This window comes from Bradyrhizobium oropedii, assembly GCF_020889685.1.
Classification (GTDB): domain Bacteria; phylum Pseudomonadota; class Alphaproteobacteria; order Rhizobiales; family Xanthobacteraceae; genus Bradyrhizobium; species Bradyrhizobium oropedii.
The window spans coordinates 1-44,572 of sequence record NZ_JACMYO010000059.1 but is presented as its reverse complement, the minus strand read 5'-3'; the positions used below and the strand labels follow the sequence as shown (position 1 = coordinate 44,572).

General features: G+C 63.7%; 39 protein-coding genes, 2 tRNA genes and 3 pseudogenes. 15 read left to right on the top strand and 29 right to left on the bottom strand.

The window, feature by feature from the left end:
• From H8A95_RS18490 to H8A95_RS18480, 3 genes and pseudogenes are all read right to left on the bottom strand, one after another.
• Positions 1-262: pseudogene (locus H8A95_RS18490) on the bottom strand (TonB-dependent siderophore receptor); the annotation flags it as partial.
• 244 nt (positions 263-506) lie between these two features.
• A complete protein-coding gene (locus H8A95_RS18485) occupies positions 507-746 on the bottom strand; it encodes a hypothetical protein (protein WP_163152689.1) in 240 nt (79 codons plus the stop codon).
• Between the two features lie 114 nt (positions 747-860).
• A complete protein-coding gene (locus H8A95_RS18480; RefSeq protein WP_229184408.1) occupies positions 861-1,322 on the bottom strand; it encodes a MarR family winged helix-turn-helix transcriptional regulator in 462 nt (153 codons plus the stop codon).
• A gap of 182 nt (positions 1,323-1,504) precedes the next feature.
• On the opposite strand from H8A95_RS18480, the gene H8A95_RS18475 reads away from it, so the two are divergent.
• The 3 genes from H8A95_RS18475 to H8A95_RS18465 are packed head-to-tail and all read left to right on the top strand — an operon-like array spanning position 1,505 to position 6,435.
• Entirely contained in the window at positions 1,505-2,674 is a 1,170-nt protein-coding gene (locus H8A95_RS18475) for an efflux RND transporter periplasmic adaptor subunit (protein WP_229184407.1), read from the top strand.
• Complete coding sequence (locus H8A95_RS18470) at positions 2,671-5,817, top strand: efflux RND transporter permease subunit (RefSeq protein ID WP_229184406.1); 3,147 nt, start codon at positions 2,671-2,673, stop codon at positions 5,815-5,817. Before H8A95_RS18475 ends, H8A95_RS18470 begins: the two co-directional genes overlap by 4 nt.
• 57 nt (positions 5,818-5,874) lie before the next feature.
• A complete protein-coding gene (locus H8A95_RS18465) occupies positions 5,875-6,435 on the top strand; it encodes an invasion associated locus B family protein (RefSeq protein WP_420839422.1) in 561 nt (186 codons plus the stop codon).
• Positions 6,436-6,440: 5 nt separating this feature from the next.
• Here the strand turns inward: H8A95_RS18465 and H8A95_RS18460 are convergent, their stop codons facing one another.
• The 7 genes from H8A95_RS18460 to H8A95_RS18430 all read right to left on the bottom strand — a co-directional run bounded on the left by H8A95_RS18460 (position 6,441) and on the right by H8A95_RS18430 (position 12,355).
• A complete protein-coding gene (locus H8A95_RS18460) occupies positions 6,441-6,896 on the bottom strand; it encodes a GNAT family N-acetyltransferase (protein ID WP_420839421.1) in 456 nt (151 codons plus the stop codon).
• 309 nt (positions 6,897-7,205) lie between these two features.
• Positions 7,206-7,291: transfer RNA gene (locus tag H8A95_RS18455), tRNA-OTHER, on the bottom strand.
• A 71-nt stretch (positions 7,292-7,362) separates the two neighbouring features.
• Positions 7,363-8,595, bottom strand: coding sequence for a hypothetical protein (locus tag H8A95_RS18450; RefSeq protein ID WP_229184405.1), 1,233 nt, complete (start codon positions 8,593-8,595; stop codon positions 7,363-7,365).
• A gap of 163 nt (positions 8,596-8,758) precedes the next feature.
• Complete coding sequence (locus H8A95_RS18445; protein ID WP_229184404.1) at positions 8,759-9,073, bottom strand: hypothetical protein; 315 nt, start codon at positions 9,071-9,073, stop codon at positions 8,759-8,761.
• Positions 9,074-9,207: 134 nt separating this feature from the next.
• Positions 9,208-9,281 (bottom strand) — tRNA-Gln (locus H8A95_RS18440).
• A gap of 187 nt (positions 9,282-9,468) precedes the next feature.
• Positions 9,469-9,669, bottom strand: a complete 201-nt coding sequence (locus tag H8A95_RS18435) for a hypothetical protein (protein WP_229184403.1) — start codon at positions 9,667-9,669, stop codon at positions 9,469-9,471.
• Positions 9,670-9,880: 211 nt separating this feature from the next.
• Positions 9,881-12,355: a penicillin-binding protein 1A gene (locus H8A95_RS18430; protein WP_229184402.1), complete on the bottom strand. Its 2,475-nt coding sequence runs from the start codon at positions 12,353-12,355 to the stop codon at positions 9,881-9,883.
• Positions 12,356-12,932: 577 nt separating this feature from the next.
• Between H8A95_RS18430 and H8A95_RS18425 the strand changes: the two genes are divergently transcribed.
• On the top strand, positions 12,933-13,268 hold the full coding sequence (locus tag H8A95_RS18425; protein ID WP_229184401.1) for a hypothetical protein: 336 nt from the start codon (positions 12,933-12,935) through the stop codon (positions 13,266-13,268).
• Between the two features lie 65 nt (positions 13,269-13,333).
• On the opposite strand, the gene ggt is transcribed toward H8A95_RS18425, so the two are convergent.
• From ggt to H8A95_RS18370, 11 genes and pseudogenes are all read right to left on the bottom strand, one after another.
• Complete coding sequence (ggt, locus tag H8A95_RS18420) at positions 13,334-15,070, bottom strand: gamma-glutamyltransferase (protein WP_229184400.1); 1,737 nt, start codon at positions 15,068-15,070, stop codon at positions 13,334-13,336.
• Between the two features lie 61 nt (positions 15,071-15,131).
• A pseudogene (locus tag H8A95_RS18415) lies at positions 15,132-15,419 on the bottom strand (amino acid permease C-terminal domain-containing protein); the annotation flags it as partial.
• A 297-nt stretch (positions 15,420-15,716) separates the two neighbouring features.
• Entirely contained in the window at positions 15,717-17,291 is a 1,575-nt protein-coding gene (locus tag H8A95_RS18410; protein WP_229184399.1) for a porin, read from the bottom strand.
• Positions 17,292-17,538: 247 nt separating this feature from the next.
• Complete coding sequence (locus tag H8A95_RS18405; protein WP_233287100.1) at positions 17,539-19,023, bottom strand: amino acid permease; 1,485 nt, start codon at positions 19,021-19,023, stop codon at positions 17,539-17,541.
• A gap of 147 nt (positions 19,024-19,170) precedes the next feature.
• On the bottom strand, positions 19,171-19,470 hold the full coding sequence (locus tag H8A95_RS18400; protein WP_229184397.1) for a BA14K family protein: 300 nt from the start codon (positions 19,468-19,470) through the stop codon (positions 19,171-19,173).
• 176 nt (positions 19,471-19,646) lie between these two features.
• Positions 19,647-20,144 carry a c-type cytochrome gene (locus tag H8A95_RS18395; protein ID WP_420839423.1) on the bottom strand — a complete coding sequence of 166 codons (498 nt, stop codon included), beginning with the start codon at positions 20,142-20,144 and terminating at the stop codon, positions 19,647-19,649.
• Between the two features lie 34 nt (positions 20,145-20,178).
• Entirely contained in the window at positions 20,179-21,456 is a 1,278-nt protein-coding gene (soxC, locus tag H8A95_RS18390; RefSeq protein ID WP_229184395.1) for a sulfite dehydrogenase, read from the bottom strand.
• Positions 21,457-21,558: 102 nt separating this feature from the next.
• Positions 21,559-22,050, bottom strand: a complete 492-nt coding sequence (locus H8A95_RS18385; RefSeq protein WP_229184410.1) for a DUF1801 domain-containing protein — start codon at positions 22,048-22,050, stop codon at positions 21,559-21,561.
• 149 nt (positions 22,051-22,199) lie between these two features.
• A pseudogene (locus tag H8A95_RS18380) lies at positions 22,200-23,155 on the bottom strand (catechol 2,3-dioxygenase).
• Positions 23,156-23,299: 144 nt separating this feature from the next.
• A complete protein-coding gene (locus H8A95_RS18375) occupies positions 23,300-23,485 on the bottom strand; it encodes a hypothetical protein (protein WP_229184394.1) in 186 nt (61 codons plus the stop codon).
• 95 nt (positions 23,486-23,580) lie between these two features.
• The gene (locus tag H8A95_RS18370; RefSeq protein WP_420839420.1) at positions 23,581-25,473 is read right to left on the bottom strand and encodes a putative bifunctional diguanylate cyclase/phosphodiesterase; all 1,893 of its coding nucleotides are present in this window, start codon (positions 25,471-25,473) and stop codon (positions 23,581-23,583) included.
• A 397-nt stretch (positions 25,474-25,870) separates the two neighbouring features.
• On the opposite strand from H8A95_RS18370, the gene H8A95_RS18365 reads away from it, so the two are divergent.
• The 3 genes from H8A95_RS18365 (at position 25,871) to H8A95_RS18355 (ending at position 28,831) form a co-directional block, all read left to right on the top strand.
• Positions 25,871-27,619 (top strand): ATP-binding protein, encoded by a 1,749-nt coding sequence (locus H8A95_RS18365; RefSeq protein ID WP_229184393.1) that lies wholly within the window; start codon positions 25,871-25,873, stop codon positions 27,617-27,619.
• Positions 27,620-27,717: 98 nt separating this feature from the next.
• Complete coding sequence (locus H8A95_RS18360) at positions 27,718-28,296, top strand: peroxidase-related enzyme (protein WP_229184392.1); 579 nt, start codon at positions 27,718-27,720, stop codon at positions 28,294-28,296.
• 22 nt (positions 28,297-28,318) lie between these two features.
• A complete protein-coding gene (locus tag H8A95_RS18355; protein ID WP_229184391.1) occupies positions 28,319-28,831 on the top strand; it encodes an MgtC/SapB family protein in 513 nt (170 codons plus the stop codon).
• Here H8A95_RS18355 and H8A95_RS18350 read toward each other — a convergent pair.
• Entirely contained in the window at positions 28,792-29,418 is a 627-nt protein-coding gene (locus H8A95_RS18350; protein WP_229184390.1) for a ParB-like protein, read from the bottom strand. The two genes, H8A95_RS18355 and H8A95_RS18350, sit on opposite strands and share 40 nt — an antisense overlap.
• Positions 29,419-29,505: 87 nt before the next feature.
• Here H8A95_RS18350 and H8A95_RS18345 point away from each other — a divergent pair, with 87 nt between their 5' ends.
• From H8A95_RS18345 to H8A95_RS18315, 7 genes are all read left to right on the top strand, one after another.
• On the top strand, positions 29,506-30,387 hold the full coding sequence (locus H8A95_RS18345; RefSeq protein ID WP_229184389.1) for an ion channel: 882 nt from the start codon (positions 29,506-29,508) through the stop codon (positions 30,385-30,387).
• 87 nt (positions 30,388-30,474) lie between these two features.
• Positions 30,475-30,831 carry a hypothetical protein gene (locus tag H8A95_RS18340; RefSeq protein WP_097672665.1) on the top strand — a complete coding sequence of 119 codons (357 nt, stop codon included), beginning with the start codon at positions 30,475-30,477 and terminating at the stop codon, positions 30,829-30,831.
• Between the two features lie 181 nt (positions 30,832-31,012).
• Complete coding sequence (locus H8A95_RS18335; RefSeq protein ID WP_163152729.1) at positions 31,013-31,312, top strand: acyl carrier protein; 300 nt, start codon at positions 31,013-31,015, stop codon at positions 31,310-31,312.
• Between the two features lie 9 nt (positions 31,313-31,321).
• Entirely contained in the window at positions 31,322-31,798 is a 477-nt protein-coding gene (locus H8A95_RS18330) for a 3-hydroxyacyl-ACP dehydratase FabZ family protein (RefSeq protein ID WP_229184388.1), read from the top strand.
• A complete protein-coding gene (locus H8A95_RS18325) occupies positions 31,791-32,975 on the top strand; it encodes a beta-ketoacyl-ACP synthase (protein ID WP_229184387.1) in 1,185 nt (394 codons plus the stop codon). The genes H8A95_RS18330 and H8A95_RS18325 overlap by 8 nt, the downstream gene beginning before the upstream one ends.
• A 27-nt stretch (positions 32,976-33,002) precedes the next feature.
• Positions 33,003-34,280, top strand: a complete 1,278-nt coding sequence (locus tag H8A95_RS18320) for a beta-ketoacyl-ACP synthase (RefSeq protein WP_229184386.1) — start codon at positions 33,003-33,005, stop codon at positions 34,278-34,280.
• Positions 34,281-34,300: 20 nt separating this feature from the next.
• A complete protein-coding gene (locus H8A95_RS18315; RefSeq protein ID WP_229184385.1) occupies positions 34,301-35,236 on the top strand; it encodes a lipid A biosynthesis lauroyl acyltransferase in 936 nt (311 codons plus the stop codon).
• Between the two features lie 122 nt (positions 35,237-35,358).
• Here H8A95_RS18315 and H8A95_RS18310 read toward each other — a convergent pair whose 3' ends face one another.
• The 7 genes from H8A95_RS18310 to H8A95_RS18280 form a co-directional block, all read right to left on the bottom strand.
• Positions 35,359-36,468 carry a polyamine ABC transporter substrate-binding protein gene (locus tag H8A95_RS18310; protein WP_229184384.1) on the bottom strand — a complete coding sequence of 370 codons (1,110 nt, stop codon included), beginning with the start codon at positions 36,466-36,468 and terminating at the stop codon, positions 35,359-35,361.
• Positions 36,469-36,475: 7 nt separating this feature from the next.
• The gene (locus H8A95_RS18305; RefSeq protein ID WP_229184383.1) at positions 36,476-37,645 is read right to left on the bottom strand and encodes an aminotransferase; all 1,170 of its coding nucleotides are present in this window, start codon (positions 37,643-37,645) and stop codon (positions 36,476-36,478) included.
• Positions 37,646-37,653: 8 nt separating this feature from the next.
• Entirely contained in the window at positions 37,654-37,983 is a 330-nt protein-coding gene (locus H8A95_RS18300; protein WP_420839419.1) for a rhodanese-like domain-containing protein, read from the bottom strand.
• A 135-nt stretch (positions 37,984-38,118) separates the two neighbouring features.
• On the bottom strand, positions 38,119-40,044 hold the full coding sequence (locus H8A95_RS18295; protein ID WP_229184382.1) for a potassium transporter Kup: 1,926 nt from the start codon (positions 40,042-40,044) through the stop codon (positions 38,119-38,121).
• 155 nt (positions 40,045-40,199) lie between these two features.
• On the bottom strand, positions 40,200-42,110 hold the full coding sequence (locus tag H8A95_RS18290; RefSeq protein WP_229184381.1) for a potassium transporter Kup: 1,911 nt from the start codon (positions 42,108-42,110) through the stop codon (positions 40,200-40,202).
• 113 nt (positions 42,111-42,223) lie between these two features.
• On the bottom strand, positions 42,224-43,054 hold the full coding sequence (locus H8A95_RS18285; protein WP_163161094.1) for an OmpA/MotB family protein: 831 nt from the start codon (positions 43,052-43,054) through the stop codon (positions 42,224-42,226).
• A 42-nt stretch (positions 43,055-43,096) separates the two neighbouring features.
• Positions 43,097-43,870, bottom strand: coding sequence for a motility protein A (locus tag H8A95_RS18280; RefSeq protein WP_163161095.1), 774 nt, complete (start codon positions 43,868-43,870; stop codon positions 43,097-43,099).
• A 273-nt stretch (positions 43,871-44,143) separates the two neighbouring features.
• Between H8A95_RS18280 and H8A95_RS18275 the strand changes: the two genes are divergently transcribed.
• A partial coding sequence (locus H8A95_RS18275) for an alcohol dehydrogenase catalytic domain-containing protein (protein WP_229184380.1) occupies positions 44,144-44,572 on the top strand: 429 nt, incomplete at its 3' end.

Below are 44,572 nucleotides of genomic sequence, written 5' to 3'. Positions count from 1 at the left end.
CGGCGCGGCGCAGTGCGTTGCGGGCGCGGACCTGGTCCGACGTGGGCTTTGACGTGACGGGCCGCGGGCGAGCGACCGGGGCATCGACATTGACCGGCGGCAGATTCGATTGCTGCGCTTCGGCTCCCGAAAACGACGCCACCGCGATCAGGCTCGCGACCGCGGAGACCTTCGTCGCGGAATAACCGGTATCATTGGCCGAACCGACCACTGCATCGAAGCGCAGCGATCGCGGCGCCTTCACATTGCTCATTTCTTGCACGCCCCCAGAAAACCAAGTTCGTTCGCGAGATCGCGGTGCGACGAACTGTCTCTTTCGGTTATCGAGCGTGAGTTTTTTTATCAATGCGACGAGCGCCGCACTTCGCTTGAATCGCCCCAATTCAAAGCGATTCTAATCTGTGGTTTGAAATCGTTCTAAACTTGAGTTTTTAAGCGTTCTAATTACCGTTCTAAACCGGTGTCATTGGCCGCGCCGTGCAGGGTCCGTCAATGCGCCTCCCCGATCACTCGGCGCTTGGTGGCTTCATCAGCGAAAACAGTTCGTCGATGGTCCGCTGTGCGACCTGGCGCACGCGGTCGCTGTTGTCGAGACCGGCGATATTGACGCCGTTGACGACAGCTTTGATCTCGTCGCGGAAGTCGGTGAGAAACCGCAGCGGATCACGCTGCTCGCTGGCGACGCGCGCGATCAATCCGGTGACCATGATCTGGCATGCCATCATGCGCCCGTTCAATTCGTCCATCGCAGCCCTCATCCTCTCGCATCGTCGCTGCGCGATATGGACGACATCCCGGCGTGTTTCAACCGGGTCGCACAAGCCGCAGATGGAGAGCAAGTCTGCGCGACGAGGCGCGCGCTATTTCGCGGCGATGTGCTCGGCGTCCTCACCGAGCGACTTGATGCGATCCTTGACCTCGCGAAGCGTCGCAAGGCCGCTTTCGACATGCTTGTCCGACACGTCGCGCAACACGTCGCCGGCGATCGCATCGCGCAAGCTGTCGAGATCGTCGACCAGGCGACGCCCGGTCCTGGTCAGGAACAGCCGATTGGCACGGCGATCCCTGGGATCGGGACGGCGTTCGAGCAGGCCATGCTCGACCAGGCGATCAAGCAGCCGCACCAGCGAGATCGGCTGCAATTCGAGGACGTCGGCGAGATCGACCTGGGACAGCCCCTCCTGCTCACGCAAACGGAAGAGCACGATCCACTGGGCGCGCGTGGTCCCTCGCGCCTTGGCGCGATGATCGATATAGTTGCGCAGCAGCCTCGAGCTCTCGACGAGTTGCGCAATGAACTGGCGTTTGAGATCGAGCGACATAGGGGTCCTCGGTGCGTTTCCGAGACGGAATGTTTCCGCTCGTTTCTGGCCTAAACCTTTCCAAATGTTTAGGATTCTCAAGCCTTGGTGTGTTTACACATTAAGTGCACGCATATTATATCCGCAAGCTCTGTGAACCGTTTCGATCACCCTTTATTGTTACGTCGAACCCAAGAGTCCGCATGTCAAAGTCACGCACCATCGGTTGGGTTTTAGTGATCGCTGCGGTCGGTGCCGCCGGTTATTACGGCTGGCAGAAACACACGAGCGACCAGCAGGCGGCCGAAGCCGCACAGAAGCGTTCCGCTCAGCGCCCGGCCGTTCCGGTCAAGATTTCGCCGGTCGAGAAGGCGGACTTCCCGGTCTACCTCACCGGTCTCGGCACGGTGCAGGCGTTCAACACCGTCCAGGTCCGCACCCGGGTCGACGGCCAGATCACCAGGATCGCCTTCAAGGAAGGCCAGTTCGTCAAGGCAGGCGATACGCTGGTCGAGATCGATCCGCGGCCCTATCAGGCGACGCTCGACCAGGCCAAGGCCAAGAAGGCCCAGGACGAGGCCAACATCGCCAACGCCAATCTCGACCTGCAGCGCTACACCAAGCTCGGCGAGTTCGCGACGCGCCAGCAACTCGACACCCAGCGCTCCACCGTGGCACAGCTTACGGCCCAGATCGCGGCCGACGACGCCGCCATCTTCAACGCGCAGACCCAGGTCGACTACGCCACCGTGAAGTCCCCGATCGACGGGATCGTCGGCCTGCGACTGGTCGACATCGGCAACATCGTCAACGCCTCGGCGCAGACCGGCATCGTGACGATTACCCAGATCGAGCCGATCACGGTGATTTTCACCGCACCGGAAGATCAGCTCCCCGATATCAAGGCGGCGCTGGCCACGGCGCCGCCCAAGACCATTGCGCTGACCACCGACGGCAAGCGGGTGCTGTCCACCGGAACCCTGGCGCTGATCAACAATCAGGTCGACACGACAAGCGGGACTGTTCGGCTGAAGGCGGTGTTTGACAACAAGGACCATGCGCTGTGGCCGGGCCAGTCGGTCTCGACCCGGCTCCTGGTCCGAACCTTGAAGGACGCCACCGTCGTCCCGGATGACGCGGTGCAGCATGGCACCGAAGGCCTTTACGCGTATTCTATCAATCAGGAGAACAAGGCCGAGCTTCGCAAGCTCAAGGTCAGCCAGTCGATCGACGGCAAGTCGGTGATCGAGGAGGGCCTGTCGCCGGGACAGCAGGTGATCACCGCGGGGCAGTACAAGGTCTCGCCGGGAACCCTGGTGACGACGGCGGTGGCGAGCTCGGATCCGTCCCAGTCGAAGGTTACGCAGGAATGAGCGACGGAATTTCCGCACCATTCATTCGCTTCCCCATCGGCACCTCGCTGCTGATGGCGGGCATCCTGTTCGTCGGCCTCGTCGCCTATCCGCTGCTACCGGTCGCGCCGCTGCCGCAGGTCGACTTCCCCACCATCCAGATCACCGCGACGCTGCCGGGCGGCAGCCCGGAGACCATGGCGAGTTCGGTCGCCCAGCCGCTGGAGCGCCAGTTCGCGCAGATCCCCGGCATCGCCCAGATGACCTCGACGAGTTATCTCGGCACCGCCTCGGTCACGATCCAGTTTGACCTCAACCGCTCAATCGACGGCGCCGCCAATGACGTGCAGGCCGCCATCAACGCCGCCAGCGGTCAATTGCCCAAGAACCTTCCCTCGCCGCCGACTTATCGCAAGGTCAATCCGGCGGACGCGCCGATCATGCTGCTGTCGGCGACGTCAGACACGCTGCCTCTGACGACGGTCAGCGACTCCGTCGACGCTCAGCTTGCCCAGCAGATCAGCCAGATTTCCGGCGTCGCGCAGGTCATCATCGGCGGCCAGCAGAAGCCGTCGGTCCGCGTTCAGATCGACCCAGCCAAGCTCGTCGCAAAGGGTCTGTCGCTGGAAGACGTCCGCGCCGCGATCAACATCGCAACCGTCGATAGCCCGAAGGGCAATATCGACGGCGCCACCCGCGCCTACACCATCTATGCCAACGACCAGCTGCTCACCGCGGAGCCCTGGAACGACGTGATCATTGCCTACCGCAATGGCGGGCCGCTGCGGATCCGCGACATCGGCCAAGCCGTTACCGGGCCCGAGGACGCCAAGCAGGCCGCCTGGGCCAACGGCAAGCGCGGCGTGTTCCTGGTCGTGTTCAAGCAGCCGGGCGCCAACGTCATCGACACCGTCGACAAGATCAAGGCGGCGCTGCCCCGGCTGGTCGCGGCTATCCCGCCGGCGGTCAAGATCGAGATCATCAGCGACCGCACGACCACGATCCGCGCCGCGGTGGAGGACGTCCAGTTCACCCTGCTCCTGACCATCTTCCTGGTCGTGATGGTGATCTTTGCCTTCCTGCGCAGCTTCTGGGCCACCGTCATCCCTGCCGTGACGGTGCCGCTGGCACTGCTCGGCGCCTGTGCGCTGATGTGGATATTCGGCTACACGCTGGACAATCTGTCGCTGATGGCGCTGACGATTGCGGTCGGCTTCGTGGTCGACGACGCCATCGTGATGCTGGAGAACATCAGCCGCTATATCGAAGAGGGCGAGCGGCCGATGGCCGCCGCCTTCAAGGGCTCCAAGGAAATCGGCTTCACCATCGTCTCGATCAGCATCTCGCTGGTCGCGGTGCTGATCCCGCTGCTGCTGATGGGCGGCATCATCGGCCGCCTGTTCCGCGAATTCGCGGTCGTGCTGGCCATGACGATCTTCGTCTCGATGTTCGTGTCGCTGACGCTGACCCCGATGATGGCCTCGCGCTTCCTGCGCGCCCACAATGAGGAACGGCACGGCCGTCTCTACAAGCTCAGCGAGCGCGGCTTCGACGCGATGCTGCGCGGCTATCAGAGCGCGCTCGACGTCGCGCTGCGCTGGAAGTTCACGACCCTGATGATCTTCTTCGCGACGCTGGCGCTCTCGATCTACATGTTCGTCATCATCCCGAAGGGCTTCTTCCCGCAACAGGACGTCGGCCTGATCACCGCGACCTCGGAAGCCAATCAGGACATTTCGTTTGCCGAAATGAAGGGGAAGCAGGAGGAGCTCAGCAAGATCGTCATGCAGGATCCCGGCGTGGCGACGGTGGCGATGGCGATCGGCGGCAGCGGCCGGGCCGGCAACAACGGCAACATGTTCATCACGCTGAAGCCGCTGAACGAGCGTGATGCCAACGCGCAGCAGATCATCGCCCGCCTGCGGCCCAAGCTGGAGAAGGTGCTCGGTGCCCGGCTGTTCATGCAGGCCGCCCAGGACGTTCGCCTCGGCGGTCGCCCGACCCGCACCCAGTTCGAGTTCACGCTGCAGGACGCCAACCTTGCCGAACTGAACGAATGGGCGCCGAAGATCCTCAGCAAGATGCAGACGCTGCCGCAGCTGCGCGACGTCGCCACCGACCAACAGACCAACGGCACCACCGTCGAGCTGAAGATCAACCGCGACGCCGCGTCACGCTATGGCATCCAGCCGCAGCTGATCGACGACACGCTCTATGACGCGTTCGGCCAGCGCCAGGTGACGCAGTATTTCACCCAGCTCAACAGCTACCACGTCATCCTCGAGGTGCTGCCGGAGCTGCAGGGCTCGATCGACACGCTGAACAACATCTACCTCAAGTCGCCGCTGACCGGCGAACAGGTGCCGCTGTCGACCTTTGCGAAGTGGACCACCGTGCCGGTGCGGCCGCTGTCGATCAGCCATCAGGGCCAGTTCCCGGCGATCACGATCTCCTTCAACCTGGCGCAGGGCGTAGCGCTCGGCCAGGCGACGGAAGCGGTGCAGAAGGCAATGGTGGACCTCGGCGCGCCGCCGACCCTGAGCTCGAGCTTCCAGGGCACGGCGCAGGCGTTCCAGCAATCGTTGTCGACCGTACCGCTGTTGATTCTGGCTGCGCTCGTGGTCGTCTACCTGATCCTCGGCATCCTCTACGAGAGCTACATCCACCCGATCACCATTCTGTCGACGCTGCCGTCGGCCGGCGTCGGCGCGCTGGCGATCCTGATGGCCGCCGGCTTCGACTTCTCGCTGATCGCGCTGATCGGCATCATCCTCTTGATCGGCATCGTGAAGAAGAACGGCATCATGATGGTCGACTTCGCGATCGCCGCCGAGCGCGACCAGCACATGGAGCCGGTGGCGGCGATCCGGCAGGCCGCCCTGCTCCGCTTCCGTCCGATCATGATGACGACGATGGCGGCAATGCTCGGCGGCGTGCCGCTGATGCTCGGCACCGGCACCGGCTCGGAAATCCGCCAGCCGCTCGGCTACGCCATGGTCGGCGGTCTGATCGTCAGCCAGGCGCTGACGCTGTTCACGACGCCTGTCGTCTATCTCTATCTCGACCGGCTCTCCAACGCGTTTGCGAATTGGGGCCGCTCGCCGCGCGCCGACCACGACGCTGACGACGGCGAAGACGGTTCGGTCAAGCAGGCCGCCGAGTGACTTGACTTTGCCCACATACCGGCACATCCGAAAGATGTTCATTTCGGAGCCGGTACCGTGAAGATTGTCGCAAAGTCGTTTGTCGTCCTGTTCACCGCGTTCGGCTTGGCCGGCCTTGGCCACGCCCAGGCGCCCAAGGGCAAGACTACGCCCGCGCCGGCTCCGGCAGCTGCTCCCGCCGCTCCCCAAGGTGACGCCGCATCGCCCAACAACACCGGTTGGATCGCGCGCTGCACCAGCGCGAGCCGCGAGGCGCCGCTCGAATGCGCGATGGAGCAGACCGCGGTGCTCACCAAGACCGGACAGCTGATCGTGCTGGTCAATATCCGCGTCCCCGGCGACACCCGCACGCCGGTTGCGCTGATCCAGCTTCCGCTCGGGCTGAACCTGCCGGTCGGCGCCAAGCTGCAGGTCGACGACGGCAAGGCCGTCGATGTGCCGATCCAGACCTGCGAGGCGCGCGGCTGCTACATCAATGCGCCGATCGCCGCCGACGTCCTGAGCCAGCTCAAATCAGGCAAGCAGCTCAAGGTCTCGTTCCAGAATCTCGGCAAGGAAACCATCAGCATCCCGATGCCGCTCGCAGACTTCGCGACGGTCTACGACAAGATCAAGTAGCGCTGCTATCGCTCCCGCTTGTGAAGGAACGCGTTGTCCGGCTGCGGCATGCCGATCGTCTTGTAGAACCCGATCGAGTCGGGCGCCGACAGCAACAGGCACATCGACTCGGGTCCGGCGAGGCGCCGCGTTTCCGCGATCAGGCGCTTGCCGATGCCGTGCCCCTGGTACTCCCGATCGACCGCGAGATCGGACAAATAGCAGCAATAGGCGAAATCGGTCAGCGCGCGCGAAACGCCGACCAGCTTGGCCGCCTTCCGCGCCGTCACGATCAAATTCGCATGGGCGATCATGCGCGCCATCCGGTCGGTATCCGCGAGCGGACGCCGCTCGCCGAGGCCCGACTGGCGCAGCACATCGATGAACTCGTCGACGCCGATCGACGACTCGCGGGCATAGAGAATTTCGTCCATCACCTTGAACCTCTGTCGCAACACGCCGCACCACACGCGCGTGACCATGGTGGATTACGCCGGGCTAATCCAGCCTTGATGCCGCTGCGGGCAGTCTCGGGACGATTTCAGAGGTTGGTCGTGCCACTGAGGCAAGATTGGCTGGGGAACCTGGATCGAGCCAAGACAAACAGAGTCAGAGTCTGTTGCACTCGATTGAGAAAACGCATGCCGCGCAAGGGGTTATCACGAGGCGCGCGTTTTTGCCGTAACTTTTGCCGTAAATTTAGCTTGTCTGTTTATCGTGTCGTGGTTCCTGTCGGTTGTTCCGATGCACGACCAACCAGTTTCATACTGTTGCAGTAAGGGTGCGTGTACGCGCAACGGCGGGAGTCGAACCTGCATCGCCTCGGCCACATACAGTGACGAAAACCGAGGGCTTTATCCAGTTAAGCTACGCTGCGGTGAGGCAACCCAATAGCCCAATGGCTGACCGCTCTGTTGACGCCAACTAGCAAGAAGGTCGTACTAGCCGTCAATTTCCTGACTTGCGAGCCGCGCGCCTTGTCTTGCCTACCTTGACATCCAAGGCAGCCATATTCGGAAATCCACTTTCAAGAAACTCAAAAAGCTCATCGCGTTTGTCTGGGCGCCAGCTTTGAATTGCTTTTGTGAACATCGCTTCAACTTGATCAGAATTCAATTGCTCTAGGTACACTTGGTTAGGACCATAGGCACTCTGGGTCGCTTGGTAGCGATCCGCCTCACCGTTGAGCCGCAGTATCAACAGTGTCTTGGCCATCTGCGAAAGTCCAGGATATCGCGCGACCGCCTTGTAAAGTTGCAGTTCGCGTTGACTCGCTCTCATTTTTCGCTTCTGGCTGACGAAATTGTCATGCTCGTCGTCTTCTTCCTCTCCTTCCCGATCCCAATGTTTACGTTCATCGCTGCGGGCGTAACGATTGATCGCGCCAGATAGGCTTTCTTCAGCGTGACCGCTCACCGCTTCAAAGAGGAAGCTGCACAGGTCGGCAAATTGCGAACCGGGCGTAGTCAGCAATTTCGGTCCGTCCCACATCGTACACATGTGATAAGCATATTCGACAACAGTGGTCCGCGCATCGTTGCCAGATAGGAACAACGACTTGAACGGTCCTTGGGGAGCGACATCAACAATCGCGTTTACAATTTCTCCAACGCCGGAGCACATTCTCAATTCGTCAATTAGTTCTTCGAGGCGGCGCGGCCTGTCCTCAGGGTGACGGTAGGCCTCTCCAAATCGATCAAACTCGATATCCAGAAATCGTTTGGCCTCTTCAAGCGCCTTAGCGGCACTGAGACTGGCCTTTACCGCGCGTGCCAAACGCTCCCTAGTCTCTCTTGTTTGCCGGTCTTTTCGAGGAGATATCGTAGTCACCTGATAATCATGGTGGCAGTCGTCGATCATGCTGCAAATTCCCGTCAGATTATCTCGGCTACCAAAGAGCCGAAGGATTGACGGAAGAAGGCCAGCCAGTCGATTACAGAACGCCTTGTTCTTTTTTATTTCCCGCGCAGCTTCCGCCTCAGTAATGTCTGCTCGAACCAGCGCGCGGAGTGAATACGGCGATAGGAAGTCGGCCTCGACTACCAAAGTCTCCGCGTAGGCCAGCACTTCATCCTTTTGCTCGCCGTGTCTGATGGTCCGCAGGAGAACCCTCGCTTCCTTTGGCGAGAGCCTGTCCCGAATACGGATTTTTTGCAGTTCGTCTTCAAAGACGTGGTGCATTCGTGCCCTCGTAGAAGGCTCAACCCACGAACGGGGGCGGTCCATCTAGCGTATCCGAGGTTGCGAGCGGCGCTACCAACTTACCGGGCATGCCCACAGGTTTCCGCGCGAACCTATCCGCGCCAATACAACATGATGTGGTTGCCGATACGATGCTGAAACATTACGGCGGGTCGAGGCGTGCGATCTGTTCTTCCAGCATCCTACGAATATCGCGGCGGTCGATGTTGGATATGTAGTGCTCCTTGAATGGAAGCCGAAGCACGAAGGGCTCGCCCGCTGTGATGGCGAGCACCGCAGCTCGCGAAGCCTGCCGGGTCCCCTGCTTGAGCTTGGCCGCCATGTCTTCCGCTTCGGATTTGTCGCTAGTGCCGCAGTCGCCTCGAACCGTCTTCTTGTTGATCCCGAAACGATAATGCCAGTTGTCGCCGACGCGGCGGCGCTGAACGTTCTTCCCGGTGAGATCGTGGGCGCTCACATTAGCGATCCTTGCTGATGAGGTGCGACTTTTGCCGGAACTTTTCTCCGGCGATAGACCGGTTTTGTTCGGGTTTTGCGCCCGTTTGGTGGACTGAGCTAAATTAAGGAAGAGAGTTTTTTCAAGGACTTACGTGGCTGGGGAACCTGGATTCGAACCAAGACAAACAGAGTCAGAGTCTGTTGTGCTACCGTTACACCATTCCCCAAGAATTATCCGTGATATCAACAGCTTAGCTGAATGACTGGACATCTCGGTACAGCGGGTTCGCCTGCCAAATCAGCGCCCGCGCGCGAGCGACCTTCTACCCGCTTGGTCCCACGCTTGGCAAGCATTGTTGGCGGCGAATCGGCGTGAAAATCACGACCGGCCAATCAGCCGTCGGTCTGAGGTGATCACATCGCGACGAGCAGTTCGATGAGCACGTCAGGGTTGGCCGCAAGCAGGGCTCCAATGCCAAACCCTACCGTGCCGAGCGCGACCGCACCGATCCAGCCATAGCCCCCAAATCCGAGGGCCGCGCCCATCAGGGTCGCCGTCCCAACCACGAAAACGGTCCAGATGACCCGGACGACGAAGAACAGCGCCTTGACCACGGATGAGCCATGCCTGAACGCGCGCCTGACGCGCCGTCGAAACGAAAAGCATGCCGCGTTCGACGGCTTGTCTGATCGGAGCACTCAATTTGGTCGGCCGCGCAGGCGGCGTGTTCAACCGTGGCCGCGTCAGGCGTTCTGACAAAGCGTCGCACCGCCGCGGGCTCAGGCGGCGGCAGTCAGCTCCCGGACGCAGTACCGGCCCCCAGCCTCAGTACAGCCCGCCCGTCCCTGATCGCATCACGGCCCGATCCGCATCCGGCGAAATCGGCTGCTGGGTGCCGTCGATCACGTCGGTGCCGGCGACCAACGAGGAATCATAGGCCGGCGGCGCCTGGCCCGGCTTGAAGGCTTCGAGCACCACGCCCTTCTGACCGGACGAGGCGCGCAGGCCCGTCTTGGCGTCGACAAGCACCAGCCGGATGCCGACCGGCTGCTTGAACGGGGTGGCCGGCTTGTCGGCGAGCGCGAGCTTCAGGAAGTCGCGCGCGATCGGCGCCGCGGTGTGACCGGCCTGCGCGTTGCGGCCGAGCGAGCGCGGCTTGTCGTAGCCAACATAGAGGCCGACCACGAGGTCCGGCGAGAAGCCGACGAACCAGAGATCCTTGGCCTCGTTCGAGGTGCCGGTCTTGCCGGCGAGCGGCTTGCCGACGTCCTTCAGCGCCGTGCCGGTACCGGCCTGAATCACGCCCTCCATCAACGAGGTGATCTGGTAGGCGGACATCGCGTCGAGCACCCGCTCGCGACGGTCGACGAGCTGCGGCTCGGGCTGGTTCTTCCAGCCCTCCGGCGCGTCGCAGCCGCGGCATTCGCGCTGGTCGTGTTTGAAGATGGTGTGGCCGTAGCGGTCCTGGATGCGGTCGATCAGGGTCGGCTTCACGCGGACGCCGCCATTGGCGATCATCGAATAGGCCGTGGCCATCCGCATCACCGTGGTCTCGCCGGCGCCGAGCGCATAGGCGAGATAGTTCGGCAGCTCGTCATAGACGCCGAAGCGTTTTGCATACTCGCCGATCAGCGGCATGCCGATCTCCTGCGCGAGCCGCACCGTCACGGTGTTGAGCGACAGGCGCAGCGCGTTGCGCAGCGTCACCTGGCCCTGATATTTGCCGGTCGAGAAGTTCTCCGGGCGCCAGACATTGCCCTGCCCCTGGTCGATCTCGATCGGCGCGTCGATCATGACGGTCGATCCGGTATAGCCGTTGTCGAGCGCCGACGAATAGACGATCGGCTTGAACGTCGAGCCGGGCTGCCGGTAGGCCTGCGTGGCGCGATTGAACTGGCTCTGGTCGAACGAGAAGCCGCCGACCATCGCGAGCACGCGGCCGGTATGCGGATCCATCGCCACCATCGCCCCCGACAGTTCGGGGATCTGGCGCAGCCGGTACTGGCCTTCGATGGCGCGGCCGTCCTTGAAGAGCGGGTCGGCATAGATCACGTCGCCGGGCTGCAGCACCTGCGAGACCGCCGTAGGCGTCTTGCCCTTGCTCCTGGCCCAGCGCACGCCGTCCATCGTGATGATGCCGGTCTCGCGCTGCTTGCTGATGGCGCCGCCGAGCTCGCGGCCGGGCTGGAAGCCGATCCGCGCCGACTGGTCGTTGCTCTCGAGCACAACAGCCATTCGCCACGGCGAGATGTCGGAGAGCGACTTGATTTCGGCGAGCGGCACGCCCCAGTCGGCGGAAAGATCGATCTTCTGGATCGCGCCGCGATAACCCTGCTGCTCGTCATAGTTCACGAGCCCCGCCACCATCGCCTTGCGCGCCATCACCTGGACCTTGGGGTCGAGGGTGGTGCGCACCGACAGGCCGCCTTCATAAAGCTTCTTCTCGCCATAGCGCTCGAAGATGTCGCGGCGGACCTCTTCCGAGAAATATTCGCCGGCGAAGGTGTGCGCGCCGTTGCTGCGGTTGGTGACGGTCAGCGGGTCCTTGCGCGCCTTGTCGGCGTCGGCCACGCTGATCCAGCCGTTCTCCTGCAGGCGGTCGATCACGTAGTTGCGGCGCTCGATGGCGCGCGCATGGTTGCGTACCGGATGCAGGCTGGCCGGCATTTTCGGCAGCGCCGCCAGATAGGCCGCTTCGGCGACCGTCAGTTCATTGACGGACTTGTCGAAGTAGACCAGCGAGGCCGCCGCGATGCCGTAGGCGCCGAGGCCGAGATAGATTTCGTTGAGATAGAGCTCGAGGATCTTGTCCTTGGAATAGGCCCGCTCGATTCGCATCGCCAGCAGGGCTTCCTTGATCTTGCGGCTGAACGACACCTCGTTGGTCAAAAGGAAGTTCTTGGCGACCTGCTGGGTGATCGTGGAGGCGCCCTGCGGACGACGATTGGAACCGAAGTTCTGGACGTAGGAGACGCCGGCGCGCGCCATGCCGGTATAATCGATGCCGCCATGCTCGTAGAAATTCTTGTCCTCGGCGGCGAGGAAGGCGTTGATCACGAGCTTCGGCACTGCCTGGATCGGCAGGTACAGCCGGCGCTCCTTGGCGAATTCACCGAGCAGCGAACCGTCGGCCGCGTGGACGCGGGTCATCACCGGCGGCTCGTAGTTCTGGAGCTGCGAATAGTCGGGCAGATCCTTGGAAAAATGCCAGAACAGTCCTGCGACGGCGGCCAGACCAGCCAGGAACAGGATGGTTCCTGCGGTGAACAGGAACCCGAAGAACCGCAACAGAAATTTCATCGACCAGATTTCCGTGGCGAATACGTCGCTCGTTCTGAGCGCGCTGCGTGCCACTTAGGCCGCCCGGTATATCGGTCGCTCCCGTGACCTGCAATTCAGCACCGGATAATTAAAGCGCGCCAGGCGTCAAACTTATGCCATAGAGCCCGGCTCGCGCGCGCAGCCAAATCAGCAGACCTTCCCGGCCTGGCCCGGCCTGGCGAGCCCCCGGGCGCGGCTGCGTCCACCATGCGCTATAGCGCCGCTCGATTCGCGCACGCCTCGCCGAATCCTGCTCCCCTTGATCGCCGTGCTTGCGCCGAGGGCGCGCTGCGAAAGGAAAGTGCTGGACGGACCGACGCTTTCCCTACCCGGCTGCCGTTGCGGGCAATCATCCACCAGAAAACCGGTGGACAGTGCCGCGGCGCCCACCGGATCAATGATTTGTTAACTATAACTACCGCAAGTTGTTGGCATACACGCAACTCGCGACGGGCTGATTTCCATGGCACTGCGCGGATTTAAACGGCCTTTTGCGGTCGACCAGACCGTACTCGGATTTCCAAGACCGCCCACGTCGGCCATGGGCACGGAAGCCTTGGACCTCGTCTATCAGGCGGCGGACCTGTTCCGCAGTATCGAGGACAGGGCCCGCGCCGGGGAAGCCCGCGCCGAGGCTGCCGAACAGGCGCAGCTCGAAATCATCGCTGCCACCGAGCGCAAGCTGAGGGATGCGTCGCGGGCGCTCGAAGAAGCCCGGCGGCGCATCGAGTCCCAGCAGGAGCAGCTCGATGCGGCTGAATTCCGGGCCCAGGCCGCCGAAGCCGAGGCGCGTGAAGCCAAGCAGTCGTTGGCCCTGGTCGAGGACGCGATCCGCCGGCGCCTGCTGCTGACGAGCGGGCACGACGACGGCAGGTCGAGCGCCGTCGCCTGAGGCACCACCGATTTTCGCCCGCTGCGGCCCTGCCCGGCCGCCACCACGCGATCATGCAACGACAATCAGTAGCCGCTAGCGAGCCCCGAGTTACGGCGCGGATCGTTCGCGCCATAGAAGCGGTTGTTGCCGACCGGCTCACCACCGAGCGCCGGCGCGCCGATGACGATGACCGCGAGGTGATTGGCCGGCTGCGGCGGAGCGAACTTGTGGCCCATCCCTTCCAGGATCTTCCGCGTGTCCGGCGACAGCGTGTAGTCCTCGAGGTTGGTCAGCTCCGGAAGCCACTGCTGATGAAAGCGCGGCATGTCGACGGCTTCCTGCGCGTTCATGCCGTAGTCGACGGCGTTGATCATTGTCAGCAGCACGGCCGTGATAATGCGGCTACCGCCCGGAGTGCCCAACACCATCACCGGCTTGCCGTCCCTGGTCACGATGGTCGGGCTCATCGAGGACAGCGGGCGCTTGCCCGGGACGATGGAATTGGCCTCCCCCTGCACCAGGCCATAGAGGTTCGGCACGCCGACCTTGGCGGTGAAGTCGTCCATCTCGTCATTGAGCAGCACACCGGTCTTGGCCGCGGTCACCTTGGCGCCGAACCAGTCGTTCAGCGTGTAGGTGACCGACACCGCGTTGCCGTCCTTGTCGGCGATCGAATAATGCGTGGTGTTGCTGCCCTCGTGCGGCGGAACGCCGGGCTTGATGTCTTTGGACACCCCGGCCTTGGCCGGATCGATCGCAGCGCGGATCTTCGCCGCATAGTCCTTGTCGAGCAGGCGGTCGAGCGGATTCTTCACGAAGTCGGGATCACCGAGATAGCTGTTGCGGTCGACATAAGCGTGGCGCATCGCCTCGATCTGGTAATGCACCGCCTGCGCGGAGTGGTAGCCGAGCTCCTTCAGCGGATAGCCCTCGAGGATATTCAGCATCTCACAAATGACAACGCCCCCCGAGCTCGGCGGCGGCGCCGAGACCACGTGGTAGCCGCGATAATCGCATTCGACCGGCGCGAGCTCGCGCACCTTGTAATTATCGAGATCCTCCTGCGTCAGCAGTCCCTTGCCGGCCTGGCTCGAAGCGACGATGGCCGCGCCCACCCAGCCTTTGTAGAAACCGTCAGTGCCGCGCTTGCTGATCTCGCGCAGCGTCTCGGCAAGCTCGTGCTGCGTCAGCCGCTCGCCGACCTGGAACGGCTTGCCGTTGTTCAGGAAGATCGCCGCCGAGGCCGGATCGTCCTGAAAATCCTTGGTCGAGGTCTGCAGCATGCTGACGTCGCCCTGGTCGAGCACGAAGCCGTCCTCGGCGAGCTGCAGCGCCGGTGCGATCACGTCCGCACGCTTCATCGTGCCGTATTTCTCGCGCGCATATTCCATCCCGGCCACCGAGCCCGGCACGCCGACGGCGAGATGTCCCTTGGTCGACAGGCCGGGGACGACGTTGCCGTCCTTGTCGAGATACATGTTGGCGGTGGCGCCCTTCGGCGCGGTCTCGCGGAAATCCAGGAAGGTCTTGCGGCCGTCGGCAAGCTGGATGGTCATGAACCCGCCGCCACCAAGATTGCCGGCGGCGGGATAGGCCACCGCAAGCGCGTAGCCGACCGCAACCGCCGCATCGACGGCGTTGCCGCCCCGCTTCAACACCTCGACGCCGACTTGCGTTGCGAGATGCTGCGCCGAGACCACCATGCCGTTCTCGGCAGCGACCGGCGCGACCGATGCCGCGCGACCTGGCACCGCCGACATGAGGCCGACCGAAACAATCGCGGCGACCATCCACCGCGCGTGCGCTGTTGAGTTTTGCATGGGAGCCTCCCCGGGGAATGCCGACTTGTCGCGGCTTGCGGTGCTATCTCAACGCGTACATCTAGCAGGCCGCTCGCTTGCGCACTATAGGCGCAGCGCCCCGCTCAGCGCTTGCCCGCAACCGACTGTGGCGTCTGCCATAGGCCGCGTAGATCACGAGCCACACCGCGAGCCTGATCCAGGTGTCGAGCGGCAGGCCGAACATCAGGAACAGCGAGGTTCCAGCGGCTGCCGGGGCCACCAGCCAGATTGCGGGCGCTTTGAACGGCCGCGGCAGTTCCGGATCGCGCACACGCAGCACCAGCGTGCCGATCGAGACGAGTTCGCCGACCAGTCCGATCGGCAGCAGCAGTCTTCGTAGCCCGGATGAGCGAAGCGACATCCGGGATTCGCTCCGAATCTGGGCCCAGATCCGCGCATATCACTTCGCTCATGCGGGCTACGCTGGATCATCAAATCACGCCGCCGCCCGCTGAATCATCAATCGCGTCGCGATGGGCGCACACGGCGGAGAAAAGCCCCTGGCGGGCATGCCGGAGGCTTCGGAGGTCGTACTGAAGATGGAAGGAACACCTCTTTTGGTTGTGGTCAATGAGACGTTTGAAAACTCAACTTTCCGAAGCGATCTCTCGCGAACCGCGATAGTTCACCAGTTGCGCTGAGCGCGGAGGAGCAGGAGGACCGTATTCTGGTCCTTCAGCTCGTACAAAGCTGCGGGCTTGCCGATAGGAGTGCTGGGCGCCACGACTGTACCTGCGCTCTTCTGATCCAGATGGGTGTAGGTCAAGTCCGCCGAGAAGGTCAGGTTCTTGACGGGGGTCCACTGGGTCTGCGTACCGATCTGCGCGATGTTGTAGTCGGGGTTGCAGGTAGTCATAGCAGCTCCGCCGCCCGCGGGATTAAGTGCGCTCCGGAGCGAACCACCGACGCCGCCAACACCACAGATGAGCGTCTTGGCCGTGTCGTTGTACATAACAGCCGCATAAGCACCGTAGATCGACGTGTTCCAGTACGGGTTCCAGTTGTGCACGTATGCACCGCGGAAGCCCCAGGTCTTAACCAGCTGCTGCTGTGTTCCGGTCGCGAACACCGAGTCGGGCGCAACGCCGAACCCTACGCTCTGATAGGCGCCAGCCAGATTGGTGCCGCCAAAAATGGTATTCTGGCCTGCCGAACCGGCGAGGTCCTGGATGTTGTAGCGGGTCGCACCGTCCGTATACACACCCTGCATGTTGATGGTGTCGCCCGGTCCGGTCGGGATGTTCTTGATCGACAAGGCCAATTGACCAGCCCAGCCCCACCTGTCGTCCGGATGACCGGTCAACTCAGTGCCGCCGTAGTAAGCCGCATGGTTATCATGCGCCGCGAACGAAGCCTGGAACAGTCCCCAAGCCTGGTCGACACGCAGCATCGCGACGAAGTCCGGAGCAATCGTGCCGGCATAGTCGCTCGCGCCGAAAGGACCGGTGGCACCGATAGCGGCGCCGATCGGACTGAGGGCGCCAAGATTGGCCACACCAGCCTGATAGTAGGCCGTCTGATCCTGAGCCGACAGAGACAGCGACACGCCGTTGCCGAACTCAGCGGTGTAGGTGAACTGGTTCACACCCGTGACCGTGCCGCCGCCGCCGACGAGACCGTCGAAGTTGTTGCCCGGATAGTTGGCCCACGGAGCCGAGAACTGCGAGACCGCCTTACCGATGGTGAAGCCGGCGAACTGGATGAAGGCGTAGTAGACGCCGACCGTACCAGCCGCAACCGCACCCGTATTGGCGTTGTTCGGCGCCTGAACGCCGGCGATCGGCGAATAGACGGTGCCGCCAACGCCGTTGCCGGCGTAGGTGTCCGAGGTCCAGTTGAACGTCGCATCGAAGAAGGTGCGCACCACGCCGTACTCGGTCGCAGTGCGCGTATCGATGTTCAGGTCTTCACGCGAACGCCAGGTGTAGCCGTTGGTGAAGCGGTTCCGCGCGCCAGCGGCGCCCGAAGTGTTGCCGGTGTTGTCAATGTTCGAGTTCGCCAGGACGTCGACGCGCAGGTAGCCGCCCAGCTTGATGCAAGTGTCGGTGCCCGGGATGTAGTAGAACCCTGGACCATAGAGCGAGCAAACCTTCACATACTCGATCGCCTTGGCCTTGACCGGAAGGTCGGCCGCCTTGGCTCCCCCGGCTGCGACGAGAACCGCCACCGAGCCGAGGATAAAGCTGTTCGAAATTTTCATGTTAACCCCCAAGTTCACGTATGTCAGGAAAGGCCACGGATCGCTCGGTCGCTCAGCGCCTTCGACACACCCTCCAATGCCCCGAGGGTCCGCCCATTCCTCACCGATTCTGAAAGCGCGAAAACAGCCTAGCGGATGGATGTACCGGGGCCTTACGAATTGTTCTGATAGGCCTCATCAGCTCTGCTAATGAGCTAATGAGGCAGCCGGGTCGACCGCTGCGATGGACGGGCTTGGGAACGCGGCCTTATGCGCCGCTCGCTCGCAGCCGGCTGTGACGTCGACCATAGGCCGCATAGATCACAAGCCCGATCACCAGCCACACCGCGAGCCTGATCCAGGTGTCGAGCGGCAGGCCGAACATCAGGAACAGCGAGGTTCCAGCGGCCGCCGGGGCCACCAGCCAAATTGCGGGCGCCTTGAACGGCCGCGGCAGTTCCGGATCGCGCACGCGCAGCACCAGCGTGCCGATCGAGACCACCGTGAACGCGAACAGCGTCCCGATCGAGACCAGTTCGCCGACCAGCCCGATCGGCAGCAGGCCCGCGAGGACCGCGGCAATGGTGCCGGAGAAGACGGTCGAGACGTAGGGAGTCCGGAAGCGCGGATGGATCTTTGCGGCAAAGCCCGGCAGCAACCCGTCATGCGCCATGGCGCGAAAGATCCGCGGCTGCGCCAGCAGCATGATGAGGATCACGGATGTCAGTCCGAACAGGATGCCGAGCTTGATGAACGGACCGAGCCAACCGATGCCAACGGCATCGATACCGACCGCGATCGGATCGGGCACGCTGAGCCGATCATACGGCACGATACCGGTCAGCACGAAGCCGACCGCGACATAGAGCGCGGCGCAGACGACCAGCGAGCCGAGAATGCCGATCGGCATGTCGCGCTCCGGCACCTTCGCTTCCTGTGCGGCAGTCGAGACTGCGTCGAAGCCGATATAGGCGAAGAACACCACCGCTGCACCACGGATCACGCCGGACCAGCCGAACACGCCCGGACCGGCATTCGGCGGAATCAGCAAGCCCTCCGGATTGCTCGACGTCACCCAGTTCGCGAGCGTCACCGAGGAGGCCGCGGTGGCGAGAAACAGCGCGATGACGACGAGCTTGACCACGACGACGAAGCTGGTGAAGCGCGCGGACTCGCGAATGCCGACCACGAGCAGCGCGGTGACGAAGGCGATGATCGCCATCGCCGGGATGTTGACCACCGCACCGGTCGACGACCACGCACCGCTGTTGGCGTCGTAGGCGAGCGGCGCCGAGGTGAATTGCTGCGGCAGATTGATGCCGAAATCGCGCATGAAGCTGACGAAATAGCCGGACCATCCGACCGAGACCGCGATCGCGCCGACCGCGTATTCGAGGATCAGGTCCCAGCCGATGATCCATGCGATCAGTTCGCCGAGCGTGGCATAGGCATACGTGTAGGCGCTGCCGCAGATCGGCACGGTCGACGCCATCTCGGCGTAGCACAGGCCGGCGAAGGCGCAGGCGACGGCACCAAGCATGAAGGAGAGCGTGACGGCGGGACCGGCATTGGCGGCCGCCGCGTGCCCGGTCAGCACGAAGATGCCGGCGCCGATGATGCCGCCGATGCCGAGCGTGACCAGCTGCAACGCCGACAGCGAGCGCTTGAAGACCGGCGTCTCCGCGTCGCCGTCGGCCCGTGCCGCCTCCCGCAACAGCTCGGAGGTCGACTTTCGATCCCAGAAGCCAGCCAGGGTGTCCGTCACGCCAGATGCCCTCCGCCGCTCGGGCCCGGCGGGACCCGACGCGATCAGTGGACTATAACGCGCCCAACGTCAGGTCGTTCGCGCGGATGGCGACGGCCGGAGCCCTTATCCACCACCAACCGGGGTACCGCGCCCCTATTGGCAGGGATGACGGCGACCGTCGCGGCCAAGGAAGGTGCCGGACGCCGGGTCGAACGAACGATAACGGGCGCAAGAGGACGGTGCCGGCGGGATGGCGCCGTAGGCGTTCTCCGGGTTGCCGCTGCGCTGCGCCGCCTGCGCCTCGCCCCATGGCGTGAGAGCACCGCCGTTGATCGCACTCCGCCCCGGATTCTGGGCGTCAAAAAGTGCCGGCTCCGATATCTGGGCCGCCACCGGCGTGAACGTCATTCCCACCAGCAGCACGGCGGCTGCAACGGCCTTGAGCCCGGCCATATGACCTCTCCGATGCATCAATTGAAAATTGCCCTGGGTAGCAGGAACGCCCTCGTGCCCGGGCTTGATGTGGTGACGATCAAATTCCGGGCACAGGGGCAGCATGTCACAATGCTGCGAGGCTGCCCCAGTGGGGCACGACGACTGCGGTTCGCGACAGACGTCCGGCCCGCCGCTCAGCGGTTATGCACGTCAGGCCGCGGGTCGGAGACGAACCCGTCGCGGTTCGGCATCTTGACCGCCGCAAGCGACTTGGCGTCGAGCACGGCATTGGCGGGCACGATGCCGTTGAGGCTGAGGATGTAGGCGGACACCGCGTAGACGTCCTCATTGCTCAGCGACTGCGGCGCATTCTGCGGCATTGCGCGGCGGATGTAGTCGAACAACGTCGGGGCATACGGCCAATAGCTGCCGACGGTGCGGATCGGTTTGGGGCTCGCCAGCGTACCCTGTCCGCCGACCAGGCGATCGCCGACGCCACCCTGCCCGCTGTCGCCATGGCACGCCGTGCACTGCTCGGCGAACACGGCGCGGCCGCGTTCGACACTGCCGCTGCCCGGCGGAAGGTTGGAGCCGTCGCGACCGATATCGATGTTCCAGCCCGCGATCTCCGCAGGCGTTGCCGGACGCCCGATGCCGAAGCGATCCTCGGCCTGCGCAGCAGCGGCAAGCATCGCGATCGCCCCCACGAGAAACGCCGCCTTGAGCTTACGCCTGGCCATTGGTCACCTCGCCATTCGCATCAATGCGCCAGGGCCAGATTGCGTTGTTGTGGTAGAATGAGTTGAGGCCACGCACCGCCACCAGTTCTGCCAGCGTCGGCTGGATGTAGCCGGTCTCGTCGATGGCGCGGCTCTGGATCACTGCGGGGGTGCCGTCCCAGTGCCAGGGCAGTCGGAAGCGCGTGAGCGCGCGCGTCAGCACCGGCTCCTGCAGCTCGGCCTGTTGCCAGCTCTTGCCTTCGTCGAGCGAGACCTCGACGCTCTTGATCTTGCCGTGGCCACTCCAGGCGATCCCCGTGATCTCGTGAAAGCCATGTGTGGTCAGCTTCTGGCCGCCGGACGGCCGCGTGATGATCGACTTGGCTTCCATGTAGAAGGTGAATTCGCGCGACGTGCCGTCGGGCATCGGGTCGGTGTATTTCGAGGTCTCCTCGCGCGAATAGGCCGGCTCGGCGACGACCTTGAGCCGGCGCAGCCATTTCACGTTCATGTTGCCCTCGAAGCCCGGCAACAACAGGCGCAGCGGATAGCCTTGTTGCGGACGCAGCCGCTCGCCGTTCTGGCTGTAGACCAGCATGGCGTCGTCGAGGCATTTCTCGATCGGGATCGAGCGCGTCAGCGCGGCCGCATCGGCGCCCTCGGCAACGATCCATTTGGCGCCGGCCTGCAGGCCGGCTTCGTCCAGCACCGTCTTGAGCGGCACGCCGGTCCACTCCGCGCAGCTCAGGAGGCCGACGAGGTCGGAGGCCGTCTTGCCGTAGGGCTTGGTGTAGACCGGATTGCCGGAGCACTCGAGGAAGTGAATCCGCGACTGCGACGGAAAGCGGCGGATGTCCTCCATCGTGAACACGAGCGGGCGATCGACCATGCCATGCAACATCAGCCGGTGCTCGGCCGGATCGATGGTCGGCACGCCGCCATGGTGGCGTTCGTAGAACAGGCCGTTCGGCGTGATGATGCCGTCGAGCTCCTGCAACGGCGTACGGCCCGAAGCGGAGATATATTGCGGCAGCGTCTTCGAGATGTTCTTGATGACGCCTTTCTCGTGGACCGAGGGCGCGCCGTAGGGCTGGCTTCCCATTGGGTCGCCCGGCGTTTTCATCCATTCCGGTACGCTGGGCGGAAGATTATTCCCTTGTTCGGCAAGCGCGGTAGAACCGGAAACTCCCGCGATCGCGGAGCCACCGGCCAGTGCTGCACCCGCCTGAAGGAAACGCCTGCGAGACGCCTCTCGCACGCGCTTGTCCGTCGTGTGTTCGCTCATCGACGTTTTCCTCTGACGTTAGGCGATGCAGCCTAACACCAAACGCCCGAGGCGAGGCAATGGTCCCGCGCGCAGAGCTGCATCGACGACGCCTCGTGGCGGTCACATCTGTTCGCCGGGCATTTGGCTGGCCTGCTTCACCCAGGCGGCGAACTGGGCTTCATCGAGCTCGTCGTTCTCGTGAATGTCGAGATAACGCGTATGCTGCTGCTTGGACTCGCCCGGCGGCACCGGATGCAGCGACGCGCCGCGAAAGAACGCTACTTTGACGTAGCGCGCGAAGACATGGATACCGAGGAACCAGCCTTGCCCTTCCATGCCGTAGAGTGGCGAATTCCACTTCACCGCCTTGTGCACGCCGGGGATGGTGCGCACGATGAGGGCGTCCAGCTTGCGTCCGATATCGCGCTTCCACCCCGGCATCGCCGCGATATAGGCTTGCACGGGTGCGTCACCATACCCCTTCGCGATCTGCGGATTGCCGCCCGAGAGCAGGCGCGGCTTTGCAGTATCGCGCTTCGCGGCGCTCTTCACGCTCTTTTTGGCACCCTTCTTCGCGCTTTTCGCCGACGTCTTGGGCGTCTTGCCAGCCATTGTGCTTGTTTCCATCGGTTCGTGTATCGCGCACGGCGTCGGCCGCTCGAACCGGATCATATCGACCGTGCACCCATGTTGTCGTCATCGACCGCGGGTGTTCGCGGCGGCGTATCGACGCGCGCGACCTTGCGCGCTGCGGCCGAAGCCTAACCGGTCACTGGCGGCGTGCCGTGGGTGTGGAACGACTCGATCGTCTTCAATCCCCAGGCCTGTCCCTTCTTGCGCTCCTCCTCGGTCCACACGATCGGCTTCCAGTCCGGCGCGAGGATCAGGCGGGCGCCTGCATTGGCGACCTCGACGCGGTTGCCGCCGGGTTCATAGACGTAGAGGAAGAAGGTCTGCTGGATCGCGTGCTTGTGCGGCCCGGTCTCGATATGGACGCCGTGCTCGAGGAAAATATCCGCGGCCCGCAAGATCTCCTCGCGGCTGTCGAGCGCGTAGGTCACATGATGAAATCGGCCACGCTTGCCGTAGTAGTCGCGCGTGTAGGCGAAGTCGTAGCTCTTGTTCGACATCGTCATCCACATCGCCGCTTCAGTGCCGTCGTTGAGCACGATCTGCTCGGTGGTGCGGCATCCCAGGTAGTTTCGAAAAACAGGCGGTTGGCCCTGATATCGACCGCGAGGCAGTTGAGATGATCGAGCCTGCGGACGTTGACGCCGCGCGCCGGAAAGCGCTGCGCCTGGTTCTTCAACGCGGGCTTCAGTTCGGCCGGCGCCTCGTACCATTCGGTCTCGTAATAGAGTTCGATGACGTGGCCGTCGGGATCGCGGCAGCGGAATGCCGGTCCCTGCCCCATGTCATCATCGACCCAGCCGATGTCGAAGCCCGAGCCCTTCAGCGCGGCGACGCGGCGTTCGAGCGCCTGCGGGCTGCGCGCCCGCAGCGCCATGTGCTCCATCCCTGAGGTGTTCGATGCGGTCAGCTTCAGCGAATAGCGTTCGTAGTCGTCCCAGCCGCGCAGATAGACCGAGCCGCCCTTTCGGCCGCTGACGGTCATTCCCATGACGTCGACGAAGAATTTCAGACTCTCGTCCGGCTTCGGCGTCAGCAGCTCCATGTGCCCGAGATGAGCGAGATCGAAGATCGGTTCCGGCTGCATGGGGCGGTCTCCTTCGGCGACGGCGCCGGATCGACGTCGTTCCAATCGGGCGGCGAGCGGCGGCGCGTCGATTTGTACCAGTGTACAAAGGATTAGGTCCAGTCAACAAATTAGTGGCGCCGGCGACCGCGGCAGCATCGGCAGTCAGCCCTTCGACGCCATCACCGGCGCCGATCGGTGCGGCCGGGACGCGGTCGCCGACACCGTCAGCGCGACGGCGAGCGCACACACCATGCACAGCTTCATCCGCGCGGTGCGGCGATCGGTCATCGGCAGGAAGAAGAAGAACGCGATCGCCAGAACGAGCAGCGCATTCACGAGATGATACATGGCCGAGCCCTCTTGTTGCGGATCAACAAGATGGCCGGCGCGGCCGCGGCAGTCCGTGCCGGGAATCACAGAGTGAATGCGGTCGAGGCCGGCGGTCAGGCGACCGAGACGACCTTCTCGCGATGCGACGACAACAGCTTGCGGATCTCGACATCCGGCACCGGCCGGCTGAACAGATAGCCCTGCATCTCGGTGCAGCCGAGGACGCGAAGCAAATTGCGCTGCTGCTCGGTCTCGACGCCTTCGGCGGTCGTCGTCATGTCGCTCGCGGCGGCAATGTTCACGACGGCCTGGACGATCGTGGACGATGCGCCGGTACCGGCGAGATCCTTGATGAAGGCGCGGTCGATCTTGATCTTGTCGAACGGGAAGCGCTGCAGGTAGCTCAGCGACGAATAGCCGGTCCCGAAATCGTCGAGCGCGATGCGGACGCCGAGCTCGCGCAGCTGATGCAGCATATCGAGCGCGGCCTCGTCGTCGCGGATCAGCACCGCCTCGGTGATCTCAAGCTCGAGCCGCGAAGGCGCGAGCCCTGACGCCGCGAGCGCAGCGGCGACGTTCAGCGCCAGCGTCTCGCTCTTGAACTGGATCGGAGACACGTTGACCGCGACATGGATATGGTCCGGCCAGTTCACGGCTTCCCGGCACGCGGTGTTGAGCACCCAGTGCCCGAGATCGTTGATCAGGCCGGTATCCTCGGCGACCGGAATGAAATCCGCGGGCGAGATGGTGCCGCGTTCGGGATGACGCCAGCGCAGCAGCGCCTCGCAGCAGCTGACCCGGCTGTTCTCGAGATGAAGCAGCGGCTGATAATGCAGCTCGAAGCTGCCGTCGACGATGGCCTGGCGCAGTTCCAGCTCCAGGCTGCGCCGCGCCTTGGCACGCGCGTCCATGCCGGCCTCGAAGAAGCGGTAGGTGCGGCGGCCGTCGCTCTTGGCGCCATAGAGCGCGAGGTCGGCGTTGCGCAGCAATTGATCGAGTTCGAGGCCGTCGGCGGGCGCGACTGCAATGCCGATGCTGGCGTCGGTGGTGATCAAATGCCCGCTGCACTCGATCGGCTGGCGGATCGCCTGATAAATCGCGGCCAGCAGCTGCATGGTCTGGGTCTGGTCGCGGACCGCGGTCTGGATTACCGCGAACTCGTCACCGCCGAGCCGCGCCGCGACATCGCTCTCCCCGAGGCAGGAGCGCAGGCGATCGGCAATTGCCCTGAGCAGTTCGTCGCCGATCTGATGGCCGAGCGCATCGTTGACGCTCTTGAACTCGTCGACGTCGATATACATGACCGCGAGCTGCTCGTCGGGCTCGATCGCCCTCAACGCCTGCTCGAGGCGCTGGCGGAACAGCACACGGTTGGGCAAATCGGTCAGCGCATCATAATGCGCCATGTGGGCGATCTTGTTCTCGGAGCGCGTGCGCTCGGTGATATCCTCGATCGTCGCCACCCATCCGCCGTCCGGCAGCGGCGTGTTGACGATCTCGATCGCGCGCCCGCCCGGCGCCTGGGTCAGCTGGCGCGTCGCCTTGCCGAGCTTCACATTGTGGATGATGGCGTCGCAGAACTCGTCGACGTCGCCATCGAACGAGCCGGTCTCCTGTCGGTGCGCGATCAGCCGCTGCATGGTGCAGCCAGGCTTCGCCACGTCGGGCGAAAGCCCGAACATCCCGATATAGGGACGGTTGCAGATGATGATGCGCGCCGACGCATCGTAGAGCACGAGCCCTTGCGGAATGTTGTTCACGGCCGTGATGAGATTGCGCCGCTCGGTGGCGAGCCGCGCGTCGGAGACTTCATGCCGCTTCAGCAACAGGAAGACGATCGTGGCCATGATCGCAAATGCCGCCATCAGCAGGCCTTCGCGCTCGCTCCACTGTGCAGTCACGGTTCCGAGCAGGCTGCCGACCAGCAGACCGGCACAGAATGCCAGGCCCTTGGTCGAGCCGGCGTCGGCATTTCCTGACGATGAATTGCGGTGTTCGATGCGCACGCTGATCTCTCCCGAGCGCGGCATCGTTACGCAGCACAAATGGAAAGGTCGTTACAACTCGCAGTTAGCAATCGGTTACACGATACCTGGAGATCGCAGACGACAAATCGCATCGAGAACCCCGTAAACCTACGGAGCCATCGATGCACTCCTCCGAGATGGTGAATCCCGCATTAACGGAAAAACCGCGAAACAGTCGCGGCTGTGTCAGAAAGCGACGATTTCGCCGCCGATGCGCCTAACGGCGCACAATCTCGCGGTACGATAGAAACAAATCGTCACCGGGAAGGTGTAGATTTAGCCGATGCGAAACCCCGGCGACTTAACGGTTTTTCCAATCCCGGGCGGGCATATTGGTCCGAACATTTAGATTTTGAGAACGAGCCAGGCGAGAACTGTGACATCCTTCGGACGTGTGATCTCTGTGCGCGGCTCGCAGGCCCGGATTGGGCTGCTGGCGGGCGGCCAGATGCAGTTTTCAGAAATGCGGGCAACCGTGGGCCGGTTCGTCAGCATCCGCTGCGCGAGTTCGGTCATCGTCGCCATGATCACCGAGGTCACCTGCGAGCACCTGCCGCCGTCCGACGAGTATATGGCGACCGCCTCGGTCGACCTGCTCGGTGAAATCCTGGGCGGCGACCGGCCGAAATTCCAGCGCGGTGTCACCCATTATCCGACCATCGGCGACAGCACCGATCTGATCACGAACCAGGAGCTGCGCACGGTCTATGCGCCGAGCGGTTCGGACCAGATCAATGTCGGCACGCTGCAGCAGGATCGCTCTGTCATCGCCTATGTCGACGTCGAGGAAATGCTCTCCAAGCATTTCGCGGTGCTCGGCTCGACCGGCGTCGGCAAATCCACCGGCGTGTCGCTGCTGCTCAACGAGATCCTGAAGTCGCGGCCGAACCTGCGCATCTTCCTGCTCGACGTGCACAACGAATACGGCCGCTGCTTCGGCGAGCGCGCGCAGGTGCTCAACCCGCGAAACCTGAAGCTGCCGTTCTGGCTGTTCAACTTCGAAGAGGTCGTCGACGTGCTGTTCGGCGGCCGGCCCGGCGTGCCCGAAGAGCTCGACATCCTCGCCGAAGTGATCCCGATGGCGAAGGGCATCTACACCCAGTACCAGAACTCCGACCGGGTCGGCCTCGGGCTGAAGCGCGTCGATCCCAAGCAGGTCGGCTACACCGTCGATACGCCGGTGCCCTATCGCCTCGTCGACCTGATCTCGCTGATCGACGAGCGCATGGGCAAGCTCGAGAACCGCTCCTCGCGCATCATCTATCACAAGCTGATCTCGCGCATCGACGCGGTGCGCAACGATCCGCGCTACGCCTTCATGTTCGACAATGCCAATGTCGGCGGCGATACCATGGCCGAGGTGATCAGCCATCTGTTCCGCCTCCCCGCCAACGGCAAGCCGATGACCATCATGCAGCTCGCCGGCTTCCCCGTCGAAGTCGTCGATTCCGTGGTGTCGGTCTTGTGCCGCATGGCGTTCGATTTCGGGCTGTGGAGCGACGGCGTCTCGCCGATGCTGTTCGTCTGCGAGGAGGCGCATCGTTACGCCTCCGCCGACCGCAATATCGGCTTTGGACCGACCCGCAAGGCGGTGTCGCGCATCGCCAAGGAAGGCCGCAAATATGGCGTCTATCTCGGCCTGATCACCCAGCGTCCGGCCGAGCTCGACGCCACCATCATCTCCCAATGCAACACGCTGTTCACGATGCGCCTTGCCAACGACCGCGACCAGGCGCTGCTGCGCTCCGCGGTGTCGGATGCCGCCGCCAATTTGCTGTCGTTCGTGCCCTCGCTCGGCACCCGCGAAGTGCTGGCATTCGGCGAAGGCGTGGCGCTGCCGACGCGGCTGCGCTTCAAGGAGGTGCCGCCGCACCAGCTGCCGCGCGGCGAGGCCACCATCGCAACGGTGCCGTCGGTCACCGCCGGCCATGACATGCATTTCGTCAGCGCCGTGCTGGAGCGCTGGCGCGGCGCCACCTCGCATCGCGACAGCCCGAGCGGTGACGCCAATTTCAACCCTCCGGCGCCGCCGCGCACCATGGCGCCCGCCGAAGCCCCGATGCTGCAGCCGTCGCTTGGCCTCGATCCGGACCGCTTCTCGCTTCTGAAGAAGCCGCTGCGCTAGCATCATTCCGCCAAGGCGCCGATCCGCCTTGCGCCCAAGGCGTCATCGACTATGGTTTCGCGTGACGCCGCATCGATGCGGCATGCCGGAACCATCTCATGACGCAGCCGACCGCAAAGCGCTTCCCGACGCCCGCTCTCGATAGGCTCCCCGAGGATATCCGCACCCGCATCCTCGCGGTGCAGGAGAAGTCCGGCTTCGTGCCGAACGTATTCCTCACGCTGGCCTATCGCCCCGATGAATTTCGCGCCTTCTTTGCCTATCACGACGCGCTGATGGAGAAGGACTCCGGCCTCTCCAAGGCCGAGCGCGAGATGATCGTGGTGGCGACCAGCGCCGCCAACCAGTGCCAGTATTGCGTGATCGCCCACGGCGCGATCCTGCGCATCCGCGCCAAGAATCCGGAGATCGCCGACCAGATCGCGGTCAATTATCGCAAGGCCGACATCACGCCGCGGCAGCGCGCGATGCTCGACTTCGCCATGAAGGTCAGCCGCGCGGCCGAGGAGGTCGCTGAGGCGGACTTCGCCGCGCTCGCCGTCCATGGCTTCAGCGACGACGACGTCTGGGACATCGCTGCCGTCGCGGCGTTCTTCGCGCTCTCGAACCGGCTCGCGAACGTCACCGGCATGCGGCCGAACGCCGAGTTCTACATGCTCGGGCGGCAGCCGAAATAGAGGACAGCTTGTAGAGGACATCTTGGCAGACTGGAGCGAAATCGTCCTGCGTCTCGGTGCGGCGACCCTTGCCGGCAGCGCGATCGGGCTCGACCGCGACCTGCGCGGCAAGCCGATCGGCCTGAAGACGCTCGGCCTCGTCAGCCTTTCGACGGCTACCGTCGTGCTGCTTGCCTTGCAGGCGGTCGATCCCGGGAAATTCACCGATGCCGTCAGCCGCGTGATCCAGGGCGTGCTGACCGGGATCGGCTTTCTCGGCGCCGGCGTGATCGTCCGGCGGGGCGACCGCTATCACGTCCATGGCCTGACCAGCGCCGCATGCGCGTTCTTCGCCGCATGCGTCGGCATCGTCTGCGGCGCCGGACATTGGCCGATCGTCCTCACCGCGCTCGTGCTGGCATTCCTGCTGCTAACCTTCGGCAAGCGGACCGAGCGGTGGCTGCACCACGTGCTCGGCGGCAAGGAAGATCCTCCCCAACCGGAGCGAGCGCCCGGTCAGTCGTCAGACGCCGGCCCGCACCAGCCGGGCAAATAGACCGCTCCTCCGCTGCGTCCCAGCGCCAGCCCCTTCTCCAGCGCCTTGGCGAAATTGTTCTCTACCGTCTTGCGCGGGATGTGGCGGCGCAGGAAATCGGCCCACAGGAATTCGCTGAACGGCGTCGTGTCCTTGGCGAAGCCGCCGGCCCGGCGCATCTCGCCGGCAAGGCTGCGGAACGGATCGTCCTTGAGATCCTTGATCGACTTCGGAATGTCCCTGAAGTGGCAGCGCTCGCCTTTGGAATTGTAGGGATAGACCCAGCGCTTGTTGTCCATCACGCCCCAGAACACGTCACGCTCGACCATCGTGAGATCGCCGATCACCGTGACCAGGATGTCCTTGACGCCCTCCTCGTGCAGCGCCCGAGCCATGTGATGGTGATCGACCACGTAGTAGCGATCGTCGGGTCCATGGACCACCGGGATCATGTGCTTGCCAAGCAGCTCGGCGCGCTTCTTGCTCGAGCTGTGCTCGCGCCAACGCTTCCGCTTCTCCTTCACCTCGTGCATGCCGACCGTCATCTGGGTCGGTCGCAACGACATGATCGGGACCGGTTTGACGTAAGGCTCGCGCGTATGGGCCATGAATTGTACTCCCGTTTGACCGGCACTCCGGAATGGGTTCCATTATGACATGATGCCACAGGCAGACGAAAGGGCTGGTTCGGCGGAATGGCTTTGAGAGCAAGCGATCGAACGAAGGCGCGCACGATCCGCCTCGGCAACCGGGAGGTCGTGACCGAGGGGTTAGAGCTCAGCTTCTGGGCAGACATCAGCCATCGCTGCATGACGGCATCCTGGCCCGCCTTTATTGGCGGTGCAGCATTGGTGTTCATCGCCTTCAATGCCGCGTTCGCCTTGCTCTATTGGCTCGGTGATCACCCGATCGCCAACGTGCCCGACGGCCAATACGTCGACTACCTTTATTTCAGCATCGAAACACTTTCGACCGCCGGCTACGGCGACATGCACCCGCAGACGCATTACGGGCACTTCATCGCCACCATAGAGCTCTTCACCGGCATCTTCTCGATGTCGCTGATGACCGGACTGATCTTCGCGCGCTTCTCGCGGCCGAGCGCTCGGCTGCTGTTCGCCGACTATCCCGTGATCTCGAACCATGAAGGCCAGCCGACGCTGATGATCCGCCTTGCCAACGAGCGGCACAACATCATCGCCAATGCCACCGCGCGGCTGTGGCTGTTCAAGAACGGCGTCAGCAAGGAAGGCATGCCCTATCGCCGGTTCTACGAACTGCCGCTCTCGCGCAGCGAAAGCCCGGCGCTGGCTCTAAGCTGGACCCTGTTTCATGTGATCGACCAGGACAGCCCGCTCTACGGCCTCGACGCCGCAGACCTGGAAGCCGTCAATGCCGGTCTCGGCCTCATCGTGTCGGGCTATGACGACGTTGCAGCGCAAACTGTGCATGCGCGAAAATCCTACGAACATTCCGACGTCCGCTTCGGCCATCGCTATGCCGAGATCCTGCAGGCGACAGACGACGGCCGCCTCAGGATCGACTACAGTCGGTTCCACGAGACCATCGAGGGATAAATACTACCTCTGCGCGCATCAAGATTCTAGGTGTGAAGTGCAGCGAACGTGCTACACATGAACGGCGACGCGACCGGACTGACAACAGTGAAGACGCAGCGGCCAATTTCCTCGGATGACGAGCACGTGGTGCTCAAATTCCGGCCGCGTACCTCAGCGCAGCCGCCAGGCAAGCGCGAGGAGCCGGTCCGTTCGACCCGCCCGGCTTCCGTCGCTCCTGTTTCCGTCGCCAACGACCTCTCTCGCTATGAGAAGCCGCGCGAGGAGCCGGACGATTTCCGCCAGCGCATGCTCGCCAACATCGCCGCCTTCGCCTTCACGGTGGCACTCACCGCGATCGGTATCTGGCTCGCCATGAGCATCGCCGATTTGCGCAAGACCCAGGATTGCGTGCTGATGGGTCGCCGAGATTGCGCGAAGATTACGGTGATGCCGCGCAGCTAGGCTCACCGGAACCGTGCCCAAAAACCGTCCTTGCCAGGCCGGCCAAGCTCCATTGAACTAACGGCCCTGCTCCGATATACGGGCACACGACTCCGGCAGCAGCAATAGGGAATTCCGGGGCAACGCGCCCGCCTCCTCCACGTCGATCCGGAATTACCTTCAATATATCAAAGGCTTAATGATGTCCTCCACATTCGAGCAGATCGCCAACATTATCGCGGAGACCTGCGACATCCCGCGCGATACGATCAAGCCGGAGAGCCACGCGATCGACGATCTCGGGATCGACAGCCTCGACTTCCTCGACATCGCCTTTGCCATCGACAAGGCATTCGGGATCAAGATGCCGCTCGAGAAGTGGACCCAGGAGGTCAACGACGGCAAGGCCACGACGGAGCAGTACTTCGTGCTGCAGAATCTCGCCGACCGCATCGACGAGTTGGTTGCGGCCAAGAACGCGGGCACGGGCTCGGGCTCGTAATCGCCCATCATGCAGCTTGAAACTTTTCAGCTGATCGATCGGATCGTCGACCTCAACCTCGACGCAAGGACCATTGTCGTCGAGGCGGACGTCCCGCCGGACAGCCATTCGGTGTTCACGGGGCACTTCCCGGGCTACCCGATCATGCCCGGCGTGCTGCTCACCGAAGCGATGGCCCAGAGCTCCGGCTGGCTGATCCTCGGTCTGACCAAGTTCGAGCGCATGCCTTTCCTCGCCATGGTCAAGGAAGCCAAGATGCGTGGCTTCGTCAGCCCCGGATCGACGCTGACGATCGAAGCCAAGATCGAGCACGAAGGTTCAGGCTTCACCGTGACCTCGGCGAAGGTCCGCGTCGGCAAGGAGCTCAAATGCAACGCTGAGCTGACCTTCCGTCATATCCCCTTTCCCAGCCCGGACTTGCGTGTGCACATGGACGCGATGGCCAACAAGATCGGGTTTCCGCTGCAGGCAATTAGTAATGGCTGAGAAGGAAGTCTGGATCACCGGCGTAGGCCTGCTCTCCTCGCTCGGCGAGGGGCTGGATACGCATTGGGATGCGCTCGGCGCCAAGCGCGTCAATGCCGACGAGAAGCGCCTCGCGCCCTACGTGATCCATCCGATCGCCCCCGTCAGCTTCGACGCCCAGATCCCGAAGAAGGGCGATCAGCGTCAGATGGAGATGTGGCAGCGGATCGGCACCTATGCTGCCGGGCTGGCGCTCGATTCCGCTGGCGTCAAAGGCAATCAGGAAATCCTGTCGCGGATGGACATGATCATCGCAGCCGGTGGCGGCGAGCGTGACCTCAATGTCGACCTGGCGATCATGAACGCCGACGCGCAGGGCAAGCTGCCCCCTGCGCTGCTCAATGAAAAGCTGATGAACGAGCTGCGCCCGACGCTGTTCCTGGCGCAGCTCTCCAACCTGCTCGCCGGCAATATCGCGATCGTCCACGGCGTGTGCGGGACGTCGCGCACCTTCATGGGCGAGGAAGCCGCGAGCATCGACGCCGCGCGGATCGCCGTCGCGCGCATCGGGGCCGGACAGAGCGACATCGCCCTGGTCGGCGCGGCCCATAATGGCGATCGCGGCGACCTGCTGATGCTCTATTCGTTCGGCGACTTCGCCCTCAAGGATCAACATACGTCGGTCTGGGCCCGCAGGAACAACCCGGGCTTCGCGATCGGCTCCGCCGGCGCCTTCCTGGTGATGGAATCGCGCGAGCATGCCGAGGCACGCGGCGCGAAGCCGTACGCCAAGCTGACCAAGGTGGTCGCCGATCTGGCCAAGCGCAAGCAGCCCGGCGCAGTGACGCAATCGCTGCAGGCGATGTGGCCGCAGCTTGGTGTCAACGATGCCAATACCATGCTGATCACGGGTGCGACCGGCGCGGAGCCTGCGACCGCCGAAGAGCGCGAATTCCTCGGTCAGCACCCCGGCCTTGCCGTGCGCGCCACCGGAACGACCTTTGGGCACACCATGGAGGCGCAGTTCCCGCTCGGGCTCGCGCTGGCCGCGCTGTCGATCTCGCGCGGCGCGCTTTATCCGGCCAACGACCCGACCGGGCTGGAGGTTGAAAAGACCGAAGCGCCAACCCAGATTGTCGTGTTGGGGGTCGGCCACTGGCAGGGCGAAGGCATGGCACTGGTCGAGGCCGTCAAGTAATTCGGCGCAAGCACCGACGGGGACACCATGACAGCACCACGCGATAAATTCGGCCGACCGATCGTTGTCGTGACCGGCATGGGAATCGTGACGTCGCTCGGCGGCGGCAAGACCGACAATTGGAAACGCCTCAGCGCAGGCGAGTCCGGCATCAAGACCGTCACGCGCTTTCCGCTCGATAGCATGAAGACGACGATGGCCGGCGCCGTCGATTTCGTCACCGTCGATCCGTTCTCGTCGACCAGCCTGTCGCAGCGCCTCGCGGAAATCGCCGCCGAAGAGGCACTGGAGCAATCCGGCATCGGCAGCAAGGGCGACTTCCCCGGCCCGCTGTTCCTGGCGGTCGCGCCGATCGAGACCGAATGGCCGCAGCGGCTCGAAGTCGCGCGCGACGTTCCGACCAAGGACTTTGGCATCATCGAATATCTGGCGACCTGCAGCGGCGGGAAGTTTGCGCACTTCCACCGGCGCTTCACGTTCGGTTCGGTCGCGCTCAGCCTCGCCGAAACTTTCGGCACCAAGGGATCGCCGATTTCGCTCTCGACGGCTTGCGCATCCGGCGCGACCGCGATCCAGCTCGGCGTCGAGGCGATCCGCCGTGGCGAAACCGATGCAACGCTGTGCATCGCCACCGACGGCTCGGTCAATCCGGAAGCCATGGTGCGATTCTCGCTGCTGTCGGCCCTTTCCACCCAGAATGATCCGCCGCAGGGCGCCTCAAAGCCGTTCTCGAAGAACCGCGACGGCTTCGTGATGGCCGAAGGCGCCGGCGCGCTGGTGCTGGAGAGCTACGACGCCGCGATCGCGCGTGGCGCGCGCATCCTCGGCGTCGTCGCGGGCTGCGGCGAGCTGACCGACTCCTTCCACCGCACCCGCTCGGCCCCCGACGGCAAGCCGGCGATCGGCTGCGTGCGCAAGACGCTTGCCGACGCCGGCATGGAGCCCGAGCAAATCGATCACATCAACGCGCACGGCACCTCGACCCCGGAAAACGACAAGATGGAATATCTTGCGACCGCGGCCGTGTTCGGCGAGCACACCAAAAACATTCCGGTGTCGTCGAACAAGTCGATGGTCGGCCACACCATCTCGGCCGCCGGCGCGGTCGAGGCGATCTTCTCGCTGCTCACGCTCGAGCATCAGCGGATTCCGCCGACGATCAATTACGAGGTGCCGGATCCCGCGATCCCGTTCGACGTGGTCGGCAACAAGGCGCGCGACGCCAAGGTGACCGCCGTGATGTCGAACTCGTTCGGGTTCGGCGGGCAAAACGCCTCGCTGATCCTGACGCGCGAACCGGCCTGATCCACGCCTCGCCTCGTCCGATGAAACGCCTGCTCCTTCGCACCCGGGCGCGCCTGCGTGACGCAGCAAAGCCCGTGACCAACGTCGCCATTGGCGCGTTGACGACTGGGCTGCTGCGCACGACGCGCTATTTCGATCCGGAGAAGACCGCACGATTCTTCGGCCACGCCGCGCATTTCATCGGCCGCCGGTTGCGTGAGGATCGCATCGGCCGCGAGAACCTCACGGCCGCCTTCCCGGAGAAGTCGCCGCAGGAAATCGAAGAGATCCTGACTGGCGTCTGGCACAACCTCGGACGGATCGGCGCCGAATTCGCGCATATCGACCGCATCTGGGACCATGATCCCCGGAATCCCGACAAGCCGGGCCGCGTCGAATTCTCAGCGCGCAGCAAGCAGCTGTTCGACCAATTGCGTGACGACGGCAAGCCGGCACTGTTCTTCGCCGCACATCTCGGCAACTGGGAGCTCTCGCCTATTGCTGCCGCCGCGCATGGCCTCGACGCCACGATCCTGTTCCGGCGGCCGAACATCGAAGCAGCCGACCGCGCCATCGAACGCATCCGCGCCGTCAATTTGGGTACGCTGGTCCCGGCCGGCCGCGACGCGCCGCTCAAGCTGGCGCAGGCGCTGAAGAACGGCCAGCACGTCGCGATGCTGGTCGACCAGTATTTGACCAACGGCGTCCCCGTCACCTTCTTCGGCCGCAAGACCACCGCGAACCCGCTGCTAGCCCGCCTGCGCCGGCAGATCGATTGCCCGATCCACGGCACGCGGATCATCCGCCTGCCCGATGGCCGTTTCCGCGGCGAGGTCACCGAGGAAGTGAAGCCGGTGTTCGACGCATCCGGCCAAGTCGATATCCAGGGCACGACGCAGGCGATCACCGACATCGTCGAGGGCTGGGTCCGCGAGTATCCGGATCAGTGGCTCTGGCTGCACCGGCGCTGGCGGTAGGCGGAGACTGTCATTCGTCATTGCGAGCGAAGCGAAGCAATCCATCTCGCCACTTGCGGAACCATGGATTGCTTCGTCGCTGACGCTCCTCGCAATGACGGCACGCTACTGCGACGAGAATGTCACTTCCCGGTCTTCACCCGCGTCCACAGCCGATTGATGATCCGCTGCGTCGCCGGATCGCGCGCCGTGATCACGAATAGCTTCTTCTGCATCGCCGCGTCGGGATAGATGTTCCTGTCGTCGAAGATCTTGGGGTCGATCAGCTTCTGGCTCGCCAGATTGCCGTTGGCGTAAGACAGGAAGTTCGAGTTCTTCGCCGCGACGTCGGGACGATAGAGGTAGTTGATCAGCTCATAGGCCTCAGCGACGTTCTTGGCATCGGCGGGGATTGCGAGATTGTCGAAGAACATCTGCGCGCCCTCCTTCGGGATCGTGTACCCGATCTCGACGCCGGTCTTGGCTTCCGCCGCCCGGCTGCGGGCCTGCATGATGTCGCCCGACCATCCGACCACGAAGCAGATCTCGCCCGAAGCCAGCGCGCTGAGATATTCGGACGAATGGAATTTGCGCACATAGGGCCGGATCTTGGTGACGAGATCGGCGGCCTTCTCGAGGTCGGCCTGCCTGGTCGAGTTCGGATCGAGACCGAGATAGCTCAGCGCCGCCGGCAGGATGTCGTCGGCGGAATCCAGCATGTGGATGCCGCAATCCTTGAATTTGGCGAGGTTCTCCGGCTTGAACACCATGTCCCAGCTGTCGATCTTCGCGTCAGGTCCGAGGATCTTCTCCGCCATCTTGACGTTGTAGCCGATGCCGGTGGTGCCCCACATGTAGTTGGCGCCGTAGTTGTTGCCCGGATCGTAGGTCGCGAGTTGCTCCGTCACCACCGGCCAGGCATTGGCGAGGTTCGGCAGCTTCGACTTGTCGAGCTTCAGGAACACCTTCGCGGTGATCTGGCGCTGCAGGAAATAACCGGTCGGCACCACGACGTCGTAACCGGACTTGCCCGCGAGCAGCCGGGTCTCCAGCGTCTCGTTGGCGTCGAACGTATCGTAGACGACCTTGATGCCGGTTTCCTTGGTGAAGTCCTCGAGGACTCCCGGCGCCATGTAGTTCGACCAATTGTAGAAGTTGACCGTACGATCCTCGGCGCCGGCGGAGGCCGAGAACAGCAGGAGCGTTGCGACCGCGCCGACGATGGTGACGAGACGACGGTGCTGCTCTCGCATCCTGGCCCTACCTCTTGCGGCGGTGAACCGCGTCCGACAGCCGCTCCAGCGCGGTGTCGAGCGTCGAGTCTTTCTTGGCGAAACAGAAACGCACGACGGACGTCACAGCATCCTGCTCGTAAAACGCCGACACCGGAATAGCCGCAACCTTGTAATCCTGCACAATTCGCCAGCAGAACTCAGCATCGGTCTCGTTGAGGCCGAGCGGCGATAGATCAACGGTGAGGAAATACGTCCCCTGCGACTTCAGCACCGGAAAGCCGATGCTCTCGAGCCCCTTGGTGAGACGGTCGCGGCTTCGCGCCATGTCCTTGCGCATATCGAGGAAATAATCGTCCGGCTTGCCGAGGCCGTACGCAACCGCGGCCTGCAGATTGGGCGCCGTCGTGAAGGTGAGGAACTGATGCACCTTCGCAGCCACGCGCAGCAGCGGCGGCGCGGCGCAGACGAAGCCGATCTTCCAGCCCGTCAGCGAGAAGATCTTGCCGGCGCTGCCGACCTTGATGGTGCGATCGCGCATCCCCGGAATCGTGATCAGCGGGATGTGCTCGCGGCCGTCGAACACGACGTGTTCCCAAACCTCGTCGCAGATCGCGACCACGTCGAACTCCTGGCAATACCGCGCCAGCAGTTCGAGGTCCTCGCGCGGATAGACCACCGCGGCCGGGTTGAGCGGATTGTTGAACAGCACCGCCTTGGTCTTGTGGTTGAAGACGCTGCGCAGCATCTCCTCGTTCAGCCGCCACTCCGGCGGCTCGAGCCGCAACAGCCGCGGGATGCCGCCGGCCTGGCGGATGATCGGCAGATAGGAATCATAGACCGGCTGGAAGCACACGACTTCGTCGCCCGGTTCGACCACGGAGAGGATCGAGGAGGTCAGCGCCTCGGTGCCGCCGGAGGTGACCATCACCTCCGTCATCGGATCGAGCTTGAGCCCGTGCCAGTGGCCGTAATGCGATGCGATCGCCTGACGGAGCTCCGGAATGCCCATCATCGACGGATACTGGTTGTAGCCGTTGATGGAAGCATCCGCGACGGCGCGGCGGATGTCCTCCGGTCCGGGATCGTCGGGAAAGCCCTGTCCGAGATTAATGGCGTTGTTGTCGCGCGCGGCCTGCGACATCGCCTCGAAGATGGTGACGGGAAGGTCCGCGAAGACCTTGTTCATGGAGGTCATGTCAGGGATCAGCCGCCCGTCTTGGTCGGCAGTCCCGCAGCCTTCCAGCCGATGATGCCGCCCGCCAAATGCTTGTCATAGGGCAGGCCCGCAGCCTGGGCGGCCAGCGAGGCCGTCACCGAGCGCTTGCCGGAGCGGCAGGCGAACACCACCTGCTTTCCTCTCGGATCGGGGATAGCGGCCGGGTCGAAGGTCGACAGCGGCACCACGACGCCATCGGGATAGGCTTCGACTGCGACCTCATTGGGCTCGCGGACGTCGACCAGGAGATAGCGGCCTTCCGCCATGCCCTTCGACACCTCGTCCGGAAACAAATCTTCCACCTTGTGGTCCGCCACGGAAATATCCTCCCGACTATCAATTGGCGAGCATCGCGCGGCTCGCCGTTCCGGGCGCAAAGTCGCCTCTCGCGGCAAGAAAATCAAGCGTCCGAAACGGGTTAGATGCCGCGCAGAAACGGTAGGTCGTACGCCCTAAATCGTGACCTGGGTGCCGACCTCGACCACCCGCCCGGTCGGAATCTGGAAATAGTCGGTGGCATCGTTCGACGAGCGGCTCAGCGCGATGAACAGATGGTCCTGCCAGCTCGGCATGCCCGAATGCGCCGCCGGCTTCAGCGCGCGGCGGGACAGGAAGAATGAGGTCGACATGATGTCGAACTGCCAGCCGAGCTTGCGCGCGATCGCCAGCGTCTTCGGCACGTTCGGCTGCTCCATGAAGCCGAACTTCAGCGTCACCTTGGAGAAGGTTTCGGTCAGCTGCTCCATCCGAACCCGCTCGGACGGATCGATGCGCGGCGTCGGCGCGGTCTCGATGGTCAGGATGACGTTCTTCTCGTGCAGCACCTTGTAGTGCTTGAGGCTGTGCATCAGCGCGGTCGGCGCGCTGACGGGATCGCTGGTCAGGAACACCGCGGTGCCGGACACACGCTGCGGCGGCCGCTTCTCCAGCATCGCGACGAGATCGGCGAGCGGGAATTCCAGCTTGCGCGACTTCTCGAACAGCAGCCGGCTGCCGCGCCGCCAAGTGTACATCACCACGATCATGGCGCCGCCAAGCGCGAGCGGCACCCAGCCGCCCTCGAACACCTTGAGCAAATTGGCAGCCAGGAACGTGATGTCGAGGAACAGGAACGGCGCGACCAGCGCGGCGGCGGCGATCGGCGACCAGCGCCAGACCTTCCAGATCACCACAAAGCCCATCATCGCCGTCACCACCATGGTGCCTGTGACCGAGATGCCGTAGGCCGACGCCAGCGCGCTCGACGAGCGGAACATCAGCACCAGCACGATCACCGCGATGAACAGGAGCCGGTTGATGCGCGGCATATAAATCTGCCCGGAATGCGCTTCCGAAGTATGACGGATCTCGAACCGCGGCATCAGGCCGAGCTGGATTGCCTGCCGCGTCAGCGAATAGGCGCCGGTGATCACGGCCTGGCTCGCGATCACAGTCGCCAAGGTCGCGAGCGCGACCATGGGGATCAGCGCCCAGTCCGGGAACATCAGGAAGAACGGGTTCTCGATGCCCTTGGGATCGCCGATCAAGAGCGCGCCCTGGCCGAGATAGTTCAGCGCCAGCGACGGCAGCACGATGAACATCCACGCGGTCTGGATCGGGCGCTTGCCGAAATGGCCGAGGTCGGCATAGAGCGCCTCCGCGCCGGTCACGGCGAGGAACACGGCACCGAGCGTGATGAAGCCGATCACGCCGTGATGCAGCATGAACGACACCGCAAGCACCGGGTTGAATGCGAGGAACACCTCGGGATGCCGCGCGATCTGCGGCAGCGCCGCAACTGCGATCACCGCGAACCAAACGCACATCACCGGCCCGAAGAAGGCCGCGACGCGCGCCGTGCCGCGCGACTGCACGGCGAACAGGAAGACCAGGATCACCACCGTGAGCGGGACGACATAGGGATCGAAGGTCGACGTGACGAGCTTGATGCCTTCGATCGCCGACAGCACCGAGAGCGCCGGCGTGATGACCGCGTCGCCGTAGAACAGCGCGCCGCTGATGATGCCGAGCAGCACGATCGCGCCGGCCCCCTTGGTGGCAGCGCGCTGCGCCAGCGCCATCAGCGCCAGCGTGCCGCCTTCGCCATTGTTGTCGGCACGGAGCAGGATCACGACGTATTTCAGCGTGACGACGACAATCAGCGCCCACAGGATCAGCGAGAGCACGCCGAGCACTGCATGCGCAGTTACGGCGCCCTCGCCGCCGGCAGCAGCGACAACGGCTTCACGCAGCGCGTAGAGCGGGCTGGTGCCGATGTCGCCATAGACGACGCCGATGCTGCCGAGCAGCAGCGCCTTGAAGGTGGCGGTCGAATGCGCCTCGCCATGGCCGTTTGCCGCCGGCGCTTCCGCCGCGGTGATCGCACTCTCGGATGACATGGGAAGCTGCGCCTCTGTCTTCTGCCGCACTGCAACAATGCCGGAACGCAGGCCTATACTCCCGGCAGGAATGCATAGGTTAGCACGGATTCAGGCCTCCACTATGCGTATCGCGCATAGATCACGGCTTTTCAATGCCGGAATTCGCTGCCGGTTCAGATAGTTACCTGAGTACCCACTTCAACCACCCTCCCTGTCGGGATCTGGAAATAGTCGGTCGCATCGTTGGCGGACCGGCTCATCGCGATGAACAGATGGTCCTGCCACTGCGGCATGCCCGACTGGGCGGACGGCTTCAGCGACCGCCGCGACACGAAGAACGAGGTCGCCATGATGTCGAACTGCCAGCCGAGCTTGCGGACGACCGCCAGCGCCTTCGGCACGTTCGGCGATTCCATGTAGCCGAAGCGCAGCCGCACTGCGGTGAACTTGTCGCTGACCTTCTCCATATTGACGCGCTCCGACACATCGACGCGCGGCGTCGGTGCGGTTTCGATGGTCAGGATCACGTTGTGCTCGTGCAGCACCTTGTTGTGCTTGAGATTGTGCAGCAGCGCGGTCGGCACGAAGCTCGGGTCGCTGGTCAGGAACACCGCGGTGCCCTTGACGATGTGCGGCGGCCGCTTCTCCAGACTGCGGATCAGGTCGCGCAGCGGAACCTCGATGCGGCGGGTCTTGGCGATGAGGATCGCGGCGCCACGGCGCCAGGTCCAGATCATCGTCGCCATCACGACGCCGAACAGCAGCGGCACCCAGGCGCCCTCGAACAGCTTCAGCAGGTTGGCGCTGAAGAAGGTCATGTCGACGATCACGAATGGCAGGATCAAGGCGGCTGCCGACACCACGCGCCAGTTCCACAGCTTCCAGATCACGATGAAGCCCATGATGCCGTCGGCGACCATGGTGGTCGAGACCGCGATGCCGTAGGCCGAGGCGAGCCCGCTCGAGGTGCGGAACAGCAGCACCAGCAGCAGCACGCCGATCAACAGCAGCCGGTTGACCCGCGGCAGATAGATCTGCCCGGCATGGGTCTCCGAGGTGTAGCGGACCTCGAAGCGCGGCAGCAGTCCGAGCTGCACCGCCTGGCTGATCAGCGAATAGGCGCCGGTGATGACCGCCTGGCTTGCGATCACGGTCGCGGCGGTGGCGAGCCCGACCAGCGGCAGCAGCAATACGTCCGGCACCATCCGGTAGAACGAGTTCTCGATCGCCGCCGGATCGGACAGCACCAGCGCGCCCTGCCCGAAATAGTTGAGCAGCAGCGAGGGCAGCACGAAGAACAGCCAGCCGGACTGGATCGGCTTGCGGCCGAAATGCCCGAGATCGGCATACAGCGCCTCGCCGCCGGTCACCGCGAGGAACACGGCGCCCAAGGTCACCAGGCCGACGGTGCCGTGGGTCAGCAGGAACTGGAGCGCGTAATAGGGATTGATCGCCGCCAGCACCGACGGATCGTCCATGATGTGGACCACCCCCATCACCGCGAGCGAGGCGAACCACACCACCATGACAGGCCCGAACGCCGAGGCGACGCGCGCGGTGCCGGAGCGCTGCACCGCGAACAGCGCAACCAGGATCAGGATCGTCAGCGGCACCACATAGTGCTCGAGATGCGGCGTGGCGAGCTTGAGGCCTTCGACCGCCGACAGCACCGAGATCGCCGGCGTGATCATGGAATCGCCGATGAACATCGAGGCGCCAACCACGCCGAGCGCGAGCAGCGGCCAACTGCGCCGTCCAAGCGCGCGCTGACCGAGCGCCATCAGCGACAGCGTGCCGCCCTCGCCATTGTTGTCGGCGCGCAGCAGCAGCAGCACGTATTTCGCGGTGACGACGGTGAACAGCGCCCACAGGATCAGGCTGAGCACGCCGAGCACCATGATGCGGGTGACCGGCTGGCCGTGCGCGGCGCCGCCGACCGCCTCGCGGAATGCGTAGAGCGGCGAAGTTCCGATATCGCCGAACACCACCCCGATGCTGCCCAGCGTCAGGGCCCAGAAGCTTGAGGTGCCCTGGCCTGTTGCTTGAGCATCCCGGGCTTCGGTGGATGAGACGCTGGCAGCCATGGCGAAGGTTGGAACGCCCGATCGGTTGATTTTGATCCGCGCGGCTATCGACGCTTCCGCCCCGCCTGTCAACCAACCAACAACCAGCTCGACGGTAGCATGGTATTTCGAGGCTACGGCTTCAGGTCCGGCGGCAGGGGCGGATTTTCCCGCATCAACGTGATGGTCACGCGACGGTTCGCCGGCAGCGTCGGATCGTCGGGAAACAGCGGCTGGCCGTCAGCCTTGCCGGAAACCGCGAAGACATGCGACGGCGGTAGCCCTTCCCGCTCCAGGATCTGTCGCACCGCATTGGCGCGGTCCGCGGACAGGTCGAAGGCGTCGTAATCGCTGCGCGCCGGCACGAAGCCTGCGGCTGTATGCCCCACGATCGCGATCCTGAGCGGCGTCGCCTTCAGTGGCGCGGCGAGCTTCTGGATCAGCCGGCGGGTGCGCTCATAAGGCTCCCTGGAGCCGTCGGCGAACATCGAGCGGCCGTCCTGGTCGACGATCTCGAGGTTGAGCCCCTCCTTGGTCTCCTCGAACATGATGTTCTTGGAGATTTCGGTCAGCTCCGGCATGTCCTGCAGCGCCTGCCGCAGCGAGGCGGAGGCGAGCGCGAATTCGCGGTCGATCTTCAGCCGCGCGCCGTTGATCTGGCTGCGCTCCTTCTCGTCCGGCGTCGGATTGGCGGAGGACTCTTCCGGCGAGATGTGCTCGACATTCTTCAGCTTGGGCCGGGTCGGCAGGCCGTCGGACTCGACGATCCCGGAATAGCGCACATTGGTCTGCACGCCGAACGCGTCGCGCATCGAACCGGCGACGATCTTCAGCTTGTTGTTGTCCATGGTGGAGAACGCGACGAGCATCACGAAGAAGCTCATCATCAGACCCATCAGGTCGGCGAAGGTCACGAACCAGCCGTGACCTCCACCATGGGCGTCGCCGCGCTTTTTCTTGGCCATTGTCGCGTTTTTCCGGCTGCGTTTCCCGAACCCACCGACCGGTCAGGCCGGGACCGGCTCGCCTTCCTCGTGGCGATGCTTCTCCGGCAGATAGGCCAGCAGCATCTCGCGCACCAGCGCGGGGCTCTTGGAGTCGCGGATCATCAGGATGCCGTCGATGATTAGCGTGCGGTTGGTTTCCTCGTCGAGCAGCTTGCCGTGCAGCTTGTCGGCGATCGGCAGGCAGAACAGGTTGGCGACCAGCGCGCCGTACAAGGTCGCGAGCAGCGCGGTTGCCATGAACGGGCCGAGCTTGGATGGGTCGGTCATGTTGGCGAACATCTGCACCATGCCGATCAGCGTGCCGATCATGCCGAACGCCGGCGCACAGTCGCCGATCGCGCGGTAGATCTTGCTGCCCTCGTCGAGGTGCATCAGGAAATTGTCGCGGTCGCGCTCCATGTTGTCGCGGATGAATTCGAGGTCGTAGCCGTCGGCGACATAGCGGATGCCCTTGGCGAGGAACGGCTCGTCGGTCTCGACCTTCTCCAGGCCGACCGGGCCCTGCTTGCGGGCGATCTCGGCGATGCGGGCGAGTTCGTCGACGAGGTCGCGCGCCGACAGCCGGCTCATGGTGAAAGCGAATTTGGCGCCGAGCGGCAGGCCATGCAGCATCACGCCGAGCGGAAAGCGGATCATCGTCGCCGCGATCGAGCCGCCAAAGATGATGATCATGGCGTGCTCGGAGATGAACATGTGCAGATCGCCGCCCATGAACATCATCACCGAAATGACGATGATGCCAGCCAACAGCCCGGCGCCTGTCATGATATCCATGAGAAACTCCAACGCGAACGCAACCCGCCTGTCCTGGACGGCGCGCAGCCCAAGGCGGGCCGCGTGGAAAAACCCTATCGTTAATGCCATTAAGGACGCGTTACCGAATTTGGTAGGGATAACAACGGGTAAACGCCGGTCTTCTCGCGATGTCGTTGAAGATGCTGGATTTCCGCATGGGACGCCGTCGCTGCATGCGCAAAAAGCCTCCCCGTAGAACAACGGACATGAGATAGGTTCGACCAGAGGAAACGAACAAGCGAGCAGGACAGGATGAAGGCGGTCGTCGTCGAGCAATATGCGCCCATCGATCAGATCGGGCTGAAGCAGATCTCTACCCCCGAACCGGGCCCCGGACAGATCCGCGTCCGCGTCCATGCCGCGAGCATCGGCTTCGTCGATGGCCTGAAAGTCGAGGGCCGCTACCAGACCAAGGATGCCCTGCCCTTCACGCCCGGTGCGGAATTCGCCGGCGTGGTCGATGAGGTCGCAGGCGACGTCACCGGCATCGCGCCGGGCATGCGGGTGATGGGCGCGGCACGCTCGGGCGCGTTGGCCGAGTATATCGTGGTGCCGCCAGCCGCCGTCGAGATCATGCCCGACGGACTGTCGATGGAGGCCGCCGCCGCCTTCCGCACCAACTACCTCACCGCGCTCTACGCGCTCGGCGAGCGTGGCTCGCTCAAGGCCGGCGAGCGGCTG

Excerpts from the sequence above, each read along its gene's own strand:
- H8A95_RS18485 (WP_163152689.1), bottom strand. The coding sequence starts at position 746 with ATGGACGAATTGAACGGGCGCATGATGGCATGCCAGATCATGGTCACC.
- H8A95_RS18480 (WP_229184408.1), bottom strand. The coding sequence starts at position 1,322 with ATGTCGCTCGATCTCAAACGCCAGTTCATTGCGCAACTCGTCGAGAGC.
- H8A95_RS18475 (WP_229184407.1), top strand. The coding sequence starts at position 1,505 with ATGTCAAAGTCACGCACCATCGGTTGGGTTTTAGTGATCGCTGCGGTC.
- H8A95_RS18470 (WP_229184406.1), top strand. The coding sequence starts at position 2,671 with ATGAGCGACGGAATTTCCGCACCATTCATTCGCTTCCCCATCGGCACC.
- H8A95_RS18460 (WP_420839421.1), bottom strand. The coding sequence starts at position 6,896 with ATGGTCACGCGCGTGTGGTGCGGCGTGTTGCGACAGAGGTTCAAGGTG.
- H8A95_RS18450 (WP_229184405.1), bottom strand. The coding sequence starts at position 8,595 with ATGCACCACGTCTTTGAAGACGAACTGCAAAAAATCCGTATTCGGGAC.
- H8A95_RS18430 (WP_229184402.1), bottom strand. The coding sequence starts at position 12,355 with ATGAAATTTCTGTTGCGGTTCTTCGGGTTCCTGTTCACCGCAGGAACC.
- ggt (WP_229184400.1), bottom strand. The coding sequence starts at position 15,070 with ATGCAAAACTCAACAGCGCACGCGCGGTGGATGGTCGCCGCGATTGTT.
- H8A95_RS18410 (WP_229184399.1), bottom strand. The coding sequence starts at position 17,291 with ATGAAAATTTCGAACAGCTTTATCCTCGGCTCGGTGGCGGTTCTCGTC.
- H8A95_RS18400 (WP_229184397.1), bottom strand. The coding sequence starts at position 19,470 with ATGGCCGGGCTCAAGGCCGTTGCAGCCGCCGTGCTGCTGGTGGGAATG.
- H8A95_RS18395 (WP_420839423.1), bottom strand. The coding sequence starts at position 20,144 with ATGCTTGCCGCTGCTGCGCAGGCCGAGGATCGCTTCGGCATCGGGCGT.
- soxC (WP_229184395.1), bottom strand. The coding sequence starts at position 21,456 with ATGAGCGAACACACGACGGACAAGCGCGTGCGAGAGGCGTCTCGCAGG.
- H8A95_RS18385 (WP_229184410.1), bottom strand. The coding sequence starts at position 22,050 with ATGGCTGGCAAGACGCCCAAGACGTCGGCGAAAAGCGCGAAGAAGGGT.
- H8A95_RS18375 (WP_229184394.1), bottom strand. The coding sequence starts at position 23,485 with ATGTATCATCTCGTGAATGCGCTGCTCGTTCTGGCGATCGCGTTCTTC.
- H8A95_RS18360 (WP_229184392.1), top strand. The coding sequence starts at position 27,718 with ATGACGCAGCCGACCGCAAAGCGCTTCCCGACGCCCGCTCTCGATAGG.
- H8A95_RS18350 (WP_229184390.1), bottom strand. The coding sequence starts at position 29,418 with ATGGCCCATACGCGCGAGCCTTACGTCAAACCGGTCCCGATCATGTCG.
- H8A95_RS18345 (WP_229184389.1), top strand. The coding sequence starts at position 29,506 with ATGGCTTTGAGAGCAAGCGATCGAACGAAGGCGCGCACGATCCGCCTC.
- H8A95_RS18335 (WP_163152729.1), top strand. The coding sequence starts at position 31,013 with ATGTCCTCCACATTCGAGCAGATCGCCAACATTATCGCGGAGACCTGC.
- H8A95_RS18330 (WP_229184388.1), top strand. The coding sequence starts at position 31,322 with ATGCAGCTTGAAACTTTTCAGCTGATCGATCGGATCGTCGACCTCAAC.
- H8A95_RS18325 (WP_229184387.1), top strand. The coding sequence starts at position 31,791 with ATGGCTGAGAAGGAAGTCTGGATCACCGGCGTAGGCCTGCTCTCCTCG.
- H8A95_RS18320 (WP_229184386.1), top strand. The coding sequence starts at position 33,003 with ATGACAGCACCACGCGATAAATTCGGCCGACCGATCGTTGTCGTGACC.
- H8A95_RS18315 (WP_229184385.1), top strand. The coding sequence starts at position 34,301 with ATGAAACGCCTGCTCCTTCGCACCCGGGCGCGCCTGCGTGACGCAGCA.
- H8A95_RS18310 (WP_229184384.1), bottom strand. The coding sequence starts at position 36,468 with ATGCGAGAGCAGCACCGTCGTCTCGTCACCATCGTCGGCGCGGTCGCA.
- H8A95_RS18305 (WP_229184383.1), bottom strand. The coding sequence starts at position 37,645 with ATGACCTCCATGAACAAGGTCTTCGCGGACCTTCCCGTCACCATCTTC.
- H8A95_RS18295 (WP_229184382.1), bottom strand. The coding sequence starts at position 40,044 with ATGTCATCCGAGAGTGCGATCACCGCGGCGGAAGCGCCGGCGGCAAAC.
- H8A95_RS18290 (WP_229184381.1), bottom strand. The coding sequence starts at position 42,110 with ATGGCTGCCAGCGTCTCATCCACCGAAGCCCGGGATGCTCAAGCAACA.
- H8A95_RS18285 (WP_163161094.1), bottom strand. The coding sequence starts at position 43,054 with ATGGCCAAGAAAAAGCGCGGCGACGCCCATGGTGGAGGTCACGGCTGG.
- H8A95_RS18280 (WP_163161095.1), bottom strand. The coding sequence starts at position 43,870 with ATGGATATCATGACAGGCGCCGGGCTGTTGGCTGGCATCATCGTCATT.